We start from the raw sequence: 57,671 nt of genomic DNA, 5'->3' as shown, positions 1-57,671 counted from the left end.
TTTAATTTAGAAGGAAGTGAATTCATGAGTGATTTAGAAAAAATCAAACTCGTGAAGCCACCATTTCCCAAGCTACGATGTTTTTCTTTCAAACCTATAATTATCTAGGAGAGGATTATTTTGAAGAAAAACATCGGAAACAAAACACCTAGCTTATTATTACTGATCGTATTAGTAGGCTTCCCACAAATTAGTGAAACGATTTTTAGCCCATCCTTACCTTCTATCGCAGAAGTGTTTGAAACTTCTATGAGTGATGCACAGCTTACGATGAGTGTGTACTTTATCTCATTTGCCTTCGGGGTATTTTTCTTTGGGCGTTTATCCGATAAAATCGGTCGTCGTAAGGCAATGCTTTATGGGCTGTTTTTATATTTTGTTGGTAATGTACTTTGTTTAGTAGCAAATGAAATGGCGGTTTTATTAGTCGCACGCTTTATTCAAGCGTTTGGTGCGAGTGTTGGCTCTGTCGTGACACAAACAATTTTACGTGAAAGTTTTTCTGGTGTTGAGCGTCATAAATTGTTTGCTCAAATTTCAGCTGCCCTTGCCTTCACGCCTGCAATTGGTCCGTTAATCGGTGGTTTTACAGATTATTATTTTGGCTTTAAAATCGTATTTTTAGTGTTAGTTACTATGAGCATTATTGTATTTTGCTTTGCGTTTTTACGCTTACCTGAAACAGCGCTTACTACAATCGAAATGAAGCCTATACTACCAATTGTGAAGCGCATGATTACAAATGTGCGTCTATGGCGCTACGGCGTATTAATTGGCGGTATTAACGGTGTATTATTTAGCTATTATACCGAAGCACCATTTATTTTTACGCAATATTTTACACTAACAAGTGCGATGTATGGTTTTTTAGGCATTATCGTTGCGCTCGCTTCTATTGCAGGTGCGATGCTATCTAAACGACTCGTTAGCCACACAAAACCTGAGAAGATTATCGTACACGGGTTAGTCATTATGCTCATCGGTACATTGCTCGCTACATCGGTACATTTTTTACCGATTTCATTACAAATGCCAACCATGATTGTTAGTGTGTTTATTATTTTATTTGGTACAGGTACCGCTTTACCAAACTGTTTAAGCTTAGCGCTCATTGACTTTCAAGACGTCATTGGTTCTGCGGGTGCGATATTTAGCTTAGGTTATTATTTACTCGTCAGCGCTACAATTTATGGTATGAGCATTTTCCATAACGGAACAGTCCTTGCGATGCCACTCTATTTTTTAGCAATAGGGATTATTATGCTTTTAATAAGCTTACCCTTACTTAATAAGAAAGGCGCGATGCATTAAAAAGTTGCACCGTTTCCAAAAAGATAATATTTTGACCCTCACGCTATGTAATAGGCGTCACGATTGCATTTATGCTAAGTTGAAAATAGACTTTAGGCACCTCGAAAGTGATTAAACTTTTTTATAAAAACTAAACTTAAATCTGCTAGGTAAGAATCCATTTTGATCAATCTTTTGTCAAAATGGATTCTTTTTATATATCGTACTGCATCACCCAGATGAAATAACCATCGTATCCTCCAGTAAATAATGACTTTTGATTCTGGTGATGAGATCACTCGTCTGTAATCCCATTCGGTATCTTCCGTCAACGTAAAGTCTTTCAAGTCTTCCCCTGAGAAAAAATACACCAATTGATGCTTGATCATCTTTGTCTACCCATTTTGCGTTCCATACATGCCATTGCTATGTGCGCCGCTTCTCGAGTTACCTCCCTATGGCCTGTTTCCGCCATTACGTTTTTACAATGATTATCAGAAGTCTTCTTGTTTTGGTTGTAATATGGTATTCCCTCTTCCCTATTTCTTTTACTCCTTAGTTAATGATATGTTCATGCATATAACGTAGCCATTACATGTTAGAAAACGCTGTCTAACCATGATTTTTAGCGGTTTCTTGGCATGTCATCTTTTTGATTTGTATCCTTTCCCTTTCTGCATGTTAGTCAAAATAAAAAATCAGCCCTACAATCGAGCTGATTCGCTACAATATAATTTCCAATACAAGTAGAATAATCCCTTTTAACATCCTACGGTTTAAAATATGACGTAGGTTGCGATTTAGGAACGGAAAGTCTATTTATCCAATGGCCCCTGTACCGCCAACTGATAGTCAATGTTTTAAATTCCATTGATATAAAAGCTTTATTCTACACTTTTTAACGATTCAATCATATTTATTTTCGTAACTTTTCTTCTAAGAAGTAAATTAGAGACAATCGTCAGTAAAAAGGAAAGAAATACAGCAACCAAAATGATTAAACTATTCAATTTATCAGGGATTTGCTGATGAGTACTTGATAGAGCCTTTACAATCAATTTATAAACATAGCCACTGATTGGTAAGGCTACGATGACCGCAAATGAAGTAAGTAGGATGTTTTCCAAAAAGATTAGTCTGTTTATTTTATTTTTTTGATAGCCTAATACCTTAAGCGTTGCAAGCTCCCGATTCCTTTCATAAATGTTTATGGAAGATATCGTATAAATGGCGCCAAAGGAGAGTATGATGGCACTTATGATGAACATGACAAATACAAAACTGTTTTGTTTGACAATATATTGAGCTGATTTTTTTAGATCATTCTTATCAGCAATTGTCTCTACAGTTCGATCTTGCTCAAAAAAATGACGAACGTCCATTAGATCTGCGGAGCTATTTGCTTGAACTAAAATTGAGGTTGGATTGTAATCTATGTTAAATCTCTTTAAGTATCCTGGTGTACTATAAAACGATGGATTCGAATATTGTGTAGATATATTTAAAACCTCCATATCTACAGTAGTATTTTTAAGCTCTGGCGCTGTGAACTTTACTTTGATGGTATCCCCTTTTGAAATATGGTATTTATTTGCGTAAGACTTGGGTACAAGTAAACCATTATTTTCTAAAGATAGCCCATTTTCCTTTTCATCAAAGAAATGAATGAGATTGTTTTCTTCCTCAGTAACAACTAAAGTTGCGCTTTCTTTTTCATTATCTTTTATGATTTCAATAGGAAAAGAGGATAAAAAGTAGCTCTCTTTTATTCCGGATGGTTGTTTTACCGTATGAAGAGAAGTACCGATCGTATAATCTACTTTTAAATCATAGGTATAAACTTCTTCAATTTGATCAGCTACTTTTAGTAAGGAGGCTTGAGTACCAAAAGCGGTGATCAGTAAAACGGTGCTAACAACAACCCCCATCGAACTCGCTATAGCCTTTCGCTTATTTAAAAATATATTTCTCAATATGAGTTTATAACTGTAAGAAATAGAACCCCAAAGACTTGGAACTCTTTCTATTAATAGCTTTTTCATCTTCTTTGGCGGTTTAGGACGCATAGCCTGAGCTGCGCGTTCTTTTAGTACAGACCTACTACTGAAGTAACATGCTAGAACGCCAAAAGCACTTGAGAAAATAATAGGTGGAACAATTGAAAATAGAGACAGTGAGAATTTAATGTCAGGCAGAGAGTAGGCCCTTGCGCACGATGTTGTTACTAAAGGGATAAAAACAAAAGCGGCCAGAGCACAACCCATGATTGAGCCTAGTATACTTGCCAGCACGGGGTATCCCATATAGTGAAGCATAATGTTGCTATTTTTCACACCTAAAGCTTTCATAATACCAACCTGATTCCTTTGAGAATCGATAGTTCTCGACATGGCCAAAAACAGGATAATTGCCTCAATCAAAAAGAGTACTAAAGGAATAATCTTGCTCATTAAGTTATTATTATCTATCGTTTGATTGATTTTAGAATAATTTAAAGTCCGTTCCTTCTTTACTTGATCTAAATAACTTAGCCCTTCAGATTGTGCTTTAATGGATTTACCTAATTTGTCAATATCGTACCCTTCTTTAGCATCAACGATCAATTCATTAAAGTATAAGCCATTTAAGATTTCAGGTAATGTTTCCTCAGCAATATATGCAACCCCGTACGTTTTATGGTCTTGAATTTCGTTCTTTTTTGCATGTTCTACATTCTCACCCAAGCCACTAATTGTAAAGTTAACATTACTGTCATTTGCATTTACTGTGATTTGATCACCAACACGATATTGATGCTCTTTCGCATAACGAGAATCTAATAAAATCTCACCCTTGTTTAAGGGTAGATTCCCTTCAATGATAGTAGGCGTATTTATTTCATTGTTTTCAGGGATCGAATGAATTTTTAATACCGTTTTGTCATCTTCAAAGGTTTGCGTAGCATCAAATGTATAACGTCCTTCAATTTTATCGATGCCTTCAATTTTACGTAAACGCGTCACATCATTTTTAAAAAGTTGACTGTAATACACATTTAAATCACTCAAATGATGTTCTTGAAAGTAATTCTTTGTATAAGCACTAAGAGTATTACTATAGGTTACTAATCCTGCATAAAAAAAAGCACCTACTGCAATCACAATCGTTATGGCTATAAACTGCCCCATAGATTGTTTAATGTCCCTCAATAACTTTAAAAACAATTTCATACTTACCACTCAATCCCTTCAACACTTTGTTTTTCATTATTGATCGTAACGCTTTCGATCTCTCCGCTTTTAACTTTAATAATTTTGTCTGCCATAGGCGCAATCGCAGAATTATGTGTCACTAAAATAACGCATTTCTTCGTGTCTCTGTTTAAATCTTGTAGCAGCTTTAATACGGACTTCCCAGTTACATAATCCAGAGCTCCGGTTGGTTCATCACAGAGTAAAAGTAAAGGGTTTTTTGCAACAGCTCTAGCAATAGCAACTCTTTGTTGTTCTCCACCAGAAAGCTGAGAAGGGAAATTTTTCACACGATCCGCTAATCCGACTTTATGTAAAATCTCTTTAGCGTCTAGAGGGTGTTTACAAACTTCTGTAGCAAATTCAACATTCTCAAGAGCGTTTAAATTAGGAATTAAGTTATAGAATTGAAAAACAAAACCAATTTTCTTCGCACGATATTCCGTTAGATTTTTTTCGTTCAATCTTGTTATTTCTTGATTGCCAACAAACACTTGACCTGAGCTAGCTGTATCCATACCACCAAGAATATTCAAAATCGTGCTTTTACCCGCTCCACTTGCCCCTAATATAACGACGAATTCCCCCTCATATATGGAAAAATCAACACCATTAAGGGCTTTGATTAGAACTTCCCCTGTTTTGTATTCTTTCGTTACGTTTTTAAATTCAATTAGCTTTTTCATTTATTTCATCCCCTCAAAAAATTTTTTATCAACGTAAAGTAACTCTAAAATAAACAACTTTTGTCGTATATTTTAGAGTTGCGGACTTCGCTACATTATCAAAACCGTTAATCACTTCAAGAGATGATTTAAAAATCTTCTAATAATATATAAGTAGATAAAATTAAAATTATACATGTTTGGTAAAAAATACACTTTAAATTCCAGCCATTTTCAACTATTAGTAGACATAATAAAATAATTGTTGAAACTATTCTCGAATTGTTTATAAGAACGAAGATAAATGGCTCTCGTCAGAAAAATACGGATTTAAACGTTAAGTAAAGAAATGTGCCAAAACAACGCTTTAGGACGCTTTAATCCCATTGAGAAAACAACCCGAAAATCGGTATAATAGGTATATGAAAGAATAAATTCGAAAAAGTTGGTGTCACGAATGCTGAAAAAAACACTTTTTACAATATCATTTGCACTTATTTTAATGATTCCTATTTTTATCATAAATAAAATTTTACCCAATAATGATATACGATTTATTTTAATTGGCATTAGTTGCACGATTGTTATCGGGTTTTCTCAATACTTAAGTGATAAATGGTTCGCTACTAAAGAATAAATTAGTTTCAAAAGCCACAAATGCTGTTAAATTAGTGTTTTGTGGCTTTTTGTATGAACATAGTTACGACAAGTGTGCTATGTGAATAAAAACAAGTATAAAAAGACAATTTATCAACGCTGTAAATCTGCATTTTTCAACCGCTCTCAACTTCAACTAATGGTATGCTTTAGTTAAATATTCGATTTACGAAATATCAAACAAAAAAACAAAGTAGAACTTACGCATTTTGTAGATTAACTCTGTTTTTATGTTTTAAACAGCAACAAATTTTTAGAAAACAACCAAATAAAAAAGGAAGCACGTAGGCTCCCCAAAAATTTCACTCAATTTAAATTTAAATTTATCCATTTTGTGTTGTCTCTCTTTTGACAAACAGCTATGAAGAACGTTGAAGCGTGCGTTCTTTTAAAGCGCTGGTTAACCTCTACTATGAATTTTTCATTGTCTAAAAGAATATCAGCAGCATGCTTTCCGAAAGAACGTATGACGTCGCTGTGTTTTTTTATGTATAAGAAACTTTAATTTGTACAAATTAATATTGAGTGTATCGCACGCACTTATATGGTTATGGCGCTAGTTGACCGTCACGGCCACCCCATTTGTTAACTAGGGTCAATCCATCCCCATGACCCTAGTTATTTAAATTACTAATTCTACATATAGAGGTGCTTTAATTGACTATATTCGGAAAATGCTTATATATCACATTCTTTGTCACAATGTTCTTATTTACAACAGTTTGGGATTTTATCAAAAATGGTGATTTGGCTTTACTTGAAAATTTTTTCTTTTCCTTTTGGGTAGCAAGTTTTTTATTCATGGCATTGCTACTTAGAAGTAAAAAAGATGAAGCTGAGAAAAGCTAAATACAAGCGGATTTTAACTGAATATTTTCCACAGTTTACTCCTATTGACATTTAAAGGTCAGTGTAAAAAACTTTAAAACGCATTAAAAATAATCAAGAAACATTTCCTAATCCTTTTTGATTTGCTAATCAGTATGAAACATCTTCAACCGGCTACATCTTTCTTAACTAAGTATCCATAAAAAAACAACTCAGCGGTTAATTCAACCTCTAAGTTGTTTTTTTATTATTTCGTTAACGCCTTCATATCTGCCACAATCGTCTCAACTGGTACATCTGTTGTAGCGACATAATCCTTCACAACAAACCCATCAGCATTTACTAGGTAATACCTTCCCGTATGTACAACTTGATCAGAATTCGGATCATTTTTTACATGTGATTTAAACGATTGCATGGCAAACTGTTCTATAAACTTTTGATCATAGCCAGTTAATAGTTGCCATTTGCTTGCATCCGGCACTGAATACGGTTTCAAATAATTCGTTAAAACTTCTGGTTTATCAACCTCAGGATCAACACTAAATGCGACAATTTGATAGTCTTCGACGCCTTTATCCTGAAGTGCCTTTTGTACTTCTGTCATGTTATACGTCATTGGCGGACAGATAGAATTACAATTAGTAAAGACGAACATCGCTAACCATGGCTTTCCTTTAAAATCATTGAGGCTAACCTTTTCATTTTTTTGATTGGTTACCGAGAAATCTTGAACTTCTATATTCGTTTCAGGTTCAAATTTATAACTTCCGCAAGCAGACAGTATGCTACTTAATGTTAGGATCAACACGAGCATGACACTTTTCTTTTTCATTTATTTACTCACTTCCCTTCAATTTACCATCGTTATTTATTGTATAAATTATAGTTACTCAATACAAGATATGAGCTTATCCTTTCAAGTTTTTATGACAATCCAATGTATATTGTACAATTTTGGTAATTAATGTCCTTAATTTTTAAGATCGTTCATACTTTTTTAGAATTTTTTCGAAGCTGTTTTTTATTATTTCGATTATTTCCCGTGCTATCACATGATTGTTATATAACAAATATTTTTTACTCTTTAGATTTATACGCGATATGAATGAACAATAATAAATCCTCAAAAATTCTCTTTCATGTTCAAATTTTCTCCAACATTCAAAATTATCATTCTCAAACTATTATAGGAATATTATTCTAAGAGACAATTCAATTCTCTCTCATACAGATTATTTCTAGCAAAACCTTATTATTTCTATGTTATTTCCTCAATTCGAAAGTGATTAAAAATTTTAAAAACTCAAAATTTAGTATTGCATTATAAGAATCTTCCCCATAAAATAAGTGAATATAACGACGAGAGAAAAAGAAATATGTCGTTTAAGACAGAAATATATAACTTTAGGGGGAATAATAATGGCAAACATTTCTGGGGACAAAAATATAGATTCAGTTGACTATCATGCAATTGAAGCTATGGAATCGTTCAACAAGTTCGTGAAAAAGAAAAACACCTTTCTTTTCTCGATCACAGCAGTTTTTTTAACACTTTATATTTTGTTACCAATCCTTGCTTTCCAACCTGTACTACAACAAAAATTCTTCGGAAATATTACGGGTGTTTGGGTTTATTCAGCAGGATTATTCATAATGACTATCGTTCTTTGTACAGTTTATGTGAAAAAAGCAGCATCATTCGATAAAGCTGCCGCAGCAATACTAGCTGAGTATCAGGCGAAAGGTGGAAATTAAATGAATTTAGTATCCGTTGGTTTCTTTTTAGCAATCGTTGGTTTAACACTTGTAGTAACCTATATCGCAGCGAAGCGTACGTCTTCTGCAGCTGATTTCTATACTGCTGGCGGTGGTCTAAAAGGTTGGCAAAATGGCTTTGCAATCGCCGGTGACTATTTATCTGCAGCGGCATTCCTCGGAGTTTCCGGTGCAATTGCGTTAACTGGTTTCGATGGCTTCTTCTTCTCTGTAGGCTATGTAGTAGCTAACTTAGTTCTTCTTTATGTCATTGCAGAACCAATGCGTAACTTAGGTCGATACACTTTAGCAGATATGCTTACTGCCCGTTTTAATGAAAAACGTATACGCGGTGTTGCTGCGTCAGGAACAATTATCATCGTCATTCTTTATATGATCGCACAATTAGTTGGTGCCGGTGCTCTTATTAAATTATTGTTTGGTATTGAGTATTGGATTGCGGTTTTAATAGTAGGTGTTATGATGACTACTTATGTATTATTCGGTGGTATGACAGCTACTTCTTGGGTGCAAATTATTAAAGCTAGCCTTCTTTTATTTGGGACAGGCGTATTAGCTACATTAGTACTCATAAAGTTTGATTTCTCTCTTATGAAAATGTTTGATACAATCGCCACGGATCATGGTGAGGAATTCCTTGTGCCAGGAATTAAATATACAAGTACTATTGATTCTGTTTCGATGATGATGGCGCTTGTTTTAGGTACATCTGGGTTACCTCATATTTTAATGCGCTTCTTTACAGTTAAAGATGCTAAAACTGCACGTTCTTCTATTTCATGGACGACATGGATTACAGCTATTTTCTTCTCATTAACTATTTTCTTAGGTTTTGGAGCATTAAATTTTGTAGGTATCGATAAAATTCTTGCTGAAAGTAAAGCTGGTAACACAGCTGCCCCACTACTTGCTAATTACTTGGGCGGTGATGTGTTAATGGCATTTATCGGTGCAGTAGCATTCGCAACCATTTTAGCTGTTGTTTCGGGCTTAGTTTTAACAGGAGCTTCAGCAATTTCGCATGATATTTATGGTGAAATTATTAAAGGTGGTCAATTAACGGAAAAGCAACAAGTTGTAGCAGCTCGCACAGGCTCGATTTCTATTGCCGTTGTATCCATTATCCTTGCGTTATTTGCGCAAAACTTGAATGTATCGTTCCTAGTATCCTTTGCATTTTGTATCGGTGCTTCGGCAAACTTACCGGTTATTCTTTACACAATTTACTGGAAAAAATTCAATTCAACAGGTGCTATTACAGCGATGGTCACTGGTTTATTATCATGTTTAGTATTAGGTGCAATGGGACCAAATGTATGGAGTCCTGTGGAAGGAGCGGCAATCTTTGTTGGTAATCCTATCGTGCCGTTAGCTGTACCAGCGGTCATTACGGTTCCCCTTGGCTTTATCGCTGGTTATTTAGGGACTGTTCTATCTTCTAGCAAAGTACCACAGGAAGAAGCGGATCGCATTTATAAGGAAATTCGTGTGAAAGCGAACACAGGTGTATCAGTTTCTGATATCTCGCATTAATTGGTTGCAACCATCCAAATTATTGAAAAAATATCTATCAATCATCCTATTCAACTTAATAAAAATATCAAGTTAAAAAACTCGGTTTTAAGTCGAGTTTTTTAATTTTTTTACTATAAATATTTACCAATTTATTTATCGAGCAATATTATTCTCCTTGAAAAAAACCTAATTTCCACTGAGTAAATAGTGTTTATTTTTTATAAAAAACCAATTTCATTTATAAATTTTATCCGTATTTTTCTCCTAAAAAGTCTAGCATTGGCCTAACTCCATATATTTTCAGAATTATCCAAAACTCTTTTATTTCTTGGCTTTGTCATGTATATTCTCTTTCAGGAATATTTTTCAGAAAATTATTTTTTCATAATTTTTCTGAAATGTATTGCAATTTTGTGAACTTCCTCATAAAATGAAGATGTGAATTCACTAAACTAGCAAAATTAAGTCTTTAAGCAGTAAAAATAAACACAAATGGGGAATGTTAATGGGGAACAATCAAGAGAATAAGAGCATCATGATTGACTATGACGCGATTGCAAATCAAGAATCGTTTAAAGCACTTGTGCGAAGAAAGAATTCATTTCTTTGGTCAATGACTGTAATCTTCTTAGCAGCATACATGTTGCTACCAATTCTTACTTCTTACACAAAAGTACTACACCAAAAGGCATTTGGGGAAATTACTTGGGTGTGGGTATATTCAGCAGGACTTTTCATCATGACTTGGTGCTTATGTCACTTATATGTAGCAAAAGCAAATAGCTTTGATAAAGAGGCTAAGGCAATTATCGCTGAATACGAGAATGGAGGTGGCCGCCGATGAGTAACGGGATGAGTTTAACAGCCATATTCTTCTTCGTAGCCATTGTTGGTTTAACATTAGTTATTACTTGGTGGGCATCTAAACGAACGTCTTCTGCAAGTGACTTCTATACTGCAGGCGGTGGGTTAACAGGCTGGCAAAATGGACTAGCCATCGCTGGTGACTACTTATCAGCAGCATCTTTCTTAGGAATCGCCGGAGCAGTTGCATTATTTGGATTTGACGGATTCTTCTTCTCTATCGGTTATTTAGTAGCTTACTTAGTGGTTCTATACATCGTTGCTGAGCCATTACGTAACCTTGGTAAATTTACATTAGCTGACATGATTACAGCGCGTTTCGATAGCGCTAAAGTTCGTGGAACAGCAGCTTTAAGCACTATTACAATTGTTTTATTCTACATGATTGCACAACTAGTTGGTGCAGGAGCACTTATTCAATTACTTTTAGGGATCGACTATTGGGTTGCCGTATTAATCGTAGGCTTTATGATGACGACATACGTGCTATTCGGTGGTATGACGGCAACATCTTGGGTACAAATTATTAAAGCTTGTCTTTTAATGTTAGGTACTGTGATTATTTCATTCTTAGTATTAAAAGAGTTCGGCTTTAGTATTGCTACGATGTTCAAAGAAATGGAAACTGCCACTGATAGCGGTGCAGCTTATTTGAACCCAGGTCTTAAATATCAAAATGGCGTTGATACTATTTCAATGTTAATCGCTTTAGTATTAGGTACAGCGGGACTTCCACATATCCTAATGCGCTTCTTTACAGTAAAAGATGCGAAAACTGCACGTTCTTCAGTTATTTGGGCTACTTGGATTGTAGGTATTTTCTACATTCTTACAATCTTCTTAGGCTTCGGTGCAGCGAAATTTGTTGGTAAAGAAGCGATTATTTCTGCAAATGCTGCTGGTAACATGGCTGCTCCACTTCTTGCTGAAGCACTTGGTGGGGACATTCTATTCTCATTCGTATGTGCGGTAGCTTTCGCAACAATTTTAGCGGTAGTAGCAGGTCTTGTACTTTCTGGTGCATCTGCCCTATCACATGATATTTACGGTCAAATCATTAAAAAAGGAAAAATTACAGAGAAAGAGCAAGTACTTGCCGCTCGTATTGGTTCGATCACAATCGCTGTTATTTCAATCCTTTTAGCACTTGGTGCACAAACATTAAACGTAGCGTTCTTAGTATCACTCGCATTCTGTATTGCAGGTTCAGCTAACCTACCAGTAATCATCTATACAATCTACTGGAAACGCTTTAATACAGCTGGTGCTATTACAGCAATGTTAACAGGTTTAATCTCTGCTTTAATTCTTGTAGCAGTTTCACCAAACCTTTGGAATCCAGTAGAAGGAAAAGCTATTTTCGTTGGGAATCCGTTAATTTCGTTAACGAACCCAGCAATCATTTCTGTACCACTTGGCTTCCTTGGAGGATTCATCGGAACATTACTTTCTAAAGAAACAAATGATAAGAAATATCGTGAAGTGGATGTTAAAGCAAACACAGGTATTTCTGTACAGGACGTATCTCACTAATCATATGACAACTGCCTCGTAAGTTAACACTTACGAGGTTTTACTTTTTCTTCCGTATTCGGTACTATATTTACAAATGACACTTGGAGGTAGGTAACATGTCACACTCTAACGCAAAGAAGAAACGCATGCATGTTAAACGCACTAAAGGAAAGGACGTCGAAAAAAATCGTCAAACGTCCCCTTTCAGTACACATGAACGTGTAACAAAAACAAAAAAAGAAAGCATTGAACATAATTTTACAAAGTACAAAAAACACAACCACATGGAGGATCATTAGTGGTTGTGTTTTGCTTGTATGGAGACATTTTGAACTTTAAAAGTGATTAGTTTTGGTATGAAGTATAACGGATACAGTAAAAGAAAAAGATTAGGTATCCACCACGTAAGATCGAAATCAAGCTTTATTGTCCAAAAAGCAATCGCCTGTAATCCAGAACAAAATGTTAGTGTCAGTGATACTAAGGCAAACGCTCTCCACTTTTCATTTTTTATTTTAAATAAATAGAGACTAATAAAACCAGTAACTGAAATTAAAATATCTAACGGGAAAAACGACCAATTCCAGATAACTAATAATTCATTTTGATAATCCTGATATAAATAGTCTTCTGGAATCAACTGAAAAAACGTGACAAGCCAATAAAGTATAAAAAAGAAATCTGTACCTAAAAATAGTAGTCTTAAACTTTTACTCATCTACAGCCCCCATTTAGTTTTCTTCATTAACATTACCCTTAAGAATACCAAGCATCAGGATGTCTACCATTTCCTGCATTGTATCCTGAAGTGACATCATATCTCTGTTTTGGGATGCACGTTCCATCAATCGATAAAGCCCACCAATATAGACTTCTATAAATATCTCTTTATGAAAGGTACGTATTTTATTTGTTACAATTCCTTCATCTATTAACGTAACGATGCCTGACCATTGTTCATGAATAAATTTATCAACGGTCTCCCATTGCTTTGGATAATATCGTTGAAGCTCTTCTAAATATTGGAGCTGAGCAAATGTAAAATCGGCTGGAATTAGTACAAGACATTTTTGTAGTTTTTCTACAAGATGTAATGTTGCATCATGCAGTATTTCATTTTCTTTCAACTTCAGTTCATGAATTGCTAGATCAATCATTTCATTTAGTAATTCTTCCTTTGAAGGATAATAACTATACAATGTTTTAGTACTCATACCTAGTTGCTTTGCTAAATCCCCCATCGTAAACCGAAATCCTTTTCGTTCAGCTTCACTTATTGATACCTTTAAAATTCTATCTTTCAAGATGATCACCTACCTATAGGAAAATGAAAAAATATTTTTATTTTCCTTGTTTTCCATTTAATAATAGTACTTAATGAAAATAATGTCAATGTAAATGAATGCTAAGTATTTCCACAAGCATACCCCCGTCCAATTTTGGATGGGGGTAAAATAAAATGTTATTCAATAATCGCGCCGATTTAGTTCTCGACTTTTAATTTGAAATTACTTTTTGTATCTGATCATTAATATTATCTTTCGTTAATCCACCGTGGTAACAAACTACAGATTCTATGTCGAGGTCTAGGTATTTCTTCAAAGAGAGTCGAGCCTCTTTTAAATCCAGTACTGTTGGGACATGAATTCCCCCAATTACTCCATCTACACTGTACAGCGAATCCCCAGCAACCAATGTTTTACTTTGTTTCAAATATAGACTAATATGGCCAGGGGTATGCCCCGGAGTATGAATGACTCGAATTCCGCCGCAATATGACAGTTCTTGGCCGTCAATCAAGGTATCATTCACTTTCCCCTTCGGCGGATTCTCTATGTGCCCATCTTTCAAAAGAGGTACATCTCCCTGGATATAAGGCTTATCTAGTTCGTGAGCATAAACTTTAATATTCCTTCCACACTCCTGTAAAATCTCAGGAAGACTACCTATATGATCTATATCCTGATGCGTCAAAATGATTACTTTTAGTTTGTCGAACGACACTCCTATCTTTTTCATTGCCACTCGTATATCTTCAATTTGTCCAGGGAACCCAGTGTCAATTAACACAGCCATTTCATGATCCCATAATAGAGTGGGATGAATAATATTTCCGTGAAATTCGAGCTGGAGCATTTCTACACCATTAGAAATTTCCATAACTTTACACTCCCTTATAATTAGTTTTCACTAAGTTGTGAATTAATTGAATATAACACAAACATCCTTTAGGTTTGTCTTGTTTCATAAAAGTTCCCAGCTGTTCTGTTCTATTTCCCGGATAAATTTATACACAATCGCGCCCGTTTACGAATATGTAATTACTAGTTGATTTTATTTAGCCCATTTAATTTACCGGAACAAAACCTAGCAGGTTAATTTTTAACATCCTGTAAAACAGCCCTCTTTCCCGAAAGTAGCTTCCGTAATGTTTCGAAGTTAACTAAAAGCGTTCCAACAATAATCGTCAAAGTTCCTATACCTGTTAGCCAAGAAATATATTCATGATAGAAAGTAGCACCTAGTATAACGGCAATTAATGGTGAGATATACAGCCATGTTGAAGGAAAAACAGGATTTGTCCGTGAGACAAGCCAATAATAAAGACTATGGCCAATCATTGAACCAAAAATAGTTAAATAAAGAATAGAGCCGATTGAAGCTGGGCTTAAAAAATAATCAAGCTGAATGTTCTCGGTAAAAAGTGACAAAATGATTAATAAAATCCCACCATGCATCATTTGCGCTGCATTTAAAGCTATCGGAGATGTCGCTTCAAATTTTTGGATGACATGCTTCGTATAAATCGTTCCAGATGCATAAAATGCTTCACCCAATATAATAGCGAAACACCCAATCATCCAGAAGGGACTAATCTCAATTGAAAAGCTAGGTAAGATCAAGAGCGTGACACCAATGACTCCCACGACACAACCAATGAATGAATTCCGATTTCCTTTTTGCTTCAAGATGAATGTCTGAATAACGATGATCATCATTGGACCTGTAGCAGATAAGACCGCTGCAATCCCTGATGTTACATACTGTTCCGCCCAGTATAACATGGCAAACGTCCCGAAGGTTAAACCTACTCCGGTAAAAAACATCTCTTTCCGAAATAATAACCTTATTGTCGTTTTCTTTCTCCACACCATAAAACTAAATAGCAGCAAACCAGCAATGAAAAAACGAAGTCCCGCTGATAAAAATGGAGGCACTCCTGCATCAACACCAACTTTAATCGCTAAAAATGTCGTTCCAAAAATCAAACACATGAAGAAATAATTAATCATAACCAAATAAAACTCCTCCTTTTTTTCTATCATAAAAGAAAGACAATAGAACAGATTGAAAAGGATAGAACAGATTAGATTAGATCGTGGTACAATCGTCTTGAATAGGAGGAATCGATGTGAGCAAAGCGATTCAAAATGGAAATTATCTTTTTAAGAAGGTTTATGATTATGTACTGCACAAAATAGAACGTAAAGAATGGAAAGAACATGAAAAGATTCCCTCCGTCCGGCAATTAGCATCTGAAATGAATGTTCATCGATTAACTGTATTAAAGGCCTATCAATTACTGAAACAGCATGACAAAGTTTATGTAAAAGATAAAGCAGGCTATTTTGTCCAATCAAATGAGACAAAAAATCCTGAATATCTATATCTGGACAATCCAATTGTTTCTGCATACGTACAAAAAAATCATTTATCTGAAATCCATCAAACACCGGTTTCTTATCATTTTTCTCAGGCATTAATTGATCCAAATCTTTTGCCTAATCATTATTTTTCAGATTACGTAAAGAAAGTCTTTGATCTTTATCCAAAAGTTCTTGCAACCTACTCAACTGTGCAAGGTGATTTAGAGCTACGTGAAACACTCACTCAATATTTTATCAATCAGTATAAAACTCATCTCAATGCAGATGATCTGTTAATCACTTCTGGCTCACAGCAAGCGATCCACTTAATCGCTCAAACTTTCATTAAGCCAAATGACGTCGTTTTATTTGAACGTCCAAGCTATAGTGCCGCGATTGATATTTTTAGAGCACAAGGAGCTCAGATTGTAACGGTTGATATCCATCCAGACGGGTACGATTTAAAGCAGGTTGAATTATATATGAAACAATATAAACCACTTCTTTTTTATCTCAACCCAACATTCCATAACCCGACTGGTTACACTGTTTCAGTTGATCAGCGCAAAAAATTAGTAGAATTAGCTGAACAATATCGATGTCTATTAATTGAAGACGACGCCTATCACGACATCTATTTTGAACATGCCCCGCCACCACCCATTTACACATATGATACTGCTGGGACAGTCATTTATATCCGAAGCTTTTGCAAATATATCTCACCTGGCTTGAGAATTGCAGCTGTTATTTGTCAATCATCATTAATGAAATCACTACTAACAGTAAAATCGTTAGCTGATAATGGTTCACCACTTCTCAATCAGAAAGTTTTTCTCCATTACTTTTCATCACTAAGATTGCAGCAGCACTTGGAGAAAATCCGGATTGCCCTACAGATTCGTAAGGAAATCCTGGAGAAAGAACTAGCAGTAACAGATTGGAAATGGACCAGTCCAAAAGGAGGTCTTAATTTATGGGTGCAACTCCCAGATAATATTCCAACAGAGTTATTATTAACCAAAAGTATCGAAAACTCTATATCCTTTGTACCAGGTCAAATTTGTGATCCATTGAAACAACTTTCATCCTGGATACGTCTAAGCTATTCTTATACAAATGAAAAACAACTACGTGAAGGGGTAAAAAAGTTTGTTACATTGGCACTATCACTCTCAAAGTGACGGGGGCCTTTCGTGATTCTAATATTTTTATCAGCGATGTTTGGCGTTTTATCAGCGATGTTCGAGATTTTATCAGCGATTCTGATACTTTAAACAAAAACACAGCTGTTCTTTTAAAGAACAGCTGCGTAATTCGCTATAAATGATAAAATGTGGTCGTATTTCTTGTAATGATGTGTGCCGCTTCCTGTGTTGTAAGCCCTTTTATCGATGCGATAACCTCTATCGAATGATCCATCATCCAAGGTGATGTTCGTTTATTGTCAAAAGTACCTTCGAACGGCCATGGTCCATCTGTTTCTACCATCATGAGCTCGATTGGGTATTGTTTAATAAGTTGTTGAATTTCAGTCTCATACGTACAATCAGGCGTGACAGAAATGAAATACCCATTAGAAATCATCCGTTCAACCACTTCCTCATCGCCTTTAAACCAATGAAAATGCGCTTTTGTTACATGATGTTTTTCTAGCAAATCACAAACAATCGCCGCGTCCTCATAAACAGCATGTAAGACAATCGGTTTATTCAATTCCTTTGCCAATACAATAAATCGTTCTAGCAATGCCACATACGGATGATCATCAATAGTCTGTTCCTGCCTCAAATAATAAGGCAGCCCTACCTCGCCAATTGCCACCATGTCATGTGCATGTTTGCGAATCCAATCAAATAAGGCCTCTTCCTCCGTTTCACTAGGTAAAGCTTGTTCCGGATGAAAGCCAAACGCTGCGTTTACTTTTGCGTAGGCTTTCGACAGCTTCAACGTCTTCTCACATGATGGAAGATTCATGCTAACGGCAATTACATGTTCAGCTTCCTCTAGTAAAGCAGGAACCTCATTTTCCTCATACTGATCTAAATGAATATGTGCATCAATCAACATTCGCCTCATCCTTTTCTTCTTTTAAATACGTGAATAACTGTTGTTTCAATGCCGTAAAGCTAGCAGAATGGCGAATTTCTTCTTGTCGTGGTCTTGCAAACGGTACGATAATTTCCTTTTTCACCGTCGCCGGCCGCTTCGTCAGTACAATGATACGATCCGCTAAAAAGAGAGCTTCCTCAATACTATGTGTAACGAACAATATAGATTTTCGATATTTTTCCCAAATTGATAAAAGCCAGGCCTGCATTTCAAGCCTTGTAAACTCATCCAGTGCAGAAAATGGCTCATCTAAGCACAAAATAGGTTTGTTACTAACGATGGCGCGAATAAACGATACCCGCTGTTGCATGCCACCCGACAGCTCATTAGGATACGCATGTTCAAACGCTGCGAGTCCCACTTTGTCTAACCATTCCTTCGCATCGTTGACATTTGGTTTTCCTTGAAGCTCATCCACTATCGTGATATTTTCTACTATCGTACGCCACGGTAATAGACATGGCTGCTGAGGCATATAGCCAATCGTTCCTTTTGTTTGCTGGATATCTGTACCGTTTAATAAAATAGCACCTGCATCAATAGAAGTAACACCACCAATTAATTGAAAGAGTGTACTTTTTCCACTACCTGACGGACCTATAATTGCAACAAATTCCCCGTCCTTCACCTCAAAAGATAAATTACAAATGACCGGAAGAGCATCAAAGGATTTGTCAATGTTTTGAATGCTCAGCATGAAATCCTCTCCCCTTCACAACAAATTTTTCTATTAATCGAATCGCACTAAATAATAGTAAACTTAAAAATACGATGGCAAAAATCGCTACAAATACACGGTCTGTTCTAAATGAAGATTGTGCCAATGTCATATAGACACCAATCCCCTTTTTCGCACCTAACCATTCCGCAATGACAGCCCCCATTACGCTATAAGTTGCCGCAATCTTTATGCCCGAAAAAATCGATGGGTACGCATAGGGCCATTCAAGCTTCCAAAAAGTTTGTGCCTTCGTTGCACCAATCATTTCAAAATAATGCTTCAGCTCAGGCGCAGTTTGACGAAAGCCATCCATGGCTGAAATAACAATAGGGAAAAAGCACACAAGACAAATAATAATAAGCTTTGGCAATAAACCAAAACCAAACCAAATGATCAATAGCGGTGCAAGGACGAGTACAGGGATATTCTGTGACATAATGAGAATAGGGTAAAATAACTCCAGAACGAACGTAAAACGATGTAATAATACGGCAACGGTTAGTCCACACAATATGCCAATGGCAAGGCCTAGAAGTGCTAATTGAACAGTCGCTAAAGCATGTGGCACAAACGTCTCATACGATTGAGAACCTTCTTTCAAAATGGCACTCGGTGTAGGCAAAAGCCAATGTGGAATATCAGCAAAACGGACAATTAGTTCCCAGATGAATAAGAGGAAGGCGATAAAAATTATCGTCCTTCCTTGTTTGAAAGCTTGCTTCATCACTTGTATTTCTCCGTTAGCGTATCCATTGTAATACCAGATGGCTGATATAAAATTTTCACTTGCGTAATAACATTGATTGCTCCGAGCTCAACCATCTTAGCATTCATTTTTTCAATAATTTGTAGCAAAGTCGTTAGCTCGCCCTCCATTGTCGTTTCTAACGGATGCACTTCATATTTCACCCCTGATGCGTCAATAACCGCAATCGCTGCATCGACAAAGGGGATCACATCTTCATATGTTTTAGTTTTCGGGATAATTTGTACACTTATTAATGAGTTTGCCATATTACTTTGTCTCCTTTTTCGGTAAAAAGTCGTTTGTAAATGCTTGTTTTGCGTTAAACTCGCCCTCTAAAACTTTGTTGTCGGCCATCCATTTCGCGTAGTTTTCCCAGACTGCTAGTTTTTGCTCACCCCATTGTGTAGCGTCGTCTTGATACTTATCTGCTAGCCATTCCTGACTTTTATGCACAAGATTCTTATCTAAATCAGGAACCGCTTCTAGTAAAATATCAGCTGCTTCATTAGGGTGCTTTATCGCATACTCATAGCCCTTTGCTACAGCAGCGACAAATGCTTTTACCGTCTCAGGATCATCCTTCATCATTTTTTCATTTGTAGCAAGTACAGGTGTGTAATAATCTAGCTGCTTGCTATAATCTGTTAAATAAAGCATGTTCAGCTTTTCGCCACGAAGTTCTGCTTCAATACCTGTCCATGCATAATAAATCCATGCAAAATCAATATCTTTTTTCATCATTGTGAAGAAATCTAAATCACCTGCATTGACGATATCTAACTTATTAATATCCGCATTTTCTGTTTGCATAAGTGACTGTAATACAGCCTTTTCAAGTGGTGCACCCCAGCCACCGTATGTTTTACCTTCAAAATCCTTTGGTGATGTAATACCTTTTGATGCGATAGATGCGAAGCCAGAAGTATTATGTTGAATAATCGCTGCAATCGATACTAACGGTACATCCTGCACACGCGCCTGAGTAATTCCTTCCTGATAGCTTACGCCAAACTGAGCCTTCCCAGACGCTACGAGCTGATCTGCACCCGCTTCACCAGGTAATACAATATCAACATCTAAGCCCTGTTCCTTAAAGTAACCCAGTTTTTCCGCGACATATAAACCTGTATGATTTGTGTTCGGTGTCCAATCAAGAACCACCGATACTTTTGTTAATCCATTAGCATCCTTTTTAGCCTCTTTTTCGCTACAACCCGCTAATGTGAAAAGTGCAGCCATTAGGACCAATAACCATTTTTTCATGCCGAATCCTCCAAGTAAGTAGTGTGAAAGTGTTCATGAATGAATGTCTGTACCAGAAGAAAGCGTATTCATAGTCTTTTTATACGAAAGGCCTGTGCATGCATCAAAAAGTCCGAAAAACATAAAAAACGCCTAGGATTCCTCCCAGACGTTATACAATCAGTATCAAAAACTTTCTTTTTTTGAATAGATGTTCCCTACGCTGGTACGAGCCAAATCAGGTTCAAAGGGTCAGCATCTATCGGACACAATCTCAGCTGGCAACACCAGCCCCCCTACATTCTTTCCATATGAACTTTTCGATGATTATTATACCCATAACTATCCGGAAATGACAAGGCTCTGTTTACCGATTGCGCAGTAAATATAAATTTAACAGCATAAATCTCTATCTTCAAAAACTCCATTTTCTGACATAGACCAGTCCATTGATGAAATTTTCTTTATCAGCGATAATTGGGAGTTTATCAGCGATTGCCCTAGTTTATCAGCTGAAAAAACAAATAAAAAAAACCCAGCTCTCAAAAAGAGCATGGGCTAGATAAACGAATTTTATTTCTCTTCTTTTTTGACTGTAAAGACATGTGAAATGGCACCGTCTGTCGCAATATCTACTTTAAAGGAGCCGTTGGAGTGGCGATCTGCTCGGGTTAATGCTTGTACATCAAGAATCTCTTGTACGCCTTTTTCCGTCTCGATTGTAAGCTGTTCCTCATCAGTAACTTTTTTGACAGCCACGATACGATGTGGGTTCGCTTTTAACTCTGTTAATACTTTTAAGCCGCGTTTTGCACGACTTGTCATTTCTACTTCGGCAACATTCATTTTCTTCACAGCACCGCGATGTGTGACAATCGCAACATAGGCCGTGTCATTTGGCGGTAAAACATTGATGCCGACTAATGCTTCTCCATCTTTCAGCGTAATCCCTTTGACGCCACCTGTTTTGACACCCGTTACCGGCAATTCCTCTATTGGGAAACGAATCGCATAGGCAGTATCTGTCGTTAACATTAGTTCTGCCTCGTCCGTCACAATGTCTGCAAAAATCATTTCATCGCCTGACTTAACATTCATCGTTTTGATTGGTTTCGAATAGCGTGTAACAGCATAATCAGCTACAGGGGAGCGTTTAATTTGTCCATCCTTCGTAGCTGTTAAAATATACGTATTGGCCTGTTCGAATGTTTCAAAACCGTATACAGCAATAATAGACTCATCTTCCCCAGTCGGCACGATACTTGAAATATGCTGCCCAAGATCCTTCCATCGAATATCAGGTAGTTCATGGACAGGCTGATAAATATAATTGCCTCGATTTGTGAATAATAGTAAATGATGCTGTGTATTTAAATTTGCTTCATATAATAAATAATCGGAATCCTTCATCGCAAAATCCTGACCATTCGAAGCGGCATGTGAGCGTGTAGATGTACGCTTAATATAGCCATCCTTTGTAACTGTCACAACGACCTCTTCACTTGGCACAAGGACATCTAATGTAATTTTGATTTCTTCAATTTCTTGCTCGATTTTTGAACGACGTGGCTCTGCAAAACGCTTTTTAATGTCCTGTAGTTCTTGTTTAATGACACGTACAAGTTTTGCTTCGCTATTAAGAATACCTTCTAGCTTCGCAATCAATTTATTTAACTCTTCCTGTTCAGCACGTAATTCAGTAATATCCGTATTCGTTAAACGGTATAATTGCAAGCTCACGATAGCCTCTGATTGCACTTCCGTAAAGCCAAACTTCTCCTGTAAATTTGTTTTGGCATCGCGTTTATCATTTGAAGAACGAATGGTTGCAATGACTTCATCTAAAATGGACAACGCCTTTATCAAGCCTTCCACAATATGCGAACGATCTTTAGCCTTTTGCAAATCGTAAATGGAGCGGTTCGTTACGACTTCCTTTTGATGGGCAATATAAGAATCGAGTAACAATGGCAATGTCATCATTGTCGGACGACGATTATGGATCGCAATCATATTAAAATTATAGGCTACTTGTAAATCAGTTGTTTTGAACAAGTAATTTAAAATCCCTTGTCCAGGCACATCTTTTTTCAGTTCAATCACTACACGTAGGCCAGTACGATCCGATTCATCACGAATTTCCGAAATTCCTTCAAGGCGTTTATCTACGCGTTGCTCATCGATTTTCTTTACAAGATTCGCTTTATTGACATCATATGGTAATTCAGTAATAACGATTTGCTCTTTGCCGCCTTTAATGGGCTCAACAACTGCTTGCGCGCGCACGATGATTTTACCGCGACCTGTTTCGTATGCCTTTTTAATACCATCAACACCTTGAATAATACCACCAGTTGGGAAATCAGGCCCTTTAATGACTGTCATTAATTCATCAACAGTCGTATTAGGGTTATCTAAGCGCATAAGAACACCGTCTAGCACCTCATCAAGTGCGTGCGGAGGGATGTCCGTAGCATAGCCGGCCGAAATACCCGTTGAGCCGTTGACTAGTAAGTTCGGGAAACGCGCTGGTAAAACAGTTGGCTCCATATCCTGATCATCAAAGTTTGGTACAAATTCAACCGTTTTCTTGCCGATATCGCGTAGCATCTCCGCTGCAATAGCAGAAAGTCTTGCCTCTGTATAACGCATCGCGGCCGGTGGGTCACCATCAACAGAACCATTATTCCCGTGCATTTCAATAAGCATATGACGCGCTTTCCAATCCTGACTCATGCGCACCATTGCTTCATAGACTGAGCTGTCACCGTGAGGGTGATAATTACCGATAACATTACCGACCGTTTTTGCTGATTTACGGAATGGTTTGTCGTTCGTATTGCCCTCCGTAAACATTGCATATAAAATACGTCGTTGAACAGGCTTAAGACCGTCACGTGCATCAGGCAACGCGCGGTCTTGAATAATATATTTACTATAGCGACCAAAACGGTCACCCATGACTTCTTCTAAAGGTAAATCTTGAAACTTTTCAGTACTACTCATGTTGGTCCTCCTCTTGTTGGATGAATTCATTGTCTAAAATATTTGAATCATCCTCCATACCGAAGTTTACATTGGCTTCGATCCATTTACGGCGCGGCTCTACCTTATCGCCCATTAATGTTGTCACACGTCTTTCAGCACGTGCACCATCCTCAATTGTTACACGAATTAATGTACGCGTATCAGGGTTCATCGTCGTATCCCACAGCTGGTCAGCATTCATCTCACCAAGACCTTTATAGCGCTGTAATATGTAACCCTTTCCAACTTTTTTAATAGCCTTTTGTAAATCATTTTCGGTCCAAGCGTATTCAATCACTTCTTTTTTACCAGTACCCCTTGAGATTTTATAAAGTGGTGGTAACGCGATAAATACCTTTCCAGCTTCAATCAATGGTCGCATATAACGATAGAAGAACGTTAACAGCAGCACTTGAATATGCGCTCCGTCCGTATCAGCATCGGTCATAATAACGACTTTGTCATAAGCAGAATCCTCAACTGAGAATTCTGCACCGACACCAGCACCAATGGCATGAATTATCGTTGAGATCTCCTCGTTTTTCATAATATCCTGAAGCTTTGCTTTTTCCGTATTAATGACTTTACCACGCAATGGCAAAATCGCTTGGAACGTACGATCTCGTCCTTGTTTTGCAGAGCCTCCTGCTGAGTCACCTTCGACTAAATACAGCTCGTTTTTCGCTGCATTGCGAGATTGTGCAGGTGTTAATTTTCCAGAAAGAATTGTACTGCCTTTTTTACTCTTCTTGCCGTTTCGCGCATCTTCACGTGCTTTACGAGCCGCTTCACGTACTTGTTGCGCACGAATAGCTTTCCGCACAAGAGATGCAGACAATTCAGCGTTTTCCTCAAGCACATATAAAATTTGCTCCGAAACAACACTATCTACGGCCGAACGTGCCTCACTCGTCCCAAGCTTACCTTTCGTTTGACCCTCGAATTGCAGTAAATGCTCTGGTATACGAACAGAAACAACCGCCGCTAAGCCCTCTCGAATGTCTGTCCCTTCAAGATTTTTATCTTTATCTTTTAACAAACCTATTTTACGTGCATATTCATTGAAAACACGCGTTAACGCAGACTTAGCTCCTGTTTCATGTGTCCCGCCGTCACGTGTACGTACATTGTTAACAAATGAAAGAATTGTTTCTGAGTAGCCATCGTTGTATTGGAAGGCAAATTCTACTTCGATTTCATCTTGAATCCCTTCCACATATTTAACAGGATGAAGTACATCTTTCTCCTCATTCAAATAAGCAACGAAAGCTTCAATTCCGTTCTCATAAAAGAAAACATCATTTTTGCCTTCCTCGCGTTCATCGATTAACTCAATTTTTAAGCCTTTCAATAAAAATGCTGATTCACGTAAACGTTCTGCAAGCGTATCATAATTGTATTTTGTTACAGAGAAAATTGTGTCATCTGGTAGAAAATGAACAAGCGTTCCTGTCTGTTTTGTATGTCCTACCTCTTCTAATGTCGTAACAGGATGACCACCATTTTCAAAACGTTGACGATACTTCTTACCGTCGCGATGAATTGTTACTTCTAAAAAAGTTGATAAAGCATTCACAACAGAAGAACCTACACCATGTAAGCCACCGCTTGTTTTATAGCCGCCTTGTCCGAATTTACCACCAGCATGTAAGACTGTAAAGATGATTTCAGGAGTTGGTTTCCCCATTTTATGCATACCTGTTGGCATTCCTCGGCCGAAGTCTCGAACGCTGATACTTTGATCTTTATGAATAGTGACAATGATATGAGAACCAAAACCAGCCAGTGCTTCATCCACCGCATTATCTACGATTTCATATACTAGGTGATGAAGTCCACGGCCATCTGTAGAACCGATATACATGCCGGGTCGTTTTCGTACCGCTTCTAATCCTTCTAATACTTGAATGGCGTCATCATTATAGACGCTTGGTGACTGTTTATTCGCCAAAAAATTCCCCTCCAAAAAACAAACGCATGTTCTATTTATATTCTCTTCCTAATAATAATAGCATTTCCTAACAATATCTAGTGTCAGGCCCAATAAATTTTTAAAATTTCCTCACAGCTTCGTCGTTTTGATCTGTTTTACCGAAAGAAAAATTTGCAATAGTTGCTTCAATATGTATTAAGAACTCTTCTATTCCCTTGACGTAGGGCAGCAAGCTTTAGTTGCATAAATAAAACAACAAATGACTAACTTCTGCTCATTACTCTTTTTTAACGAAACGCTGAAGGCTTTGAACTTTCATTAAAAAGCATTTGAATATTCTCAGAAAAATATACAGTCCAATACTAAATGGGTTTCTTCTGCCTAAAGAAGATTCATACTAGCTTACTCTAGAAATTAAAGATAGACTTCTATTCTACCAAAGGAATGAGTGATTGACAAAATTGCCATTTTACCTATATTTTTAGAAAGGGCTTTCATGCTGTCTACATGAATCATGTCAAAAAGCCTAACCTCAGTTTAAATACATAAAAAATCCTTGCAAAATAGTTATCTTTTGTAATGAATTCAAGATACACGAAGAAATCTCCTTCATGACATTGTAGATTATAAAGAAAAAGTGTAAAATAATTGTTACATATTATTAGTACCAAGTGATAATTTATGAATGAAAGGAGTCCAGCTATGCTAAATGGACTTATTATTTTATGTGCTTATCTAATCGGCTCAATACCTTCAGGATTATGGATAGGCAAAATTTTTTATAAAACGGATATTCGTGAACACGGAAGTGGTAATTTAGGTGCGACGAATACATTTCGTATTCTAGGAAAAAAAGCAGGAATTGTCGTGACAATTATGGACGTCTTAAAAGGTACGGCAGCCGTATTACTTGCAGCTCTTCCTGTATTCTCTGAAGTCTCCATTCACTCGCTAATTCTTGGACTAGTAGCCGTAATTGGTCATATGTTCCCGATCTTTGCTGGTTTCCGAGGTGGGAAAGCGGTAGCAACATCGGCAGGTGTTCTTTTAGGTTATTCATGGCCTCTATTTGTCTTACTATTTATTGCTTTTATTGTAACATTAAAAATAACGAAAATTGTAAGCTTAACTTCTATGATTGCCGCTTTAGTAGCACTAATCTATTCAATCGTTTATTATTTTGTTACCGGTGATTTTGCGTTAGGTATTTTAGTAGCATGTTTATTTACCTTTATCATGTATCGTCACCGAGCAAATATTGTCCGCATTAAAAATGGTACCGAACCAAAGGTGAAATGGCTATAACGAGGAGAGGAACATTCGAATGAATATCACACTAACAGATAAAGCCCTGCAATGGTTTCAACAAGAGATGGAAGTAGAATCCGGAGATACAATTCGTTTTTATGCTAGATACGGTGGTTCCAGTCCTTTTCACGAAGGCTTTTCTCTCGGTATGACACGTGAAGAACCAATCCAAATCGGTGTAAAGACAGTGATTGACGATATTACCTACTATATTGATGAAAAAGATTTATGGTTTTTCAATGATCACGATTTATATGTAGATGTGGATGCTTCAAATGACGAATTAAAATATGAATATAAAAAATAAAGCAGTGTTTCCTTTCGTTTATGCGAAGGGAACACTGCTTTTTTTATATGAAACACTTCCAACCTTGGTTTATCTTCTCTCAAAGTTGTACATTCTATATTTATGTAAAATCTTGAGGAGGAAAGAACATGTCTATTTCTAAAATTGCTGATACCTCCCAAAACAATGACCAACTGTATAGTTCTCTTTCGCAAAATTTGAAAATGATTAAAAATACACTTGGGAATAGTAATGACCTTGTCATTCGAGAAATTACCATTGGAAAAGCCGAACAATTTACGTTAGCCATCATCTATGTAGATGGCTTATCCGATAAAATAAGCATTTCTAATGCTGTAATTGATAAACTAATGCTTGATATTGATGATAATAATGATGCAGAAATAGAAAAAATTATTCGATATTTAAGAGATTCTTGTTTAACAGTCGGCGATGTGAATGATATTTTTCATTTTTCAGCATTGTACAATTCAATTTTGAATGGTAATACGGTCATTTTAGTAGATGAATCTTCAACTGGTATCGTAACAAGTACTCAAGGCGCAAAAGATAGAGCCGTTATGGAGCCATCAACAGAGTCGGTCATTAGAGGTCCAAGGGAATCCTTTACAGAAACATTACGTACGAACACGGCCCTGATCCGTAGAAAAATTAAAAGTCCGAATCTCTGGATCAAATCCAGAATAATCGGTGAAGTAACAAAAACGGAAGTTGCTGTTATGTATTTAAACGGCATTGCGAATGAAAAAATAGTAGCAGAGATTCTTTCCCGATTAGATCGTATAAATATTGATGGTATTTTAGAAAGCGGCTACATTGAAGATTTTATTCAAGATTCTAAAACCACCATATTCCCTACAGTTTATAATTCTGAACGACCTGATGTTATTGCTGGTGAAATATTAGACGGTAAAATTGCTATTTTAGTGGACGGTACACCGTTTGTCCTAATTGTACCAGCCCTATTTACATCCTTTTTACAATCTGCTGAAGATTATTATCAACATTGGATGATTAGTTCTCTTGTACGCCTTTTAAGATTTTTTGGAATAAGCCTAGCCTTGGTGGCACCATCGCTTTACGTAGCTATCACCACCTTCCATCAAGAAATGCTCCCAACCCCTATGCTAATAAGCATTGCATCTCAACGAGAAGGAGTCCCCTTCCCTGCCGTTGTAGAGGCACTCATAATGGAGGTTGCCTTTGAAGTGTTACGAGAAGCGGGTCTTCGGATGCCAAGAACGATTGGACCAGCCGTATCCATTGTAGGAACATTAGTGATTGGTCAAGCAGCCGTGGAAGCTGGAATCGTTTCAGCAGTGATGGTCATTATTGTGGCATTAACAGCCATTTGTAGCTTCTTGTTCCCTGCTTATGGCTTATCCAATACAGTGCGCGCACTGCGTTTCCCATTAATGATTGTCTCAGCAATCGTTGGATTATTCGGTTTGATGTTTGGTCTGATGATTATCATCCTACACTTATGTAGTTTGAGAACTTTCGGTGTTCCATATTTAAGTCCATTCGGTCCATTAATTTTACAAGATCAAAAAGATGCACTCGTGTTGTTCCCTCGTAGAGCTTTATTGACTAGACCGCGCTTAATCAGTCAAAAAAACACGGTTAGGGGGCAGAAATATTTTAATACGAAAAAAAGGAATCAAACGAAAGTGTAAACGAGGAATGAACCATGTCAAAATTTAAGGCAATTTGTTTACTAATGATTCTTACTGTACTTTTAAGTGGTTGCTGGAGTAAGCGTGAGCTCAATGAATTAGCAATTGTCGTAGGATTAGGAATTGATAAATTAGATAATGAATTTGAAATAACTGTTCAAGTCGTGGATCCTAGTGAAATTTCCTCAAAACAGCCTTCAACAGGACGATCCCCCGTTATTACCTACCATTCAAAAGGTAAAACGGTTTTTGAGGCAATTAGAAAAATGACAACAGTAACAGCCAGAAAACTTTATTTTGCGCATCTTCAAATAGTTGTGCTCGGTGATGAATTAGCAAAAGAAGGAATGAATGAACCATTAGATTTAATTTCAAGAGATCATGAATTCAGAAATGATTTCGATGTCATCGTAGCGCATGACGCGACTGCTGATGAAGTTTTAAATGTATTAACACCCATCGAAAAAGTACCAGCAAATAAAATGTTAAATTCTCTTAAAACATCTGAGAAAACTTGGGGTACAACTCAATCCATTAAAATTGACGAATTAATCAATACATTAAATGACAAAGAAAAAAGTGTAGTCATGTCAGCTATTGAAATACAAGGGGATAAAAATATTGGAGAGGAGCAAACAAATGTTAAAAGATCGAAATCCTCTACGCTATTAAAATATGCAGGCTTGGCTGTATTTAAAGAAGATAAACTTATTGGACTTTTAACAGAAGAGGAAAGTAGAAGTCTAGGCTTTTTAAGGGATAAAATTGAAAATACAATTGAAATTATTGCTTGCCCTAAAGGAGGTACGTTATCTACAGAAATTACGCACTCCAAGACAAAGATAAAAGGTAAATTTGAAAAAGGAGTTCCAAAAATCAATGTTCTTATAGATATTGACCAAAATGTCGGAGAAGTTGAATGCCATATAGATCTTACTAAAGAAAAATCGATTAAATATGTAAGTAAAAAAACAGAAGAACTTATTAAAAAACGAATCGAAGAAACAATCCATACCGTTCAGCAAAATTACCGGGTCGATATTTTTGGATTTGGTGAAGTACTCCACCGCACAAATCCGAAAGAGTGGAAAAAAATAAAAAAAGACTGGCTCACCGTATTTCAAGAACTACCAGTGAAAGTTGAAGTACATGTTAACACACAAGGAACAGGGACGATGGAAAACTCATTAGTGAATAAGCCGAAGGGAGAATAAGAAATGATTATGACGATAGTCATACTACTAATTTCAGCTAGTATTGCCCTTGCCATCATTCCGACATTAAAAAAGAATAAAGAAAAGAAAGCAATCGTTATTTTTTCGATTTTATTATTGATCGGTGCTGCATTAAATATCGGGGTCTCACTAAGGCTCAAAATCCCAAGCCCACTAGACTTGGTTACCTTTATTTTTTCACCAATTAGAGATTTAATTATCTCCCTAACAAAATGAATTAAGAGAAAGGGGTATGTTCATGATGGAAAAAGAAATAATTAGTTCAAGACAATTTATGATTATTACCCTTCTCTTTTCTATTGGTACAGCCATTTTAATTATCCCTTCAACTGTAACAAGTGAATCAAAACAAGATGCTTGGATTGTAGCGATCATCGGTGTCGCTATTAGTTTACTTTTAGTAAAGCTATTCGTAGCTTTAGGAAATCGAACACCAACACAAACATTTATAGAGGCGAACGAAACCATCTTAGGTCGTTTTTTCGGTAAAATTACCGCACTTGGTTTTATCTCTCTTACCTTACTTTCTGCAGGTGAATTATTATTTTTTATTGGAGCTTTCATGAAAACAGAGGTAATGGTTGAGACGCCTACTATGGTTTTTGCACTGCTGTTCGGTATCATCATCGTCTATGCTACATATTTAGGGATCGAAGTTTTTGCACGGTCTACGGAAATACTTTTCCCAATATTCATCTTAATTTTTATTGTTTTTGTCATTTGTATTTCTCCACAAATTCATATAGAAAATATAAAGCCAATTTTGGAAGCATCCCCAAAATCGATTAGCTTTAGTATGTTTCAATTTATAAGTCTTTTTTCATTCCCGCTTGCCGTGCTATTAATGATTTTTCCTTCTGCTGTTAATGTCCATAAATCAGCACAAAAAGGGTTTTACATTGGCTCGATGATCGGGGGGCTTATTTTAATTATCATCATCATACTATGTATTCTTGTCCTAGGTCCTGCTAATACCGCTGCCCGCATATCTCCCAGCTATGCTTTAGCCCAAAGAATTTCTATCGGAAATTTTGTGCAGCGTATTGAAGTGATTATGGCGGTCATGTGGATTATCTCTATTTTTATTAGAACTTTTATGTATTTTTATGCTTCAGTCATTGGTATAGCTCAAGTATGTAAGATCAAAGATCATCGACCACTCATTTTTCCAATAGGTTTAATTACCATTGGTCTTTCGCAAATTATTCATCCTAATATCGTACATTCCTACACTTACAATAGAGAAATATGGCCATTGTTTTCAGGTGTTTTCACAGTTAGTTTGCCGCTATTATTATTAATTGTTGCAATGATTCGAAAAATCAACGGTAATCAAGGAAATACTACACAAAGTAATACTAGCAGCAATGGCGGTAATTCTTCTCAGAGTGAAAGTAATAGTAATGACGAAAATTCTACGCAAAGTAACAATAGTAATAATTCCGCTCAGAGTGATAGCGGGAACAATAGCAATAATTCTAGTCAGAGTAACAGTAGTAGCAATAACGAGAATTCTGCTCAGGGTGATAGTAGTAGCAATAGCAATAATTCTAGTCAGAGTGACAGTAGTAGCAATAACGAGAATTCTGCTCAGGGTGATAGTAGTAGCGATAATTCTAACCAAAGTGACAGTAGCAGTGATAGCAATAATTCTACTCAAAATGAAAGTGATACAGGCAATACACCAAATAGTGATAGGAGTGGAAATTCATCAGATAAATAACAGCATAGTAGTTTATCTCCGGAAGCCGTGAATGACATGAAGTTTAAGTATAGAGAAATTAAAAAATGATGCCCCTGACGTAATCAAGGTCATCATTTTTTCTTTACATTTACTTTTGAGCTTACGCTACAAAAGACAAGTGCTGAAAGAAGTTAAATATGATATTCAATCTCATCAACAAAATCCCATTCGTATGGTGTTTCTTGGTAAACGTAGTAATTCAACCAATTCGAGAATAATAAATGCGTATGGGCACGCCACGTATTAAGTGGTTCATTTACTGGATCATCATTTGGGAAGTAATTCACCGGTACCTCAATATCTAATCCTTTCGCAACATCACGATTATACTCATCAGCTAACGTTGTCGCATCGTATTCTAGATGACCGGTAATCATGATATTTTTATTATCCTTAGATTGCACGATGAAAACGCCAGCATCTTCTGAATAAGACAGTAATCGTAAATCAGGATGGTTGCGGACTTCATCAATCGAAACAGATGTATAACGAGAATGTGGTGCCGTAAATAAATCACTAAAACCTCGTACTAAATCCACTGTTAAATCCGTAATGACATGAGAATAGACACCTGAACATTTAGAAGAAAGCTCAATTTTGCCGATACCATAATGATGATATAATGCCGCTTGTGCGCCCCAACATATATGTAGAACCGATGTTACGTTATGCTTTGACCAATCCATAATCTGTGAAATTTCCTGCCAATAGTTCACGTCTTCAAATGCCATTTTTTCTACTGGTGCACCCGTAATAATCATGCCGTCATAGCGGCGATGGCGAATTTGATTGAAGGTCGTATAAAATAACTGCAAATGTGATTTACTGACATTTTTCGATTCATGCGTAGCGGTATTTAAAAATGTAATATTCACTTGTAACGGTGTATTCCCCAATAAACGAAGTAATTGCAGCTCTGTTTTTTCTTTTTCTGGCATTAAGTTTAAAATTAAGATATTTAACGGCCGGATTTGTTGCGTTTTTGCTCTATCCTCTTCCATTACGAAGATTTTTTCCTCTCGTAAATGTTCTCCAGCTGGTAAGTTTTTTGGAATATTAATTGGCATCTTGCATTCCCCTCTCTTTTATTTCTCTCTGTTGAAATCAATTAGTGCAACGGGCACCCCGCAAACCTCAATAAGACTTAAAATTAAAAAATCCCTCTCATTCCATATGAGATAGAATGAGAAGGATTAAGTCCACGTTCACTCTTATCTCTCAAAGGATAATCCTTTGCTGGAATTAGCACCTTTCTAACTTTTGTTAGAGGTTGCTGAAGCGTCATCGGGCCAAATCCCTCAACTTCTCTTGATAAGATTATTTAATTAAAAAGAATTGTAACATGAACAATTAAGAATATCAATAATACATCGAATATTTCGTTATTAACCATGCATGTCATTATGGTATTTGTTTAACACTAATGTGAAAGTTATGTCTACATATTTTATGGTAAACAAGCTGTAATTATGTTAACATATACCTTTAGTAACAGAGAGGAACGTGAAAAGTTTGATTAAAATTGAATTCCCAAAACCAGATTTAGTAATTCGCCAACGCGAACAAGATTTAAAGCCAGGTGATGTACCAATCACTCCATACTTCGGTTTTATTGACTTCCATAAAATCACACGTGAAAAAGGCGGCATATTCTTATTCTACAATGAACAGAATGAATTATTATTTGTCGGTAAAGCACGTAAAATTCGCCAACGTATTAAAAAGCATTTTGAGGATAATGTGTCTCCGATGAAAAATCACCGTGATGAAGTTTTCAAAATTGAAGTGTATGAAGTAGATGATCCAATGGAACGTGAAATTTACGAAACATACGCGATCAATACATTCCGCGCTAAATACAATGTTGATAAAGTTTTTTATTAAAATAAAAAATACTTTTTAACAAAAAAGAATCTGCTCGTCATCTATGTAGCTTACTACACTGATGGCTTGCAGATTCTTTTTTTAATCTAAGAAAAAGGCTTTTCGTTCTTTAGTAATCCATTCCTCAAGTTCCTGATCATCGCGCTTTAATAGTCGATTGACCAGCACGTCATGCCATATATAATCCTCTAATAAGTAAATATGAACAGGATCATTTGTAATAAAGGCCATTTCTTGATTTGACGGTGAATGACCATAAATCATCTCTTGACCATCTACTGACAGTATAAACCAATGCGGTGTGGAGGTTTTCTTCGTATAGTTTGTAATACGATGCTGGTCTATTGACGCAATATTTTCATCCACATACAATGAAATGCCATGAACCGGAATATGTTGAGCGACCTCTTGTATATCTTCTCTCAATTCTTCAAACATATCTTCCCACATCGATAATATAACTTTTTTCTCCGCTTTTTTTAATAATGACTGACAATAATTGACGATTGCCTCTTTTCCTTTTAAGGTGACAACCTTATGCTCCGCTTCCTGCTCTTCTACCTCTAATTTTTCTAATTGATCACTAATTGATGTGAAATTCGATTGCCAACGTTGCTGAATTTGTTGTAAAAACACAGCAACTGGAATGGCTGAGTATGTCGTTTGATCTGCCGTTTCTTCTTTTAATACTAACCCTTTTTCAACGAGTCCATTAAGTATGTCATATATTCTTGCGCGTGGGATACCGGAATTTTTACTTACTTGATAGGCACTAACATGTTTATTTTGTACGAGTGCCGTATAGGCCTTTGCTTCATATTCTGTGAATCCCAGTTCTTTTAATTGGGCGATTAATAATTCCATCGAATCCCTCCATTTCCTCTATTATAAGACAAGGCTATGAAGATAAGCCAACGAAAAAAATAGGTCTTTACAGCTTAATGAATTTTAGTTACTATTTCAGTAGTAACTATCTAAAGAGGTGTAAACATGCTATTTGATGTAGATTTAAATGTAGTCATATTATTACTATCTTTTGGGTTTTTAGCCGCCTTTGTGGATGCGGTCGTTGGGGGTGGTGGCTTAATTGCATTACCTGCCCTTATGTTTGCGGGGTTAAATCCAGCAGCAGCCGTAGCAACCAATAAGCTTGCTGGTACAATGGGGTCTTTAACATCAACTATTTCCTTCTATCGTTCCGGTCAACTAGAAATTCGTTCGGTACTCAAATACTTTCCCCTAGCCTTTATTGGATCGCTTTTTGGTGCATGGACCGTACATTTAATCAATCCTGAATTACTAAAACCACTAATGCTTATAATGCTTGCAGCTGTTGCAGTCTATACAATCTTCAAAAAAGACTGGGGTTCAGTAGCTGCAGTCAAAAATTTAAAATTTACGCACTTAGTTTTATTCATGTTATTGTTATTTTGCATTGGTTTTTATGATGGATTTCTCGGTCCAGGAACTGGCTCATTTTTAATTTTTAGCTTTTTATTAATCGGCTTCGATTTTTTAAAGGCAGCAGGAAATGCCAAATTTTTAAACTTAGCAAGTAATTTTGCGGGCCTTTTAATGTTCGCCTACTTAGGTCAAATTCATTATGTCTACGGTTTACTAATGGGGATCGCTCAAATTGCCGGTGCAACTATAGGCTCCCGAATGGCGATAAAAAAAGGTAGCGGCTTTGTTCGCATATTATTTATTATCGTAACGATTACCTTGCTCACTAAAAATGCGTATGATTATATAATAGTTCAATGAGAAAAACTCCGTAGATATGATACTTCTACGGCGTTTTTTTGTCGAAAGAATTCTAGATTTATTTCGGAGAAGTCTTTTCAGTCGCTTCGAGGATTCTTTCCGTCGTTCCAGTGATTCTTTCTGTCGCTTCGAGTTCTATCCGTCGTTCCAGTGATTTTTTCCGTCGCTTCGAGGACTCTTTCCGTCGTTCCAATGATTCTTTCCGTCGTTTTGAAGATTCTAACCGTCGCTTCGAGTTCTATCCATCATTTCGAAGGTCCTATCCGTCGCTTCAAGTTCTATCCACGAATCCTGGGGTTCTTTCCACTACTTTGGACGTTCTATCCATCATTTCGAAGGTTCTATCCATCACTTCGAAGGTTCTATCCGTCGTTTCAAGTTCTATCCACGAATCCTGAGGTTCTTTCCACGACTTTGGACGTTCTATCCATCATTTTGAAGATTCTATCCGCCACTTCGGAGATTCTTTCCGTCGCTTCGAAGGTTTTATCCATCTCATTCATTTTGCCTACAATAGAAAACGCCGTAGTTATTCTATCTCTACGGCGTTTTCTTAGCTAGATAAACAGCTTTTCGTCTTTAAATTTATGACTCGTTAATAAACTAACAATAACAAAAATGAAGAAAGATGCGACAATAGGGATTGTCACAGTATGCATGCCAAAGACGGAAGGATAAAAACGATCAATGACAATATACAAAGTCATCCCTGAAATCATTGACGCAATTGCTCCATATTTGTTGGCTTTTTTCCAATATAGTCCTAAAACGACCGTCCAAATAAAGACTGCCTCAAGTCCACCAAAAGCAAATAAATTAAGCCATACTAATAAATCTGGTGGATTTAGTGCAAATACGATTACGGCTAAACCAATCACTGCAGTAACAATAAAGCTAGCACGCTTTATTTCTGTGTCATTAGCAGTTGGCTTTATATAGTTCAAGTAAATATCTTTCACTACGGTTGAGCTAACAAGCATAAGTAGCGCATTCACTGTAGACATCGTTGCTGCCATAGGTGCTGCTAAGACAACGCCAGCTAAAAATGGTGGCAAAACCTTCAATGTCAGTAGCGGCATGACTTTATCACCAATTTCAATACCCGGCATCACTGGTCGTGCTAAAACACCGATTAGATGCATCCCAAACATGATTGTCCCAATGGCAATAGTGCCAATGATAATCGCTAAATGCATGCTTTTGGAATTTTTATAGCTCATCGCACGAACTGCAATTTGTGGAAGTCCTACAACCCCGATACCTATCAAAATCCAAAATGTAGAAACGTATAATGGCGTTAATTCACCTTCTGCTCCAAATGGAGACACTAGATTGGGATTCTCAGCGACAAGTGAGGCCATAATATGATCAATTCCTCCACCAGCTATGATAGTCCCGATTAATAAAATAACAGTTCCGATGACCATAATTGAACCTTGTACCGCGTCTGTCAATGCAACAGCACGGAAGCCCCCAATAATTACATAAGCTAATACAGAAATCGCAAAAATAAAGAGTGCAGTAGTGTAGTTTAAGCCAGTTAATGATTCAATTAATCGAGCTCCACCTACCCATTGTGCCATCATCGCTGAAAATAAAAAGATAATGATACTAATGGCAGATAGGATAACAATCGTATGACTTTTATAGCGTTCTCGTAAAAAGTCTATTAACGTAATGGCTTGATAACGTCTTGCGATAATAGCAAATTTCTTCCCTAAAATCATTAACACAAAATAACCTGCTGGAAGCTGAGCCATCGCCAGTAATACCCAGCCTAGCCCCTTCGTATAAGCAACACCTGGACCTCCAATAAAGCTACTTGCACTACCGTACGTAGCAATCATTGTCATCGCAAGAATGAAGCCTCCCATTTCACGTCCACCAAGGAAGTACTCCTGTAAAAATGAATTAGAGGAGCGTATATGCTTATTTGCCCAAATACCAATACCAAAGATAATGACTAAAAATAACAACAGTGGAAAAATAACTTGCCAATGCATTATTGATCCACCTCCTCATCGTCAAATGGTACCTCTTTGAAAAAGAGTTTCATGACTAGCCAGATTAAAATAATCATAAAGCCTGTCCCTGCCATACAACTATAGAAAAACCATGCCGGGAAACCGAAAACATACGTATAGCTTTTCGGATCACCAGAGCCTAGTCCATAGGCAAAACCAAACCAAATCGCAAAGTTAACGATCACAAGTCCGATACCGATAAGCGCCTCTCGATGCGCAATTTTAAAACGTTGATCTTTCAAAATATAGTCCCCCTAACCTACTCTATTTTACTGATATGTTCGTATTATGGGAACCTTTGTGAAAAAAATAAATGACATTTCGAAAATTGATTAAAATAAGACGTCATCATTTTAAAGACATATAGCAAAAAGCTGACCCTCACTGCTTTTCTCACGGCATCATTCAGATTTTCACTTTTATAAATTAATCATAAAAATGTTTAACGAACACACCCCGTTAGCCATTCATGAAGCGCCAAAATAAGAACTTCACCATAGAAAATGAAAAATCGTGGGAGTTCTATTTTTCAATGGACTTTAAAGTGCCTAAACACTTAAGAAATCAACGATCATTTTCTTTTCAGGCTCTGGCAACATATGCATGTGTCCGCACCCTTTTAACATATGAGCCGTGTTATTCGGTATAATTCTTTTTGCTCTTGATAATACTTTTTGGGCAGGAAATAAACAATCTTTTTCTGCTGCCATAATAAGTGTCGGTGCTTTACACTGTTGCATTAATTTTTTATTCACATTAGAAGGCATCCCTACTTTTGTTTTTACATGATCAAAACTATCTTTCACCATATCCAAAGTATCTTTATCAAGAATATCTTCTTTAATAGCCATAAATAGAGCTGTTTCTTTTATATATTTTTCTTTCTTTGTTAGTTTATATTTGAGTAGTGGTATTATCATTTTCACAGTTGTGATTGGAAACGCATTGTTAATACCTGACGGCACAATTAATACTGATTTTTTACTTTTTCCGGTGCGATACACATCAGTTTTGCCAAAACGCCGCCTCCAAACGATGTCCCAAAACAAGCTATTTTATCAAACCCAAGCTTTGTAATAACCTCACTTGCCCACTTTCCATAATCATAATTATAAGGAGAAAGATTAACTTCATCACTTTTTCCAGGGTGACCAATAATATCAACTGCATAGATATGAAATTCCTTCAGCAGGAATCTGTAAGCTAGTAAATTATAGGCAGTCGTACTATTCCCACCATGAAATACTAACAAAGGTTCACCCGATAGATTGCCAGTTTCAACAATATGTGTTCTTCCAAAACGAGTATGAACGTAAACATCCTTACATGAATAATCCAATTTTTCCAATTGAGCATCATAAAGCTTTAGCGACATTTCTCTTCCAGATTGTGTTTTGTATATACTCATATAGCTCCTTCTTATAACCAAATTTCCTACCAATCCCTTATTTACATAAAGATTATATTACATTCTTTATTCTAGCCTATTAACAACACGATAATCCATAATTTAACAAAACTAAATTTTTACTAATCTACACCGTTAGTCCAATACGAATTTAGACAATATAAAAAGGCATGAGTCCGATACAAAGAACTCATGCCCAAATCATTACCTAATGAGGATAACCATCATATGATTGTAGATTTTTATTTTTTGCTGTTGTTTTAGTTAAGATAGATGGCATATTCATCATCCAGATAGATATCTTTTAGATAGATATCTTTCAAATAGATTTTATCAAGATAGATAACATCAAGATAAATTTTTTCAAGATATTCTTCTTCCACATAGTCTTTGTCTGTTACGACTATATTGTCAAAGTTCGCGCTTGCTTTTTCACCCGCAACAACTGTTACAGATTTAGTTACATCGTCAAAGTCGTCGCCTCGAAGAACACTTGTATATTTGCCTGGTTTAAGATTATCTAAAGAAAACTCATCGCCGTTATTGATCCCACCATTGTAAACCTCATTGCCATTTTCATCGGTAACAACCAACGTGAACTTGACATCATACTTATCTTTTACAAATTCATTGCCGACCTTATCATTTCGTACAAATTCATCAGCTACAAGGTCATCTCGTACCTTGTAATCAGCTACAAGATCAGTTCGTACCCATCTATACTCCTTAAATTCATATTTACCTGTTGTATACCATTTAAGTCCGCCTGCATTATGGAAATACAGATAAACTACATCACCGTAACCTGCTGGCATATCGACAGAAACTGAATTACCAAAATGGGCTGGAGCGTTTCCTGGAAAATCCTTAGGGTTATTGACAACATAAGCACCGACATTTGCTGCTATGAGTCTATCATCAAAGGAAATTGTTAGTTTGCCATTCGCTATTTTCACATTATATTTATAGCCATTCGGTCTGTTTTGAGGACTTGAATCCGCAATATCAAACCAACTGCCTCCATCAGCACTTGCAGCAGCCACATTAACCGGAACATAAGTATGACCGTTTTTAAATGCATTACTAGACAAGCTTACCAATGTGTCTGTGTTGTCAGTAGATACATCTTTTGCATAAACGGGCGCGTAGTAAGGTTGGTATTCTTTTTGCCAGACGGGCTGATATTTTTTTTGCCATACAGGTTGATATGTTATTTTTTCATGTTGTTTTGTTACGTCAACATTTACGTTTAGCGAACCGACAGCAGGCTGTACTACAGGCAATTTACCGGCTGTATGGCTCAGGTTGAACTGTGTTGCACCTTTTTTAGGAGCTTCTTGCGGGAAATATTCTGCGCTTAGAAGTTTCCAGCCATAATCGGTAACAACACCAAAGTGTTGGTTACTTTTGTAAGATTGAACGTTTTTAAATTCTACTATTTTGCCGTTTTCGTCAACGAAATTGATGTTCGCGTAACCGCCGAGCTTATCAGGGTTAATAAAGTGCCAGAAAATGCCCACGCCGTCAGCTGTGTAGCCTTTAACAAAGTCAGTTTCTCCCTTTTTCTCACTAAGGTCAAAGGTTTCGCCCTGTCTGTAACTTAACCAGTCAATAGGCGCTTGATCGGCTTGATGTAGTGGGTAAGACGCTGGGGTTTCACCTATCGGATCAGATTGATTGCCGTTGTTGCCAGTACTCTTGGCGCTCGCGTTTATGGTTACATACGGAATCATTACTATTAAAACAAGCAAAAACAATAAAATCTTTTTAGTTATTTTCATGTATTCTTTTACCTCCACTATAAAAGAAAATTGATTTTATATTCCCCGAATTTCTGAAGTCAGGTCTCTTCGTTTTCAGCCTCATTGCTATCGTGCAACGTGGTTAAACGCTCAATTTCTTATGGAGTTGAGTTCTTCGTTTTCAGCCTCATTGTTGTCGTACAACGTGGTTAAACGTGAAATCATGCGAGTTTTATTCTAGTATCACCTCGTTTCTATGATTCCCCCAAATTTGAAGCAGTCTTTATTAATTAATTTTTAAAATAAATCCCATCTTAATTTAATAAATTCAAATTTATAAACATACTTCCGATAAGGGGATGATTGGTAATCGTCAAGATGAGTTTTGCTTTATAATTTTAAAAATTAATTAAATCCTTATTCGTTTTTGGACACAAAAAGAAAAGTTACGGGAAGAATATTCACTGAAGAGGATGAGAAAATTGACAAAAAGTGTAGAAATAACAACCCTTCCAAAGCCTCAGAACATAGCCACATTAATAAAATATGGTACGCGATAATTGGCCACTTATAATAAATATTTCTATTCTCGATAAATTATTACACGATTTATTAAATCACAAGCATACTATGGAATCGACAATTATTTCAATATTCAGTCTTTCGTAGGAACACCACGCTTTTTATCGTTACCAGACGCCGAACTAGAGACCAAAAGGATGTCCGAAGCGCAAACCCCATTCTTCAGCATGCGAAAGTATGGTGGTCAAGAATCGGAGGTTAGCAAGCTCCTAGTCCTTTCAAGCCCCAATCAGCCACTTACATATTTCTACTAGTAGGGAGCAAAATCCATGTTCGACACTCGATTGATCTGACAAAACTATTTAATACGAAGCCCCATTAGCGAAAGAACAACATTACCAATCTGGTCCATCATTTTGATCTGCCACTTTCAGATTAAATGAATTGGGATCTAGATTATTACTTTCAACTGCCCTATAGAAAATGGATTTTACCTCTTCTCGTTCTGATTCTGTAGCATCTTTATTTGCTAAAATATATTTCACCCTAATATCATCTTTTGAATAAACTGCTAGTAACATACGAAAAACATAGCCTTTCTCAGTTAATTTATTGCTTACATTTTCAAAAAGGCCATCTTCTTGATAAAGTTGAGATTGAATATCCTCTACTTCTTTTAATTTCTTTTCATTTTCAATTTTTATTTCAGTATTTTTTGAAGGGGGTTGTTCAGCTATCTTTCCTTTTGTTGAGGAATTATCGAGAAGTACAAAGGTTACAACGAATAAAATGACTACGGTTCCAATTATAGTGATTTTACCCTTTTTTATAATGAGCATCACTTCCTTTTACATTAAACATATGACCATGTAAAAGGTTTAAACACTTACTCAGATTAATATCCCGAATTTTCGTAATACAAGATTGTTAAATAAATGAAGTGATACTATTTATTATTCATCTAATCAAGTTGATAAAAAACGACCAACATTAGTAAAAAAAGATGGGATCTCTGTGAAATCCTCCGTTAGCAGCAAAAGGATACATCGCCTTTTTAAATTCATTTGAGGTCTCCTTTAAGGATTGAGTACATATATAAATCATCAAATTTGCCACAAGTATATTCATAATGCCTCAATAAACCTTCTCTTTTAAACCCCTGATTTTCTATTAATTTTTGTGATGATAAATTCGCAGGTTCGATGAGAGCCTCAATTCGTTCCATTTCAAGGTATTTATAGCCATATTTAATAACAGCTTCTAAAGCTTCGCCAGCTATTCCTTGACCCCAATATTCTTTATTTAATTCAAACCCTATTTCAGCCCGGTAATGGTTAGGGCGCATATTGAGAAAGCCACAACTACCTATTACAACATCAATATTTTTCTGTGTAATCCCCCACCTTATACCTGTACCTTCTTCCAGTATAGATTTATACCATCTTATTTCGCTCATGACGTCATTTGGGGATTTGTATGGTTCTAACCCCATGTATTTAACAACTTCTTTATCTGATAGGTATTTAAACATATCGTTTGCATCCTTTGATGTTACTTCTCTTAATATTAACCTTTCTGTTTCTATGATCGGAAATTTACTCATCATACCTTCTCCCTCTATAATATTGGTTATATTATTTTCTAAAATTTGAATATCTCACATTCATTACATAGTAGCCGACGAAACTTCACCCTTATCCAACTGACTTCTTCGTTAGTTAGCCTCAATGATCCTCAAGTAAAACCTCAATAGTTTAAGTCATGATTCACTAACTTAGACTAACTTTTTCTCTAAAACTTCTTACTCATCAGAGGTAAGCAAATATATTTAGCTATATTTAAAGATACTGACGAAATAGTTTTCTTCAGGAAAATCACCTATATATTCTAAACCATTCCTTGAATAAAACTGTTTTAACTTTTCATTTCCAGCCCAACAATCTAAATACAGGGTTTTATCTAATCCATTTGCAAAAACACAAGCAAATTTTGTTATAGCAGAACCAATGTTTTTTCCTTGAAACTTGGATAAAATGGCAATTTGAGATAAATACTTACCTTTATCATCAAGGGAAAATTCATTTATATTTTCTATATCATTTATACAAAACGTTCCTATTATTTCTTCTGCTACAATTAAAATGTACAAAAAGTTATTCTTTATCTGGTTTTTAATTTTAATATTATCCCAAGGGTATTCCCATTGGTGGATTCCTTTTTGTTGTAAATTTAATGTAACCTCATTCAATATATACAACACTTGCGATAAGTCATCGATTTTGCCTAATCTTATTTCCACTATTTAAATCTCCGTTAGTTTATTTACGCCTTGCGAGTTAAAGGTTTTTCTGGTCGGTTAGCGCAATATTTGCAATTAGAGTCACTACATGTTGATTCAGTCCAACTATCACATTTAGGGCAAAAATAAGCATCAAAATCATCATAATATACTAAATTAAACTTGCAATTAGAACAATATTTATCTTGTTGAATTTCACCATAAAATTCAAAGTCGTTTATTATCACTTTTCCATACTTTTCTACTATTTTCATAAATATACTCCTTTAAAATATTCAACCCACATCTATGTATTAAATAACCATATTAACATACATTTCCTATTTATTTTAAATATATTGAGCTTGAACGAACAAATTAGTTGGTAAAGTAAACAGAGTCATCTTAGTAAAAAAGGATAGAAAGTGCGATTCAAGCTCTTCTATCCTTCTTTTAAAATTAGTTGTTGTGTTGTTCGTTAAGTACCTCAAACCTTTAGGATATCAAACATTTTTCACATCTTTAATATTGGAATTTCTTTAATAAGCTTTGAAGCTCGTCTGCCTGTTGTGCCATCTCTTTAGCTGAGGAAGCCATATTATCTATGAAAGCTAATTGCTCCTTCGCAGTTAACGTAACGTGCTCCGTGCCTTCGGTTGCCTTGCTTGCAATGCGTGCCATCACTTCTGTTGAGGCTGTAACTTCTTCAACACTTGCGGACATTTGCTCCGTTACAGCGGAGATGTCATGCAATTGGGTACTAACACCTTTAATCGACTGCATGATTTTATGGAAGGCTAGTTTTGTATCATCGACAACATCCATACCTGCTGCAGCTTCTTTCGAATTACTAGAAATAGCCGTAATAACATTGGCCGTATCACTTTGTATGGAATGAATAAGTGATGCTATTTGATCAGCTGATTCTTTTGATTGTTCTGCTAATTTACGAACCTCATCTGCAACGACAGCAAAGCCTTTTCCTTGCTCACCCGCACGAGCCGCTTCAATGGCTGCATTTAAGGCAAGTAAATTGGTTTGATCAGCGATGCTTGTAATGACATCTACGATATTGCCAATTTGCTGTGACTGATCACCTAATATTCGAACCTGCTCCTCTACATGTTCAGATGATTGGTTAATAATTGTCATTTGATTCAATACTCGATTCAACGAGTTATTTCCTTGTGTAGCCTCATCACTCATTAAATCTGCAGCATCTGAAACCGTTGAAGCAGTTTCAGCAACTTGTTGGATGCCAATCGCCATTTCTTGCATGGCCGTTAAGCTATCACTCGTGCTATGTAACGTTGTTTTTGAACCATCCGCTAGCTCTTGTAAAGTGGATGTTAGTTTTCTCGTCATATCTGCCGTTTGCTGCGATTTAGTCGTTAATCCATCTGAGGATACATCAACTTGTTTAGAGGATTGAGCTATTTGTTGCATTAATACTTTTAAGCTTGTCAGCATTTTATTAAAAGATTGTGCAAGCTCACCTGCTTCATCCTTGGAATTAATTTGCAGCTGTTTTGTTAAATCTCCTTCTCCATCCGCGATGTCTCGTAGTTGATTATTGATTTCACGAAGTGGCTTCACAAATGCTCTTGTGAAAAAGACACTACCTAATACTGCAATAACAGCTCCGATGAACAATACAATAAGAAGCTTACCGATAAATGCCAAAATAATAGCATTCACGCCGTCGATCGTTTCACCGACAAACCACATGCCAATGATGTCTCCATTTGGATCTTTAATCGGTGCATAGAGTGTTAAATATTTCGTGCCTACTACATCTGCTTCACCTATGAAGGTTTCCCCTTTTTTCATTACTTTTTCAACGACATTTGGATCAGCATCTTTACCAACTAAACGTTCCCCATTTAGCTTTAGATTGGTGATAAGTCCTTTTGAGCCTTGGAAAATAGTTACGCCACCGTCGATGCTTTCTCCTACTTCATCGACAAAAGCATCCTGATCAACTATTTTTGTATCCCCTTTGTAAAGTTCCCCATCTTTTATAGTCCAATCTCCCTGAAATCTTTCATCAAGAAGCTTATAGCCGACCTTCGAAATATGGGTTACACTCTGCTCAAAATTGCTAAGCATAATTTGCTTCACTTGTATATGGGATACAAAACCAATCATGACGCTTAAAAATAGGATGACTCCCACTAAAAGTAAATTAAATTTTGTACTAATTTTAAAAGTGCGCAAAGATTCATCAATCCTTTCTCATATTTATTAGGAATATTATGTATAAAAAGTAAGCCAAGTTTATTAAACATGATTCTATAAATAGTTTCAATACATTATCAATAAATTAACATTTTTAATCAATATAGGTTGCTCTAGTTCGGAGTTGGAAATAATATATATTCATTTTGTTGGGTTAATTTCCATAGCATTACTTTTGAAAAGTTGTCAACTTTCAGTGCAAAACTACATCCCTTCATTTATTAGGGGTAGTTTGAAATTTATGTTAATATATCTAAAAAGGGGTGAGAGACTATGAAACTTGTTTTAATATTTGGTCCTCAAGCAGTAGGGAAAATGACTATTGGACAGGAATTAGCTAAAGTAACAGATTTGAAACTTTTTCATAATCATATGACGATCGATTTAGTTGGTCATTTTTTTGGTTATGGTACGACTGAAGGAAAACGATTAGTGAATTTGTTTCGTCAGGAAATATTTGAAGAGGTATAAAAGAAATTTGTATGGTTTAATTTTCACTTATGTCTGGGCTTTTAAAATGCAAGAGGATTGGGACTATGGGACGATCTCACCAAGCTTTTTGAATCCAGAGGAGGGACTGTCTACTTAGCTTGAAGCTGATGTAGTAGAAAGACTGGACCGAAATAAAAGTGCTAATCGACTTGAGCATAAACCTTCAAAAAGAAATATTGATTGGTCTGAACAAGACTTGAAAAGCTCATTGGAAAAGTACAGATTAAATTCCTTAGATGGAGAAATAAATTATGCAAACTATCTCAAGATTAACAACACAAACGTAAGTGCCGAAGAAGTTGCTTTGAGTATTAAGGAAGAATTTCATTTATAGAATTGAAAAACGCCTGGGTTCCCAAGCGTTTTTTCGGTTTTAAAACTACAGACCACTTCTAATATTATTTTAATCAACTGTTAATCCGTTAATAAAACAATATACTATTTCTTCTTCCAACTGACTTAAAGGACGATTTAGTTGAGAAGATAGTTCATCCACTAAATTCAAGTGGTTACTTTGATGTTTTTGCGTTAAATCACAAATTAACTTCAATAACATTATATAGCCTATAAAATCCTCTTTGTTTAATGGGGGTTCATGTGAAATTACATAGATTTCAGCATCGAACATTTCAATGATTTCTAAGAGACGTCTAACATTATCAATTTTATATTGTGGTTGTTGTGTGTATATACTCGGATACAAACAATCGCCTAAGAAAAGTACCTTTTCTTCCTCTACAAAAATGATGGATGAGTCATCAGAATGATCTCCACCTACATGTTTGACTTCACACCGAATACCACCTAAATCAATCTCATATTTATCTTTAAAAGTTGTATTAGGTAAAGTGATGGTGATATTTCTGTCTTCGCCAAATTCTTTTTTTATCATGTCGGAGCAAAACTGATTCTCTAGTCCTTTTTCAACACGATTATCTAAAGCTTCATTTGACCAATCATATTCCGCCATTTTTTCAAGATGCATTTTTGTGTTTTCATGTGCTATCGTAAATAGATTCATCTGATTTGTTCCAAAACTATGATCCCAATGCCAATGTGTTAATACTACAGATTGATAATTAGCCATTTGAATTTGATTTAGTTCACCAAGAAATAACTTAGCGTGTTTATCAGAATTTCCTGCATCTACAATTAATGTTTCGTCATCCCCACAAATGGCAGACAGTATTGGTCGATCTGTTCCAGGATCATGCGGTAAATAATATATACGATTTGTTAGTTGTTTCAAATTTTTATCCATCATCTTAACCCCCATTGTGTTTTAAGTCCCGACAATCTTATTTAAAGTATCAAGAACATTTTCTAACTCTGTTAAGGTAACTTTCGAATAATATTTTTCCACAAGAATGGCGTCAATTTTATTTAGAAGCTGATGAAACTCTTGACCTCTATCCCCAAGATAAATGAAAGTCTCTCTACGGTTTATTGAATTCTCTTGACGATCGATCATTTTTATTTCTTCTAGCTTTGAAATTACTTGACTAACCGCACTTTTTGAAATACCAAAATGATGTGCAATATCATTCGCGATTACTGGCTCATTGCGAATGATATAAAACATTATAATTTCTTGTTGAGGAGTTAAGTGAAAGTTCTCTAATTCCTCAACTTCTTTGGTTTCTTGTAAAACTAACAATTTGAACTGCTCAAACTTATGATTGATGTTGTCTATAATTGTTAAATAATCGTGCACAGATTTATCAACCCCTATCTCACTTTAGTTAAGTTAAGTTTACTTAACTATCATTCGTTTGTCAATTATTGTAAGAGCTTATTAAAGATGGGCACTATTATTTTCCATTATATCAAAAGCTCATCAATCGCTTGAACAGCCAGTTCCAACGCTTTAATTCTTCTTTCTAAAAGCGTTCTTTGGGGACTACCAACTTTTGACTTCATATAGATGTTCTCAATAGATGGTAATAAACCAGCAAGAACATTACGGGCTTCTGCTAAATCTTCCTGGGTATAATATTGGGAGCTTTGATTCCAAACGTTTTCTAGCGATGCTAAGCCAATGACAACAGCTTTGAGGCGTTTCTTTACTAAGGTAGTATTTGCGCCTTTCTGGGTCATCTGGGACAGGGCATTTTCGAGTTTACGGATTGTCGATTGTAAAGATTTTATTGATTCCAATTTTTCTATATTTGTAACGTTTTCCATAATAGTACTTACCTTTCTTCGTTTCAGGATACATGATAAGGTTTCTAGAACCTGATTTCACTCGCAATATTTTAACATATTTGCAAAGACAGCTTCTTCTATCTTTAAAGATATTTGTCCCTTCTCGAAATATTTATAGAACCCCCAAAAACGCCTGGAACTCCAAGCGTTTTTGTTATTTAGCATATATTTGCAATGCCTTTTTATCAATTTTCCCAACACTTGTTTTTGGCAATTCATCGATGACAATAATCTTTTTAGGAATTTTGTAACGACCTAAATTCTTGTTACAAATTTCGTTGATTTCCTCTAGTATCGTGTCATCCTGATCTGGACAAACGATAAAAGCCGCCACGATTTCTCCCCAATAATCATCTGCCACACCAATTACTGCGACCTCTTGCACTAGATGATGGCGCAAAATACATTGCTCTACTTCCTGTGGATACACGTTTTCTCCGCCTGAAATAATCATCTCTTTACTACGACCAACAATATAAAAGTCACCATCGTCATCCATCATGGCTAAGTCGCCTGTTTTTAACCACCCGTTATGAATGATTTTTTCCGTCTCCTGCTGATTATTCCAGTAAAACCGAAACATATGCTTTCCTCTGACCAATAGCTCTCCCACTTCGTTTGGCCCACAACTTTGTCCAGCACTATCGATAATTTTGGCTTCATTAAATTGCATGGTCTTCCCTACCGCACCCTTTTTCACATAAGCAGCCTCTCGTGAAATATAAAAATTATTGGGTCCCGCCTCTGTTAACCCATAGCCCTCTTTAAAAAATAGCCCCTTTTTAATAAATGCGTCATAAATTGGATATGGGCATGGCGCCCCCCCTGATAAAAATACGTTCATGGATGGGAAGTTACTTTTCTTAAAGTATTCTGTCGCAATCATCGCTTGGTACATTGTCGGAACAAAAAGCGAAATCGTCGTTTTATACTGATTAATTGCCTTAAGCGCGTTTTCTGCCTCAAACTTATCTCCAATCACAACTGTACCGCCAGCCATTAACAGCGGTATACATAAGGCATTCAAACCGCCTGTATGAAACAACGGCATATAATTTAACGTACAATCACGATCACTCAAGCCCCAGCTAATAATGGTATTAATGGCGTTCCAGTTCACAGAATTAAAGGATAGTACAACGCCCTTTGCCTTGCCTGTTGTGCCCCCTGTGTAAATCATTAGCCACGGATCATTAAGGTCTACTTCTCGAATGCTAAGTACAGCCTTTTCACTAGCTAAACGCAGAGAATGCATGTTTTCTAAAGAAACAGGGCAATTCATTTCTTCATCGTAAAGCAGTAAAGAAGGCGTAGCATCCGTTAAAATCTCCTCTAATTCCTTCTGACTCATACGCCAATTTAATGGCACGTAGATCAGTCCTCTTAGTCCACAGGCAAATAAGATCGAAAAAAGCTGGATGCGATTTTTCGCGAATACAGCCACTCGACTACCTACCTGCAAATTTTGGCATTCAAAAAAATGACTCCATTTGGTGATTTCCTCTGTTAATTGCTGATAAGTCCACTGCTCCTTTGTTTCTAGGTTCACCAATGCGATACGTTTGGGCGTTAACGATGCACGTTTTAAAATCCAGGATTGCTCTACAAACATCTTGAAAGCCCCCTTATTACATCATAATTGCTCCATCCACATGAAGCGTGTGACCGTGGACATAGGAAGCCTCATCAGATGCTAAAAATAAATAGGCATTGGCAATATCTCTCGGTGTTCCTAATCTTTGCAGTGGCACGATGGAGCGCATTTGTGCCAGAATATTTTCTGGCATTTTTTTCACCATGTCTGTTTCAGTAAAGCCAGGTGCCACCGCATTAACGTTAATTCCCTTGCGCCCCAATTCCTTCGCCCAAGTTTTTGTCATACCGACAATGGCCGCCTTTGTGGCAGCGTAATTCGTTTGACCAACATTCCCATATACCCCACTAACAGAAGATGTATTAATAATTTTGCCACCACCGGCAGCAATCATATGTGGAATAACCTCTTGCGTACAATTGAAAACGCCAGTCAAATTCACATCAAGTACTTGGTGAAACTGATTTTCTGTCATTTTTGTTAGCATCGCATCACGTGTGATTCCTGCATTGTTCACTAAAATATCGACACGGCCCTTTTGCTCTATAACTGTTGCCACTAGGTTTTTGACGCTCTCTCGATCTGCAACGTCTACTTGCACAAATAATGCTTGATCCCCTAAATGCTCGGCAGCTGACATACCAGCATCCTCATTAAAATCTGCAACGACAATGAAGGCGCCCTCTTCAATAAATCGTTCGGCTGCAGCATAGCCAATCCCGTTCGCAGCTCCTGTAATAATGGCAACTTTATTGTTTAAACGCATAGTTTTTTCCTCCTGTTTCTAAAAAAGCTTCAATTTCTAGAGTCAGCTGTAGTAAGTCATCAATTAACGGAGAGTGACCACAGTCTTTTAAGCTGACAAATTGTGCATTTGCACCTAAATCAAGCAATGTTTCGTCATTCATTCCTTCTGTTATGACAAAATCGCGATCACCTCTTAACACTAAAACCGGAATGGTGATCTGTTGTACCTCATGAGAACCTTTTGCGACCTCATGATCAACAGCACTTATATTAAAGACATTTAATGCATGATAAACTTCAGCTAAATTTCGTTGCGTCAGCATATCCTCCACATATGTCTGATAGTGTTCCGGGCTAGGCTGTTTATGTGTATAAATAAGTGCGTTCCAGAGGGACTGTAAGCCCTGTACATTTTTCGAATCATAGAAGCCTTGTACTAATTTTGTTTTAGATGTATCGACGAGTACTTCCTCATAGGTAAAAGCCCTTTTGAATGCTGATTGATTGCCAGTACCTAAATCCGTGTAAAATGGAAAACCCCTTGTAGATGCCGAGGCTAGTAAAATAAGTTGCTGACAATAGCCTGGATACTGAGCAACAAATTGCATACATACCGCTCCGCCCGTTGACCAGCCAATCATGTCAAAATGTTGCAATTGAATGGCATCCACAAAAAGCTTCACATCATCACTAAAATCTTTAATCGTGGAAATTGGCTGATGATAAGATGAACCACCAAAGCCCCGTAAATCCATGGCGTAAATTGTATATTTTTCATCCAACTCGTCGATTAGTACGTCCCAATGCTTGGAGGAAGTCATATTGCCATGAATCAGTAATAAAACACGTTCTCCCCCTTGGCGTTCACGGTAGGCAATTGTTTCTCCATTTGATAGCTGAACCGTTTTTAACATCGAAATCCCCCTTATCCCCATCGAATCGTAATAGCTCCCCAAACATAGCCAATACCTGCACTGACAAGTGTAACGATGTCGCCATCATGAATACGGCCTTCCTCTAATGCCAGCTGTAACGATACTATTTGATCAATCTGTCCGATATGACCATAATTTTGTAAGTATATGGACTGCTCCTGCTCTAAGCCGAGTTCAGATAAAATATAATCATGGGCAGATTTTTTCATGTGAAGCATTGCTAAATAGCTAATATCCCCCTCATGTAATCCACTTTTCGCCAGGGATGTTCGAATTACCTTCAAGAAATTGCTTAAAGATTTTTGCTCTAAGCGGTCCTTCATACCCATTGGGTCAATCACATCGAGCTGATACAAATTATTTTCTAAATCAGCTGACGTCAAAGGTTTTTTTGTACCACCGACAGGCACGACTACATCCTCTGAGAACGAGCCATCCGTCATAATATCCGCCTCTAATAAATGATTTTTGTCATAGTCTTTCTGTAAAAGAATAGCACCGCCACCAGCGGCTAAATTGTACATAAAGCGTGTTCGAGGATTACTGTAATCGATAAAATCCACATTTCGATAGCCACCAGCTAGAAGTACGGTATGAACAGATTCATCCGAGGCCATTAAACTTTTCGCTAGCTTTAGTGCCATAATGGTCGTGCCGCATCTTAATTGCACATCGAATGCCCAAGCATTCACAGCTCCAAGCTCCTCCTGCATTTTTATCGAGGCCGTCCACAATGGATATTCCTTATGCTCCTCTCCCATATAAATCACAATATCAATGTCCTTTGGGTCGACATTAGATTTGCGTAGAGCGTCCTGTGCTGCCCATATCCCCATTTGAACCGTATGATCGTGCTCACCAGGAATAGGCTTTTCATAAATACCCATTTTTTGTCGAATAATATCCTCTGGAATATTGGAAAGCGCCGCGATCTCTTTAGATGTCATTTTCGTGTTCGGAATATAGAGTCCTGTACTTACAATGCCAACAGTCATTCAAATCGCTCCTTTTCCTGTGACAAGGCCACCGCTGATTGATCTTTTTCCTTATGCTTCCATCGCCATTTCCAGAACAGCATGCGCAATGAGCCAATAATTCCTTTTGGGAAAAAGATAACCGCTAAAATATAAAGAATCCCAAAGAAAATAATCCACCGTTCAAAAATTGGATAATCACGCGCAAGCCCCGAAAGCGCATGCTGTGCATATTCAATAACAGCCGACCCTAATAATGGGCCTACTAATGTGCCGACACCGCCAATAATCGTCATTAATAATGCATCTAACGTAATATCCATCGTCATTACACTCGTATTGACAAATCGCAAAGAGATAGCATATAAGGAGCCCGCTAAGCTGGCAACGGTACCGGCGACAATTGAAGCAATCACTTTATAGTACAAAGTGTTGTATCCTAATGATTTTGTTCGTTGTTCATTTTCCCGAACAGCAATTAAAATTCGACCAGTTGGCGAGTTCACAAAGCGATACAGCGCCATAAAAATAATGACTAAGCATGTTAGCACGAAGAAATAAAACGTCATTCGATCTCTAAATATTTCGGGTGCTCTAAACGTAAAACCATCATTTCCGTATGTGACTGAACGCCATTTTTCCGCCACTACTAAAAATAGTCCCGAAAAAGATAACGTCAACATCGCAAAGAAATGGCTTTTTAATCGAAGTGTCAGCAATCCTACTACGAAGCTAATAATGCCAGCTAGCAATATGCCAACGACTATAGATAGTAAAAATGTCGACAGTGTTGGCTCCATTTGTTTCAACATAACAGCCGTTGTGTAAGCACCTAAACCAAAAAACATAGCATGCCCAAACGACACAATACCTGTATAGCCAAGAAGAATGTCATAGCTCATCGCTAAAATACCGAAAATAAAAATTTGTGTTAATAAAATTATGAGCGTTCTTGAATCATTGACGAAAGGGAGAAGCACTAAAATGGCTAACATGAGGAAAAAGCTTAGATGGCGTAATGAAAGCTTGATTTTCATGTTGATCTCTCCTTTCTCATAGCAAATAAACCTTGTGGGCGGAAAATTAACACGATGGCCATTAAAATCATATTGACCGCAAGCGATAACACCGGCACATAATAAGCCATAAAGCTTCCTGCTAAGCCGACTAATATAGCTGCCAGAAGCGAGCCCGAAAAACTGCCCATGCCACCGATTACGACCACGATAAAGCCTAAAATCGCATACTCCATGCCCATTTCCGCATAGATGACACCTGAATACGGAGCCATTAACATCCCACTAAGTGCAGCTAGTGCCGCGCCAACCATAAAAACATATAAAAATACACGCTTTATATGAATGCCAAGTGCCTGTGCCATTTCTTTATCCTGTACACCTGCTCGAACGATGAGTCCAACCTTCGTCATCTTAAGCATGTATTGGAAAATACCGAAAATGATAAAACCTACTATAATAATAAACAAGCGATATTTAATAATAATAACGTCACCTATTTCCCAGCTACCTGCTAAATAACTAGGCGTTTTCACCGCCACCCCATTTGGACCAAAAACTACTTTAATCAACTCCTGCAGCACAAGCATTAGCCCTAAAGTAATTAAAATTTGCTGAATATGATTGCCATAAACAGGTGTTATAATTAATTTTTCTGTCATAAGCCCTAGTAAAGCTCCTGTTACGATGGCACCTACAATGCCAATGACAAAGCTCTCTGTGAACATATACGTAAAAATCCCAGCATAAGCCCCCCAAACAAATAAACCACCATGTGCAAAGTTCAAAACATCCATTAATCCAAAAATTAGCGTTAGTCCAGCCGCCAGTAAAAAAATTAGTATACCAGTTGCAAGGCCATTAATGACTAAATTGACGATTAGCTCCAATAAAGTACACCACCTTTATCCGATTCCAAGATATTTTCTTTTCAGTTCTTCATGATGGATCAAATCTTTCATTTCGCCCGCGTGAACGGTTCTACCATCATCAATCAATGTATACGTATCGCCAATGCGACTCGCCATCATAAAGTTTTGCTCAACAAGTACGATGGACGTTTGCTTTTTCATTTCAACAATGGCCTCCATAACTTTCTCTACCACTATGGGCGCGAGTCCTTTAGAAGGCTCATCAATCAACATTAACTTACTATCGTTAATAAACGCCCGGGCCATAGACAGCATTTGTTTTTGACCACCGGAAAGATGGCCACCAGCCTTCTTCCAAAATTTCTTTAAATCAGGAAATAGCTCCAGCACATAATTTTGTCTCTCTAACGTAGCTGTATCTTCTTTTCGCATGGCCACTTTCATATTTTCCTCTACCGTTAAATCTGCAAAAATCCCTTGGTTTTCCGGTACGTAGCCTATTCCTAATTTTGCAACTTTAAAAGTTGGGTTTTTCTTAATAGATTGTGAGCGAAATTCTACGTCTCCCTTCGAAGCAGGCGTTAACCCCATAATCGTTTTTAAAGTAGTCGTTTTCCCTGCCCCATTTCTGCCAAGTAGTACGCTGACCTGCCCCTCCATCGCCTCAAAGTTGACTCCCTGCAAAATATGATATTGCCCGATATATGTGTGGACATCATTTAATTTCAGTAAGGTGTTCATCGTACAAACCTCCTAAATATGCATTTTGTACGGTTTCATTTTGCATAATATCCTCTGGTGTTCCATCCGCAAGAAGCTGACCATTAAATAGCACCATAATTGAGTCCGACAAATCGATAATCATATCCATCTTGTGCTCAATCAGTAGAATCGTTTTATTGCCTTGCTTTTTAATCGTGCGAATCACCTCTAAAATCGTTGGTACCTCCTCTAAAGACATCCCTGCCGTTGGTTCATCTAGTAAAAGAATTTCCGTATCCAGTGCTAACAACATCGCAATCTCAAGCTTTCTCTTTTCCCCGTGCGAAAGCATTGTCGTGAGGGCATCCCTTTTATTGTCAAGCAACACTAGCGATAATAGCTCCTCCGCTTTTTCAGTAATTGCCTGATAGCTTTTATAATGGCGAAATATTTGATAACGTATTTTTTCCTTAGATTGCACAGCCAAACGGACATTTTCTAAAACTGTCAGGTTCGGAAAAACATTCGTAATTTGAAAAGATCGCCCTAGCCCCATGCGTGTTCTTTCGATTGCTGATTTTTGCGCAAGTGATTGCCCCTTAAAATAGACATCCCCGGCAGTCGGCTTTAACTCTCCACTAATCAAATTAAAGAAGGTTGTTTTCCCAGCTCCATTTGGTCCTATAATTGATTTCAAATGTTTTTCTGGCATAGTAAAATTCACATGGTCGACAGCTGTGTGTCCGCCAAAACGAATAGTTAAGTTTTCTGTTCTTAAAATTGGTTCCATCGTATTCTCCTTTCTAGTCCTTCTATCTCTCTTCATCCATTCTCAAGTGAAAGTAGATGAAGAGAGACAGAATCATAAAAATTTATCTGTCTCTTATTTCACTATTTCATAACCGGAGGGGCCGTTTCATCAGGGCTAAGCTCACGAATTAGCACTGGTACTGGATAATCCACACCCTCTTGTTTCTCTAAACGGATCGAATACATTGACTGTAATGCTTGATGATCTTCTTTTCGGAAAGTCATTTTTCCTTTTGGCGTTTCAAATGTCATCCCTTCCATAATGCCAATCAGTTTATCCGCATCTGTATCTCCATTTGATTTTTTCAAAGCATCTACAATTGAGATAGCAGCAGACATGCCTCCTGGTGTAAATAAATCCGGAACTTCATTGAATCGTTTTTTATGTTCCTCAACCAACCATTTATTTACATCATTTTGTGGCAACGTATGATAATAAACAGAGAATCCTTCCATGCCAATTAACGGATTCATAAATTTTAATGCAATAATATCTGGTGCACCTGTTGAAATTTTAATGCCTTTTTCTTGAATTTTTAGATCGGCAATTTGATTCCACGGTGAGTTTGCACCCGCCCATACAACAAATAAATAATCCGGTTTGGCATCAATTACTTTTTGCAAATTAGATGTAAAATCTGTTGCTGCCGGATCAGCATATTCCTCCAAAACAATTTCCGCGCCTAGCTTTTCCGCCGCTGTCTTAAAGGCTTTTACCCCGTCCCAGCCAAAAGAATAATCCGGTGCAAATGTTGCAATTTTAACACCTTTTCCTGCAATCGCTGCCGCCGCTGCATAAGCGTCCTGAGAAGAATTTCGGCCTGTACGGAAAATATATTTATTAAAATCAGTGCCCGTAATACTATCTGCCACCGCAGGCTCCACCACCATAATCTTTTGATACTCTTCCGCAAGTGGTAGCACAGCAAGCGTATCACCTGAGCTAGAAGATCCTACTAAAAAATCAACCTTGTCATCTTCTAATAACTTTGTCGCTTTTTGGACCGCAACCTCAGGCTTTGTTTCAGTATCTTCATAAACAATTTCTATTTTCTTCCCGTTAACCTCCATCGTCCCACCTGTCGCATAATCAATCCCTAAGTCAAAGCCACGCTGTGTTTGTTTCCCATACGACTCCAGAGCACCCGTCAAGGAAGCTAGCACCCCAATTTTAATAGTGCCCCCTTCCTCAGAAGACCCCTTCGTATCATCCCCTGAAGAACGATCCTTCGACTTATCCGAATTACAAGCCACCATCAACATCGTCATCATCAATAAAAGCACCATTAACCAATGCTTCTTCATCCCATTATCCCCCTTCATCATGAACTAAAAAGAAAGCGCTTTCGTTGCTAAGTTCACTATATAAAACTTCAGTTACAAATTAGTTACAAGATAGTTGGGTCAGTTTACTGAACCAA

Annotated in this window: 54 protein-coding genes, 1 pseudogene and 2 riboswitches; of the genes and pseudogenes, 17 read left to right on the top strand and 38 right to left on the bottom strand. The window is 36.9% G+C overall.

Annotated features, from left to right (window positions below):
- The first annotated feature begins 120 nt into the window (after positions 1 to 120).
- Complete coding sequence (locus MOK21_RS14555) at positions 121 to 1,311, top strand: multidrug effflux MFS transporter (protein WP_249074705.1); 1,191 nt, start codon at positions 121 to 123, stop codon at positions 1,309 to 1,311.
- A gap of 863 nt (positions 1,312 to 2,174) precedes the next feature.
- Here MOK21_RS14555 and MOK21_RS14550 read toward each other — a convergent pair.
- Together MOK21_RS14550 and MOK21_RS14545 are read right to left on the bottom strand one after the other, a co-directional pair.
- Positions 2,175 to 4,499: an ABC transporter permease gene (locus tag MOK21_RS14550; protein WP_249074704.1), complete on the bottom strand. Its 2,325-nt coding sequence runs from the start codon at positions 4,497 to 4,499 to the stop codon at positions 2,175 to 2,177.
- Between the two features lie 2 nt (positions 4,500 to 4,501).
- Positions 4,502 to 5,206, bottom strand: coding sequence for an ABC transporter ATP-binding protein (locus tag MOK21_RS14545; protein ID WP_249074703.1), 705 nt, complete (start codon positions 5,204 to 5,206; stop codon positions 4,502 to 4,504).
- A 1,293-nt stretch (positions 5,207 to 6,499) separates the two neighbouring features.
- Between MOK21_RS14545 and MOK21_RS14540 the strand changes: the two genes are divergently transcribed.
- Complete coding sequence (locus tag MOK21_RS14540; protein ID WP_249074702.1) at positions 6,500 to 6,691, top strand: RNA polymerase subunit sigma; 192 nt, start codon at positions 6,500 to 6,502, stop codon at positions 6,689 to 6,691.
- Between the two features lie 226 nt (positions 6,692 to 6,917).
- Here MOK21_RS14540 and MOK21_RS14535 read toward each other — a convergent pair whose 3' ends face one another.
- On the bottom strand, positions 6,918 to 7,505 hold the full coding sequence (locus MOK21_RS14535) for an SCO family protein (protein WP_249074701.1): 588 nt from the start codon (positions 7,503 to 7,505) through the stop codon (positions 6,918 to 6,920).
- A 587-nt stretch (positions 7,506 to 8,092) separates the two neighbouring features.
- Between MOK21_RS14535 and MOK21_RS14530 the strand changes: the two genes are divergently transcribed.
- The 5 genes from MOK21_RS14530 to MOK21_RS14510 all read left to right on the top strand — a co-directional run bounded on the left by MOK21_RS14530 (position 8,093) and on the right by MOK21_RS14510 (position 12,642).
- Positions 8,093 to 8,428, top strand: coding sequence for a DUF485 domain-containing protein (locus MOK21_RS14530; protein ID WP_249074700.1), 336 nt, complete (start codon positions 8,093 to 8,095; stop codon positions 8,426 to 8,428).
- Positions 8,429 to 9,982, top strand: a complete 1,554-nt coding sequence (locus MOK21_RS14525) for a solute symporter family protein (RefSeq protein ID WP_249074699.1) — start codon at positions 8,429 to 8,431, stop codon at positions 9,980 to 9,982.
- A gap of 487 nt (positions 9,983 to 10,469) precedes the next feature.
- The gene (locus MOK21_RS14520; protein ID WP_249074698.1) at positions 10,470 to 10,808 is read left to right on the top strand and encodes a DUF485 domain-containing protein; all 339 of its coding nucleotides are present in this window, start codon (positions 10,470 to 10,472) and stop codon (positions 10,806 to 10,808) included.
- 8 nt (positions 10,809 to 10,816) lie between these two features.
- Positions 10,817 to 12,361 (top strand): solute symporter family protein, encoded by a 1,545-nt coding sequence (locus MOK21_RS14515; RefSeq protein ID WP_249074732.1) that lies wholly within the window; start codon positions 10,817 to 10,819, stop codon positions 12,359 to 12,361.
- Positions 12,362 to 12,459: 98 nt separating this feature from the next.
- A complete protein-coding gene (locus tag MOK21_RS14510) occupies positions 12,460 to 12,642 on the top strand; it encodes a hypothetical protein (RefSeq protein WP_249074697.1) in 183 nt (60 codons plus the stop codon).
- On the opposite strand, the gene MOK21_RS14505 is transcribed toward MOK21_RS14510, so the two are convergent.
- The 4 genes from MOK21_RS14505 to MOK21_RS14490 all read right to left on the bottom strand — a co-directional run bounded on the left by MOK21_RS14505 (position 12,639) and on the right by MOK21_RS14490 (position 15,642).
- Complete coding sequence (locus tag MOK21_RS14505) at positions 12,639 to 13,061, bottom strand: DUF5360 family protein (protein ID WP_249074696.1); 423 nt, start codon at positions 13,059 to 13,061, stop codon at positions 12,639 to 12,641. The genes MOK21_RS14510 and MOK21_RS14505 overlap by 4 nt on opposite strands.
- Positions 13,062 to 13,074: 13 nt before the next feature.
- Positions 13,075 to 13,647: a TetR/AcrR family transcriptional regulator gene (locus MOK21_RS14500; protein WP_249074695.1), complete on the bottom strand. Its 573-nt coding sequence runs from the start codon at positions 13,645 to 13,647 to the stop codon at positions 13,075 to 13,077.
- Between the two features lie 193 nt (positions 13,648 to 13,840).
- Entirely contained in the window at positions 13,841 to 14,503 is a 663-nt protein-coding gene (locus MOK21_RS14495; protein WP_249074694.1) for an MBL fold metallo-hydrolase, read from the bottom strand.
- A 215-nt stretch (positions 14,504 to 14,718) separates the two neighbouring features.
- Positions 14,719 to 15,642 carry a DMT family transporter gene (locus MOK21_RS14490; protein WP_249074693.1) on the bottom strand — a complete coding sequence of 308 codons (924 nt, stop codon included), beginning with the start codon at positions 15,640 to 15,642 and terminating at the stop codon, positions 14,719 to 14,721.
- 113 nt (positions 15,643 to 15,755) lie between these two features.
- Between MOK21_RS14490 and MOK21_RS14485 the strand changes: the two genes are divergently transcribed.
- On the top strand, positions 15,756 to 17,174 hold the full coding sequence (locus tag MOK21_RS14485; protein WP_249074692.1) for an aminotransferase-like domain-containing protein: 1,419 nt from the start codon (positions 15,756 to 15,758) through the stop codon (positions 17,172 to 17,174).
- 136 nt (positions 17,175 to 17,310) lie between these two features.
- On the opposite strand, the gene MOK21_RS14480 is transcribed toward MOK21_RS14485, so the two are convergent.
- The 7 genes from MOK21_RS14480 to parE all read right to left on the bottom strand — a co-directional run bounded on the left by MOK21_RS14480 (position 17,311) and on the right by parE (position 25,791).
- The gene (locus MOK21_RS14480; RefSeq protein ID WP_249074691.1) at positions 17,311 to 18,060 is read right to left on the bottom strand and encodes a TatD family hydrolase; all 750 of its coding nucleotides are present in this window, start codon (positions 18,058 to 18,060) and stop codon (positions 17,311 to 17,313) included.
- Positions 18,050 to 18,799 carry an ABC transporter ATP-binding protein gene (locus MOK21_RS14475; protein WP_249074690.1) on the bottom strand — a complete coding sequence of 250 codons (750 nt, stop codon included), beginning with the start codon at positions 18,797 to 18,799 and terminating at the stop codon, positions 18,050 to 18,052. Before MOK21_RS14475 ends, MOK21_RS14480 begins: the two co-directional genes overlap by 11 nt.
- A complete protein-coding gene (locus MOK21_RS14470; protein WP_249074731.1) occupies positions 18,777 to 19,547 on the bottom strand; it encodes an ABC transporter permease in 771 nt (256 codons plus the stop codon). The genes MOK21_RS14475 and MOK21_RS14470 overlap by 23 nt, the downstream gene beginning before the upstream one ends.
- Positions 19,547 to 19,837 carry a thiamine-binding protein gene (locus tag MOK21_RS14465; protein ID WP_249074689.1) on the bottom strand — a complete coding sequence of 97 codons (291 nt, stop codon included), beginning with the start codon at positions 19,835 to 19,837 and terminating at the stop codon, positions 19,547 to 19,549. The genes MOK21_RS14470 and MOK21_RS14465 overlap by 1 nt, the downstream gene beginning before the upstream one ends.
- 1 nt (position 19,838) lies before the next feature.
- A complete protein-coding gene (locus MOK21_RS14460) occupies positions 19,839 to 20,834 on the bottom strand; it encodes an ABC transporter substrate-binding protein (protein WP_249074688.1) in 996 nt (331 codons plus the stop codon).
- A gap of 177 nt (positions 20,835 to 21,011) precedes the next feature.
- Positions 21,012 to 21,121: riboswitch (TPP riboswitch) on the bottom strand.
- Positions 21,122 to 21,386: 265 nt separating this feature from the next.
- Positions 21,387 to 23,819, bottom strand: coding sequence for a DNA topoisomerase IV subunit A (gene parC, locus MOK21_RS14455; protein WP_249074687.1), 2,433 nt, complete (start codon positions 23,817 to 23,819; stop codon positions 21,387 to 21,389).
- Complete coding sequence (gene parE, locus MOK21_RS14450) at positions 23,812 to 25,791, bottom strand: DNA topoisomerase IV subunit B (RefSeq protein WP_249074686.1); 1,980 nt, start codon at positions 25,789 to 25,791, stop codon at positions 23,812 to 23,814. The genes parC and parE overlap by 8 nt, the downstream gene beginning before the upstream one ends.
- A 684-nt stretch (positions 25,792 to 26,475) precedes the next feature.
- Here parE and plsY point away from each other — a divergent pair.
- The 6 genes from plsY (at position 26,476) to MOK21_RS14420 (ending at position 32,022) form a co-directional block, all read left to right on the top strand.
- On the top strand, positions 26,476 to 27,078 hold the full coding sequence (gene plsY, locus MOK21_RS14445; RefSeq protein ID WP_249074685.1) for a glycerol-3-phosphate 1-O-acyltransferase PlsY: 603 nt from the start codon (positions 26,476 to 26,478) through the stop codon (positions 27,076 to 27,078).
- Positions 27,079 to 27,097: 19 nt separating this feature from the next.
- A complete protein-coding gene (locus MOK21_RS14440; RefSeq protein ID WP_249074684.1) occupies positions 27,098 to 27,388 on the top strand; it encodes a HesB/YadR/YfhF family protein in 291 nt (96 codons plus the stop codon).
- A 128-nt stretch (positions 27,389 to 27,516) separates the two neighbouring features.
- The gene (locus tag MOK21_RS14435; protein ID WP_249074683.1) at positions 27,517 to 29,064 is read left to right on the top strand and encodes a spore germination protein; all 1,548 of its coding nucleotides are present in this window, start codon (positions 27,517 to 27,519) and stop codon (positions 29,062 to 29,064) included.
- 14 nt (positions 29,065 to 29,078) lie between these two features.
- Entirely contained in the window at positions 29,079 to 30,278 is a 1,200-nt protein-coding gene (locus MOK21_RS14430) for a Ger(x)C family spore germination protein (protein ID WP_249074682.1), read from the top strand.
- Between the two features lie 3 nt (positions 30,279 to 30,281).
- Positions 30,282 to 30,515, top strand: a complete 234-nt coding sequence (locus MOK21_RS14425) for a hypothetical protein (RefSeq protein WP_249074681.1) — start codon at positions 30,282 to 30,284, stop codon at positions 30,513 to 30,515.
- Between the two features lie 22 nt (positions 30,516 to 30,537).
- On the top strand, positions 30,538 to 32,022 hold the full coding sequence (locus MOK21_RS14420) for a GerAB/ArcD/ProY family transporter (protein ID WP_249074680.1): 1,485 nt from the start codon (positions 30,538 to 30,540) through the stop codon (positions 32,020 to 32,022).
- Between the two features lie 152 nt (positions 32,023 to 32,174).
- Here the strand turns inward: MOK21_RS14420 and metA are convergent, their stop codons facing one another.
- The gene (metA, locus tag MOK21_RS14415) at positions 32,175 to 33,110 is read right to left on the bottom strand and encodes a homoserine O-acetyltransferase MetA (protein ID WP_249074679.1); all 936 of its coding nucleotides are present in this window, start codon (positions 33,108 to 33,110) and stop codon (positions 32,175 to 32,177) included.
- Between the two features lie 141 nt (positions 33,111 to 33,251).
- Positions 33,252 to 33,361, bottom strand: a riboswitch (SAM riboswitch).
- A 194-nt stretch (positions 33,362 to 33,555) separates the two neighbouring features.
- Here metA and MOK21_RS14410 point away from each other — a divergent pair.
- The gene (locus MOK21_RS14410; protein WP_249074678.1) at positions 33,556 to 33,927 is read left to right on the top strand and encodes a nucleotide excision repair endonuclease; all 372 of its coding nucleotides are present in this window, start codon (positions 33,556 to 33,558) and stop codon (positions 33,925 to 33,927) included.
- Positions 33,928 to 34,008: 81 nt separating this feature from the next.
- On the opposite strand, the gene MOK21_RS14405 is transcribed toward MOK21_RS14410, so the two are convergent.
- Entirely contained in the window at positions 34,009 to 34,791 is a 783-nt protein-coding gene (locus MOK21_RS14405) for a TrmB family transcriptional regulator (RefSeq protein WP_249074677.1), read from the bottom strand.
- Positions 34,792 to 34,917: 126 nt separating this feature from the next.
- Between MOK21_RS14405 and MOK21_RS14400 the strand changes: the two genes are divergently transcribed.
- Positions 34,918 to 35,691, top strand: a complete 774-nt coding sequence (locus tag MOK21_RS14400; RefSeq protein ID WP_249074676.1) for a TSUP family transporter — start codon at positions 34,918 to 34,920, stop codon at positions 35,689 to 35,691.
- 557 nt (positions 35,692 to 36,248) lie between these two features.
- Here the strand turns inward: MOK21_RS14400 and panF are convergent.
- The 10 genes from panF to MOK21_RS14350 form a co-directional block, all read right to left on the bottom strand.
- The gene (gene panF / locus MOK21_RS14395) at positions 36,249 to 37,694 is read right to left on the bottom strand and encodes a sodium/pantothenate symporter (RefSeq protein ID WP_249074675.1); all 1,446 of its coding nucleotides are present in this window, start codon (positions 37,692 to 37,694) and stop codon (positions 36,249 to 36,251) included.
- On the bottom strand, positions 37,694 to 37,957 hold the full coding sequence (locus MOK21_RS14390) for a YhdT family protein (RefSeq protein ID WP_249074674.1): 264 nt from the start codon (positions 37,955 to 37,957) through the stop codon (positions 37,694 to 37,696). The genes panF and MOK21_RS14390 overlap by 1 nt, the downstream gene beginning before the upstream one ends.
- A 306-nt stretch (positions 37,958 to 38,263) precedes the next feature.
- The gene (locus MOK21_RS14385) at positions 38,264 to 38,764 is read right to left on the bottom strand and encodes an alpha/beta fold hydrolase (RefSeq protein ID WP_249074673.1); all 501 of its coding nucleotides are present in this window, start codon (positions 38,762 to 38,764) and stop codon (positions 38,264 to 38,266) included.
- Positions 38,683 to 39,123, bottom strand: coding sequence for an alpha/beta fold hydrolase (locus MOK21_RS14380; protein WP_249074672.1), 441 nt, complete (start codon positions 39,121 to 39,123; stop codon positions 38,683 to 38,685). The genes MOK21_RS14385 and MOK21_RS14380 overlap by 82 nt, the downstream gene beginning before the upstream one ends.
- 260 nt (positions 39,124 to 39,383) lie before the next feature.
- Positions 39,384 to 40,904 (bottom strand): hypothetical protein, encoded by a 1,521-nt coding sequence (locus MOK21_RS14375; protein ID WP_249074671.1) that lies wholly within the window; start codon positions 40,902 to 40,904, stop codon positions 39,384 to 39,386.
- 878 nt (positions 40,905 to 41,782) lie between these two features.
- On the bottom strand, positions 41,783 to 42,226 hold the full coding sequence (locus tag MOK21_RS14370) for a hypothetical protein (protein ID WP_249074670.1): 444 nt from the start codon (positions 42,224 to 42,226) through the stop codon (positions 41,783 to 41,785).
- A 221-nt stretch (positions 42,227 to 42,447) separates the two neighbouring features.
- On the bottom strand, positions 42,448 to 42,990 hold the full coding sequence (locus MOK21_RS14365; RefSeq protein ID WP_249074730.1) for a GNAT family N-acetyltransferase: 543 nt from the start codon (positions 42,988 to 42,990) through the stop codon (positions 42,448 to 42,450).
- A gap of 225 nt (positions 42,991 to 43,215) precedes the next feature.
- A complete protein-coding gene (locus MOK21_RS14360; protein ID WP_249074669.1) occupies positions 43,216 to 43,686 on the bottom strand; it encodes a GNAT family N-acetyltransferase in 471 nt (156 codons plus the stop codon).
- Positions 43,687 to 43,709: 23 nt separating this feature from the next.
- Positions 43,710 to 43,940 carry a hypothetical protein gene (locus tag MOK21_RS14355; protein WP_249074668.1) on the bottom strand — a complete coding sequence of 77 codons (231 nt, stop codon included), beginning with the start codon at positions 43,938 to 43,940 and terminating at the stop codon, positions 43,710 to 43,712.
- A 247-nt stretch (positions 43,941 to 44,187) separates the two neighbouring features.
- Positions 44,188 to 45,882 (bottom strand): methyl-accepting chemotaxis protein, encoded by a 1,695-nt coding sequence (locus MOK21_RS14350; RefSeq protein ID WP_249074667.1) that lies wholly within the window; start codon positions 45,880 to 45,882, stop codon positions 44,188 to 44,190.
- A gap of 294 nt (positions 45,883 to 46,176) precedes the next feature.
- On the opposite strand from MOK21_RS14350, the pseudogene MOK21_RS14345 reads away from it, so the two are divergent.
- Positions 46,177 to 46,729: pseudogene (locus MOK21_RS14345) on the top strand (DEAD/DEAH box helicase family protein).
- 69 nt (positions 46,730 to 46,798) lie between these two features.
- Here the strand turns inward: MOK21_RS14345 and MOK21_RS14340 are convergent.
- From MOK21_RS14340 to MOK21_RS14285, 12 genes are all read right to left on the bottom strand, one after another.
- Complete coding sequence (locus MOK21_RS14340; protein ID WP_249074666.1) at positions 46,799 to 47,656, bottom strand: MBL fold metallo-hydrolase; 858 nt, start codon at positions 47,654 to 47,656, stop codon at positions 46,799 to 46,801.
- Positions 47,657 to 47,677: 21 nt separating this feature from the next.
- Positions 47,678 to 48,109: a MarR family winged helix-turn-helix transcriptional regulator gene (locus tag MOK21_RS14335; RefSeq protein ID WP_249074665.1), complete on the bottom strand. Its 432-nt coding sequence runs from the start codon at positions 48,107 to 48,109 to the stop codon at positions 47,678 to 47,680.
- Positions 48,110 to 48,216: 107 nt separating this feature from the next.
- On the bottom strand, positions 48,217 to 48,579 hold the full coding sequence (locus tag MOK21_RS14330; protein WP_249074664.1) for a hypothetical protein: 363 nt from the start codon (positions 48,577 to 48,579) through the stop codon (positions 48,217 to 48,219).
- A gap of 175 nt (positions 48,580 to 48,754) precedes the next feature.
- A complete protein-coding gene (locus MOK21_RS14325) occupies positions 48,755 to 50,212 on the bottom strand; it encodes a class I adenylate-forming enzyme family protein (RefSeq protein WP_249074663.1) in 1,458 nt (485 codons plus the stop codon).
- A gap of 16 nt (positions 50,213 to 50,228) precedes the next feature.
- Positions 50,229 to 50,960: a 3-oxoacyl-ACP reductase FabG gene (gene fabG, locus MOK21_RS14320; protein WP_249074662.1), complete on the bottom strand. Its 732-nt coding sequence runs from the start codon at positions 50,958 to 50,960 to the stop codon at positions 50,229 to 50,231.
- The gene (gene phaZ / locus MOK21_RS14315; RefSeq protein WP_249074661.1) at positions 50,944 to 51,855 is read right to left on the bottom strand and encodes an intracellular short-chain-length polyhydroxyalkanoate depolymerase; all 912 of its coding nucleotides are present in this window, start codon (positions 51,853 to 51,855) and stop codon (positions 50,944 to 50,946) included. Before phaZ ends, fabG begins: the two co-directional genes overlap by 17 nt.
- A gap of 11 nt (positions 51,856 to 51,866) precedes the next feature.
- Positions 51,867 to 52,871: a 3-oxoacyl-ACP synthase gene (locus MOK21_RS14310; RefSeq protein WP_249074660.1), complete on the bottom strand. Its 1,005-nt coding sequence runs from the start codon at positions 52,869 to 52,871 to the stop codon at positions 51,867 to 51,869.
- Positions 52,868 to 53,887, bottom strand: a complete 1,020-nt coding sequence (locus tag MOK21_RS14305; RefSeq protein WP_249074659.1) for a branched-chain amino acid ABC transporter permease — start codon at positions 53,885 to 53,887, stop codon at positions 52,868 to 52,870. Before MOK21_RS14305 ends, MOK21_RS14310 begins: the two co-directional genes overlap by 4 nt.
- Complete coding sequence (locus MOK21_RS14300) at positions 53,884 to 54,756, bottom strand: branched-chain amino acid ABC transporter permease (protein ID WP_249074658.1); 873 nt, start codon at positions 54,754 to 54,756, stop codon at positions 53,884 to 53,886. The genes MOK21_RS14305 and MOK21_RS14300 overlap by 4 nt, the downstream gene beginning before the upstream one ends.
- Positions 54,757 to 54,771: 15 nt before the next feature.
- Positions 54,772 to 55,479, bottom strand: a complete 708-nt coding sequence (locus tag MOK21_RS14295; protein ID WP_249074657.1) for an ABC transporter ATP-binding protein — start codon at positions 55,477 to 55,479, stop codon at positions 54,772 to 54,774.
- On the bottom strand, positions 55,454 to 56,230 hold the full coding sequence (locus MOK21_RS14290; protein ID WP_249074656.1) for an ABC transporter ATP-binding protein: 777 nt from the start codon (positions 56,228 to 56,230) through the stop codon (positions 55,454 to 55,456). The genes MOK21_RS14295 and MOK21_RS14290 overlap by 26 nt, the downstream gene beginning before the upstream one ends.
- A gap of 101 nt (positions 56,231 to 56,331) precedes the next feature.
- On the bottom strand, positions 56,332 to 57,555 hold the full coding sequence (locus tag MOK21_RS14285) for a substrate-binding domain-containing protein (RefSeq protein WP_249074655.1): 1,224 nt from the start codon (positions 57,553 to 57,555) through the stop codon (positions 56,332 to 56,334).
- Between the last annotated feature and the right edge of the window lie 116 nt (positions 57,556 to 57,671).

The organism is Lysinibacillus sp. BPa_S21, assembly GCF_023337795.1.
Taxonomy (GTDB): domain Bacteria; phylum Bacillota; class Bacilli; order Bacillales_A; family Planococcaceae; genus Lysinibacillus.
Note: the sequence above shows the minus strand (reverse complement) of the source record. Positions and strands in the feature narration are given on the sequence as shown.

Excerpts from the sequence above, each read along its gene's own strand:
- MOK21_RS14550 (WP_249074704.1), bottom strand. The coding sequence starts at position 4,499 with ATGAAATTGTTTTTAAAGTTATTGAGGGACATTAAACAATCTATGGGG.
- MOK21_RS14545 (WP_249074703.1), bottom strand. The coding sequence starts at position 5,206 with ATGAAAAAGCTAATTGAATTTAAAAACGTAACGAAAGAATACAAAACA.
- MOK21_RS14535 (WP_249074701.1), bottom strand. The coding sequence starts at position 7,505 with ATGAAAAAGAAAAGTGTCATGCTCGTGTTGATCCTAACATTAAGTAGC.
- MOK21_RS14530 (WP_249074700.1), top strand. The coding sequence starts at position 8,093 with ATGGCAAACATTTCTGGGGACAAAAATATAGATTCAGTTGACTATCAT.
- MOK21_RS14525 (WP_249074699.1), top strand. The coding sequence starts at position 8,429 with ATGAATTTAGTATCCGTTGGTTTCTTTTTAGCAATCGTTGGTTTAACA.
- MOK21_RS14520 (WP_249074698.1), top strand. The coding sequence starts at position 10,470 with ATGGGGAACAATCAAGAGAATAAGAGCATCATGATTGACTATGACGCG.
- MOK21_RS14515 (WP_249074732.1), top strand. The coding sequence starts at position 10,817 with ATGAGTTTAACAGCCATATTCTTCTTCGTAGCCATTGTTGGTTTAACA.
- MOK21_RS14510 (WP_249074697.1), top strand. The coding sequence starts at position 12,460 with ATGTCACACTCTAACGCAAAGAAGAAACGCATGCATGTTAAACGCACT.
- MOK21_RS14505 (WP_249074696.1), bottom strand. The coding sequence starts at position 13,061 with ATGAGTAAAAGTTTAAGACTACTATTTTTAGGTACAGATTTCTTTTTT.
- MOK21_RS14495 (WP_249074694.1), bottom strand. The coding sequence starts at position 14,503 with ATGGAAATTTCTAATGGTGTAGAAATGCTCCAGCTCGAATTTCACGGA.
- MOK21_RS14480 (WP_249074691.1), bottom strand. The coding sequence starts at position 18,060 with ATGTTGATTGATGCACATATTCATTTAGATCAGTATGAGGAAAATGAG.
- MOK21_RS14475 (WP_249074690.1), bottom strand. The coding sequence starts at position 18,799 with ATGCTGAGCATTCAAAACATTGACAAATCCTTTGATGCTCTTCCGGTC.
- MOK21_RS14470 (WP_249074731.1), bottom strand. The coding sequence starts at position 19,547 with ATGAAGCAAGCTTTCAAACAAGGAAGGACGATAATTTTTATCGCCTTC.
- MOK21_RS14465 (WP_249074689.1), bottom strand. The coding sequence starts at position 19,837 with ATGGCAAACTCATTAATAAGTGTACAAATTATCCCGAAAACTAAAACA.
- MOK21_RS14460 (WP_249074688.1), bottom strand. The coding sequence starts at position 20,834 with ATGAAAAAATGGTTATTGGTCCTAATGGCTGCACTTTTCACATTAGCG.
- parC (WP_249074687.1), bottom strand. The coding sequence starts at position 23,819 with ATGAGTAGTACTGAAAAGTTTCAAGATTTACCTTTAGAAGAAGTCATG.
- plsY (WP_249074685.1), top strand. The coding sequence starts at position 26,476 with ATGCTAAATGGACTTATTATTTTATGTGCTTATCTAATCGGCTCAATA.
- MOK21_RS14440 (WP_249074684.1), top strand. The coding sequence starts at position 27,098 with ATGAATATCACACTAACAGATAAAGCCCTGCAATGGTTTCAACAAGAG.
- MOK21_RS14435 (WP_249074683.1), top strand. The coding sequence starts at position 27,517 with ATGTCTATTTCTAAAATTGCTGATACCTCCCAAAACAATGACCAACTG.
- MOK21_RS14430 (WP_249074682.1), top strand. The coding sequence starts at position 29,079 with ATGTCAAAATTTAAGGCAATTTGTTTACTAATGATTCTTACTGTACTT.
- MOK21_RS14425 (WP_249074681.1), top strand. The coding sequence starts at position 30,282 with ATGATTATGACGATAGTCATACTACTAATTTCAGCTAGTATTGCCCTT.
- MOK21_RS14420 (WP_249074680.1), top strand. The coding sequence starts at position 30,538 with ATGATGGAAAAAGAAATAATTAGTTCAAGACAATTTATGATTATTACC.
- metA (WP_249074679.1), bottom strand. The coding sequence starts at position 33,110 with ATGCCAATTAATATTCCAAAAAACTTACCAGCTGGAGAACATTTACGA.
- MOK21_RS14405 (WP_249074677.1), bottom strand. The coding sequence starts at position 34,791 with ATGGAATTATTAATCGCCCAATTAAAAGAACTGGGATTCACAGAATAT.
- MOK21_RS14400 (WP_249074676.1), top strand. The coding sequence starts at position 34,918 with ATGCTATTTGATGTAGATTTAAATGTAGTCATATTATTACTATCTTTT.
- panF (WP_249074675.1), bottom strand. The coding sequence starts at position 37,694 with ATGCATTGGCAAGTTATTTTTCCACTGTTGTTATTTTTAGTCATTATC.
- MOK21_RS14380 (WP_249074672.1), bottom strand. The coding sequence starts at position 39,123 with ATGAGTATATACAAAACACAATCTGGAAGAGAAATGTCGCTAAAGCTT.
- MOK21_RS14375 (WP_249074671.1), bottom strand. The coding sequence starts at position 40,904 with ATGAAAATAACTAAAAAGATTTTATTGTTTTTGCTTGTTTTAATAGTA.
- MOK21_RS14370 (WP_249074670.1), bottom strand. The coding sequence starts at position 42,226 with ATGCTCATTATAAAAAAGGGTAAAATCACTATAATTGGAACCGTAGTC.
- MOK21_RS14365 (WP_249074730.1), bottom strand. The coding sequence starts at position 42,990 with ATGAGTAAATTTCCGATCATAGAAACAGAAAGGTTAATATTAAGAGAA.
- MOK21_RS14355 (WP_249074668.1), bottom strand. The coding sequence starts at position 43,940 with ATGAAAATAGTAGAAAAGTATGGAAAAGTGATAATAAACGACTTTGAA.
- MOK21_RS14340 (WP_249074666.1), bottom strand. The coding sequence starts at position 47,656 with ATGGATAAAAATTTGAAACAACTAACAAATCGTATATATTATTTACCG.
- MOK21_RS14330 (WP_249074664.1), bottom strand. The coding sequence starts at position 48,579 with ATGGAAAACGTTACAAATATAGAAAAATTGGAATCAATAAAATCTTTA.
- MOK21_RS14325 (WP_249074663.1), bottom strand. The coding sequence starts at position 50,212 with ATGTTTGTAGAGCAATCCTGGATTTTAAAACGTGCATCGTTAACGCCC.
- fabG (WP_249074662.1), bottom strand. The coding sequence starts at position 50,960 with ATGCGTTTAAACAATAAAGTTGCCATTATTACAGGAGCTGCGAACGGG.
- phaZ (WP_249074661.1), bottom strand. The coding sequence starts at position 51,855 with ATGTTAAAAACGGTTCAGCTATCAAATGGAGAAACAATTGCCTACCGT.
- MOK21_RS14310 (WP_249074660.1), bottom strand. The coding sequence starts at position 52,871 with ATGACTGTTGGCATTGTAAGTACAGGACTCTATATTCCGAACACGAAA.
- MOK21_RS14305 (WP_249074659.1), bottom strand. The coding sequence starts at position 53,887 with ATGAAAATCAAGCTTTCATTACGCCATCTAAGCTTTTTCCTCATGTTA.
- MOK21_RS14295 (WP_249074657.1), bottom strand. The coding sequence starts at position 55,479 with ATGAACACCTTACTGAAATTAAATGATGTCCACACATATATCGGGCAA.
- MOK21_RS14290 (WP_249074656.1), bottom strand. The coding sequence starts at position 56,230 with ATGGAACCAATTTTAAGAACAGAAAACTTAACTATTCGTTTTGGCGGA.
- MOK21_RS14285 (WP_249074655.1), bottom strand. The coding sequence starts at position 57,555 with ATGAAGAAGCATTGGTTAATGGTGCTTTTATTGATGATGACGATGTTG.